Below are 57,671 nucleotides of genomic sequence, written 5' to 3'. Positions count from 1 at the left end.
CCTTTATATAATCCGGCGTGTATTTAAGAAATGGAATTGAATCTGTTGAAATTTTTATAACCGTATCTTTCTCCTCATCAAAAACAAAAAAGGAATAGCTGCCATCCGGCATGCCCGCTTTGGTTCCCCCCGGCACCCCCGCTGTGTATCCATCATCTGTAACATAGTTGGGAACGATTGTGCGTTTGGCTTCCGGGTTTCTTTCAAATAAAACGTAAGTAACAAATCGCCCGTTGGTACTTGCCACTAATTGCCGCAGGCTTTTGCTGCCAATATAAATGGTGCGCAACGGTTTTTCCTCTTTATTGCTGTCGAGGAATTGTTTGCGGGCCTCTTTTTTCTCCTGCCTGCTTTTTAGCACGGCAGATGTTCGCAGCGCTTCATCGCCCAGCCATTGTTGCTGCTGCGGCAGGGTTTTGTTATCAGGTGCTGCTGCGCCGGTTTCAAAATGCGTTAATTGTTTTGTGCCGCCGGTAAGGCCGTTCCATTTATACAGATCGTCATCAAGCCGGTAAACAATATCATCATTTTTCAGGACTGCGGGGTCTGATTCTTCGCCTGCTGTTTGTGTGATGCGAATGATATTTCTGGTGGCTGTTGCAAGCAGGTAAACATCGCTATTATGAATAAAAACAATTTTCGTCCTGGCGGCATTATACTTTCCGTTTGCGATATCTTTCGCCAGTTCTGCTGTAAGATAGCTTTCCTTTTCTGTTTTGCCTTTTGCCGGCAGGTAGCTGTAAGCAGAATCGCTGCTGTTGTTTTCAGGGTTCCATTTAAAGTGAATGGTTTTGCTGTCGTAACCCCAGAACACCTGCGACGGCGAAGTTCCGATCCATTTCGGGTCGCGCATGATCTGTTCTGCGGTAAGCTGGGCGTGGGAGGTAAAAGGCAGCAGTAATAATGGTAAAATTTTTTTCATATTTACAGGGATAATTGAAATAAGCCCATCAAAAAAATATGGTGAATATAACCCGCTTAAAGCTGTTGTTGAAATTTTATGAAGATTTAGCGGCGCTGCGGCCATTTTAAGCACAAACAATTCACATTTTAAATCGCCCTGAATGTAGAATAAATATCTCCCGGCGGCATGTAAACAAATTGATTTAGGTTTGCCTATACTGCGGAATAAAGCTTTTTCTCTATATATTGCCGCGAAATTTATAAATATATCCAACGATGAAACGCCCAGGCAGCATATTTATCGCCCGGGGAATGAATACGGGCGTTCCATCCGACAATTAAAAAAACAAAAAAACATACGGATGAAATTCATTGTTTCTTCTTCAGCATTACTAAAACATTTGCAGCAGATAAACGGTGTAATAAATGCCAATACAGTATTGCCTATACTTGAGGATTTTTTGTTTGAGATTGAAGACAAAAAGCTCACGGTTGTTGCTACCGATTTGGAAACAGTAATGGGTATTAAAATGGATGTGGAAAGTAAAGCCAATGGTAAAATCTGCATACCTGCACGCATTTTAATGGATTCTTTAAAAAACATCTCCGACCAGCCGCTTACTTTCAACATTGATAAAAATTTTTCAGTTGAAATAACCAGTGATAACGGCAAGTATAAAATGATGGGCGAAAATCCCGATAACTTTCCCAAGGCGCCGGAAGCGGATGATGCCAACAATTTCACTGTAACCAGCAGCGCTTTGCTGAATGGTATCAACAAAACTTTATTTGCCGTAAGCAACGATGACCTGCGCCCTGCCATGACGGGCATTTTCTTTGAGCTGTCGGAAAATGCGCTGCAGTTTGTAGCCACCGATGCACACAGGCTGGTGCGTTATAAAAGAACGGATGTAACCAATGCCAAAACAGATAGCTTTATTGTTCCGAAAAAGCCGCTCAACCTGCTTAAAAATGCTTTGCCTGATAACGAGGACGAAATAACCATCAGCTATAACAACAATCATTTTTTTGTGACGCATGGCGAAACAAAGCTGAGCTGCCGTTTAATAGATGCCCGTTTTCCTGATTATAAAGTGGTGATACCAACAGATAACCCTTATAAGCTTACCGTAAACCGCACCGATTTTCAAAGTGCATTGCGCCGCATTAATATCTTCAGCAATAAAAGCACCAACCAGGTGGTGCTAAGCATAAATGGCAGCGAATTGCAGCTTACTGCGCAGGATGTTGACTTCAGCTCTGAAGGTAACGAGCGTATGAATTGTGAATACGATGGTGAAGATTTGCAGATTGCTTTCAATGCAAAATTTTTAATTGAGCTTCTAAATGCTTCCGGCAGCGAAAATGTGGTGATTGAATTATCAACGCCAAATAAAGCGGGCATTATAAAGCCAACAGAGCAGGAAGAAAATGAAGCGCTCTTAATGCTGGTGATGCCGCTTATGCTGAATGTATAGCTTTCCATTCAATTGCTGAACAATATATAAAGGCCTGTACGGGCCTTTTGTTTTTTTATGGGAAGAAGCTTCGCTGAAACGGTGTAACCCTTATTCCAGCGCAGGCGGTTTTGTTTTAAACTCAACCACTACTTTTTTATAACCTGCAGCCATAAAAAAATCTGTGAGCACTTGCCTGGCTTTGGTTTCAGACTGCGCTGATAAGCCGCGGCTCTGCGCTTCGGCTACAGCAAGATATTGAATCTTATTTTTAAGACCGGCAACGGCTTTATCGCTCCATTCTCCATCTTCTATAAACACCTCAATGCCCGAAGGATTGATAATAGCATCCAATACTCCGGCATGGGGCAATTTTATATGCAGTGAATCTTTCGTGCCGCTTATATCGCCTTCCTGCAGTTGTTGCAAATCAATACCAGCATTTACAGTTACTTTACCAATTATTACAAGCCTGTTGAGATTTTTATAAATATGCATAGCAGGCAGCAGTGGGAGGTGAATACTTTGTATATCATGGGCGGTAGTATCTGCTACAATTTCGCTATACATTGAAACGGTAATCAATTGCGACAACGATTGTATTTGTTTTACAACAACAGGCGTATTTTCAATCACTACTTTTTGAGGCTTAAATAAATTTGACAGCGAAGGCATTTTTTTCAATTGAAAAAAGCCCCAAACCATCAATGCTAATATTATCAGGACAATGCTATATCTTATTAATTTTTTCATTTAATCTTACCTGAATTGAACACCTGTTTTTGTATAGCCTGCGTCTTCAAAAAGATGTTGCATAAATACGGCAGCATTTTGTTCGGCGGTTTTTAAAATGCCAAGAGAATCTGCAAGCGATAATATCTGAGGCTCTGCCTGCGCCACCAGTTCTTCACGTTCTGCTGCAGAAAATGGTGAACGCAATGCGCCTATATCTTCATACCAAACCTGTATTTTATCAGGCGGGATATTTAAGCTTAAAATTTTTGCATGCGGCAGCGTAATTGCAATGCTGTCTTTATAGCCTGCAAAATTATCTTTTGTTATATTCTGCAGGTCTATACCGGCTTTAAGGCGGGCTTCGCAGTTAATGATTATTTTTCGGTCGCCCACTTTATACCAGGGTTTATCGTCGCTGGCACGTATTACCTTACCAAGTGTATATTCTGCGGTAGCCAGCCGGCCCGTTTCTTTTAATGTTAAGATGGCATTGGAGACGGCTGCACCCTGCTTTTTATTATGGCAGGCAAAAAAAACAAGCACAGGTATTAAATAAATTATTTTTTTTAATAAAGGCATAATCAGGATATGCTAAAATAAGGCCGATTAAGCAGAGGATGATTATTGGGTTATATATTTATTGCACAGGCGGGTGTTCACCATAGCCGTCAACTCAAGCCACATAGCTTTTATATAGTTGAGAAAAAGGGTTATATAGTATTCTTCACAGGAGATAAAATGCTATAACCCCTATGGTTCACAATAAAGCCTGGCCAGGTTTTATGCACGTTCATAAATAGAAAATTATACCGTTATATTACTGATAATGGCGCTGATGATCGGCGCTTCGGGGTTATTGAATGATACATCACTCGCAATCGCTTCCGTGTATTTCAGGTATTATTTATACCAGGCATTAAACATGGCAGGCTTTGGTAATGATTATTTGAACTGGCTGGGTATATGGAAACAAAATCTGGAAATGGGCTTAACTACCTGGGCAGAGATGGATGACGTGAACCGTTCCCGCTCCGATTACCATGCCTGGGGCAGCAGCCCGAATATTGAATTATACAGAATTGTTTTGGGAATTGACGATTATGCCCCGGGTTTCTCCAAGGTGAAAATTGAACCGCATTTAGGTGCATTGACCAATGCATCGGGAACAATGCCGCATCCAAAAGGCGATATAAAAGCGGCCTATGTTTTAGCAAATGGCAAGTGGAATATTGATATAAATCTTCCTGCATCAATTACAGGAAAATTTGTTTGGAAAGACAAAACGTTTCCATTAAAAACAGGTAAAAAAAATTATAGTTGAAAGATAAATTTATACGTAGAAAATATTTTTTACTTACGTAAATATTTTTTTTGTAAAAATTGTTGGTTATGGATGCAAAAATTACATTAAGTTTTAATGAGGCTGTTGCCACAAAAGCAAAAAGATATGCAGAGCGAAACAATGTAAGTTTAAGCAGGCTGGTTGAATTCCTTTTAGATAAGGTCACTTCCTCCGGCTATACCTCTTTTGAAGAGTTTCCTGTTTCCGATTGGGTACACCAGGTTGCTGAAGGAGAGGCGGTTTATCAAACAAAAGCCCGTTCGCGCAAGTCATTAAAAAATGAATATTACGCTTCCGGAAAATGAAAGTTTTTGTTGATGCTAATATTCTTGTATCGGTGTTGAATAAAGAATACCCGCTCTTTACCCACGGCGCCCGCATATTAAGCCTTTCAGGCAATAATAATTTTCACATCTATACTTCACCTATATGTCTTGCCATTGCATTTTATTTTGCGGAAAAAAAACACAAAACAAAGCTGGCAAAAGAAAAGATGGCTTTATTATGCAAACACATTTTTATTGCCCCTGCAACTGAAAATGCAGTTGAAAAAACAATCAGCAACAAAAGAATAAACGATTTTGAAGATGGGCTTGAATATTATTCAGCCGTAGAAAGCAATTGCAGTTATATTGTTACAGAAGATAAAGATGATTTTTACTTTTCTGAGATCACCGTTATGAATGCAAGAACTTTTTTTGAAAAAGTGGTTACAAAGAAATAGTTACCAGTTTCCAATCTGTTCCTGTATAATTCTCTCTGTATTTTCAGGCTTATGCGTTTCCCGGTTCGGATCATATTTTACAAACCAGCTCAGCCATAAGCTTCGCGCCAGGCGCATAAACACCGGTTGCAATACAATCAATAAAAAGGTATTAACGCCCAGCCACCAGAATACACGGTTATCGTTTATGGAAATGCCTATCAGCGCCCACCAGGCAATAAAGGTTACAACAGAAAACGCAACGCCCAAAGCATAACTAACATACCCTGTGCCATAATAAAAACCAACCTCAATTTCGGTAGGCTGGCCGCATACCGGGCAATGCTTATGCATTTTCATGTATTGACTGCCTTTTAATGCATAAGCATTTTTAGACTCAAAAATATCGCCGTGCCTGCAACGCGGGCAGCGATTGGTAAAGACACTTAACAGGTAAGATGGTTTACCTTTTGCCATTTGTAAAAATTTGCGGCAAAGGTAATTTTTTACTGTGCAAAAGCCGTTAAAACTTTCTCCATCTGCATGCTGCGGCTGCCTTTCACTAAGAAATAAGCATTAGCGAAATGCCGTTGCCGGAGGTATGCAGCAGCTTCATCGGCATTATTGAAATAACGGAAGTTTTGATGCGTCGTTTTAAAATTGCCTCCCACCAAAATAACATTTTCAAAATGATTTTGCTGAATAAGCCTTACAAGGCTCTCATGTTCCTGCACGCTTTCTTCACCCAGCTCCATCATGCCGCCCAGCACCAGCACCTTGCTTTCAGCATGAAAATGTTTAAAGTTTTCAATAGCCACCTTCATACTGGATGGATTGGCGTTGTAGGCGTCTAAAATTATTTTGTTGGAGCCCATTTCTATTAACTGCGAGCGGCTGTTGGAAGGAACATAATTTTCAAGAGCATATCTTATATTTTCATCCGGCACTTTAAAATATTTGCCCACTGTAACTGCGCATAAAATATTCGGCAGGTTATAACCGCCCACCAGGTTTGTTTTTATGGTATGGAATGATAGGCCTTTTGTAAAAGCCACTTCCAGAAAGGGCTCTGCGGCCTGCATATAGCCGCAAACAACGCCATGCATTGTTCCGTACCAAATAATTTGCTGAATGCCTTTGCTCATCTCATGCAGGTAATCGTAATCGTGAAAAGCAAATGCAATGCCATTATGTGCACGCATGAAATCATACAGCTCACCCTTGCCTTTTTTCACGCCTTCCATGCCGCCAAAACCTTCCAGATGTGCTTTTCCGATATTGGAGATAATGCCATGCGTGGGCTGTGCGATGTTGCAATAGCCTTCAATTTCCTTTTGATGATTGGCGCCCATTTCAATTACCGCTATTTGTGCATCGGGCTTAATTTTTAAAATGGTAAGCGGCACGCCGATATGATTGTTGAGATTGCCTTCTGTTGTGCATGTTTTATAATGTGAGGAAAGCACGGCGTGGATTAACTCCTTTGTGGTGGTTTTTCCGTTACTTCCCGTAATGGCAATAAAAGGGATATTAAACTGCTCACGGTGATACCCGGCCAGATGCTGTAATGTTTCAAGCACATTATCAACCCTGATTAATTGATTGCCATGCCTGCCTGCCGGCAGATTTGATGCGTCTATATCTTCATCAACCACAGCATAAGCGGCGCCCATTTCGAGTGCTTTCAATGCAAAAGCATTACCATTGAAATTATCGCCTTTCAATGCAAAGAAGATATCATTTTTATTAAGCTTTCTGGTATCTGTTTGCACGGCAGGACATTGCTGATACAGTTTGTACAGTTCAGAAATAGTCAAAGTAGAAAGTTTGCCGCAAGATATAACGGAAACGCCAATCGTAAATCGCCAAACGTTATGTAACAAGACACGAAGTTTTCCCGTTTGGCGTTTGACGGTTCACGCGCTTTATTTTTGCACAAATTTTTTTGAATGAAACGCCCATGTAAATATTTTTTCACACAGCCTGTCCCGAATCAGTTTCGGGAGGGAATGTATGCCAGGGCGTTTCATGAGGCCATTAAAAAAACAAACTTGTACGAATGAATTTGATTGAAGAACTGCGCTGGCGCGGAATGATCCAGGATATAATGCCCGGTACAGAAGAACAGTTGCTGAAAGAACAAACATCAGCCTATATTGGATTTGACCCCACCGCCGAAAGCCTGCATATTGGCAGCCTGGTGCCAATTTTATTGCTGGTGCATTTGCAAAAGGCCGGACATAAACCGTATGCTTTAATTGGCGGCGCCACCGGCATGATCGGCGACCCGACCGGTAAAAGTGAGGAACGTAATTTATTGAGCGAGGATGTATTGCAGCGCAACCAGAACGGTATTAAAAAGCAACTGGAAAAATTTTTGGCGTTTGATGAAAACCAGCCCAACGCAGCCGTTATGGTGAACAATTATGACTGGTTTAAAGGAATGTTTTTTCTCGATTTTATACGCGATACGGGCAAACACATCACCGTGAATTATATGATGGCCAAAGACAGTGTGAAGAAAAGGATTGAGAGCGATAACGGCATCAGTTTTACCGAATTTACGTACCAGCTTATACAGGGTTATGATTTTTACTGGCTGTATAAAAACCATAACTGCAAATTGCAGATGGGCGGCAGCGACCAGTGGGGAAATATTACAACCGGCGCAGAATTGATCCGCAGGAGAACGGGCGGCGAAGCCTTTGCGTTTACCTGCCCGTTGCTGAAAAAAGCGGATGGCGGCAAATTTGGTAAAAGTGAAAAAGGAAATATTTGGCTGGATGCGGAGAAAACGTCCCCTTACCAGTTCTACCAGTTTTGGCTGAATGCCGCAGATGATGACGCCAAAAAATGGATCAAAATATTTACATTTCTTAATCAAGAAATAATAGAATCATTAATATTAACACATGATTCAGCTCCAGAATTAAGATTATTACAAAAAACTTTAGCAGAGCATATCACAACTTTTGTTCATGGTATTGCTGGATTGAATCAAGCATTAGACAGCACAAGAAAATTATTTGAGAAGCAAAACTTACCTGTAGAAAGTCTTTCCAAAGAAGATTTAGAAACTATCGAAGGTATACAAAAAATACCTTATCCATTAAGCAGGTTAATTTCAAGTACAGTACTTGAACATTTTCTTGTTGAAACTAACATAATGCCAAGTAGAGGTGAGGCTAGAAAAATGATTTTAAACGGTGGAATTAGAATAAATAAAAATAAAATTGATTATTTGGAAATTGCATTATCGCCAGGAATGCTATTGCACAAAAAATATATTCTGGTACAAAAGGGTAAAAAGAATTTTTACCTAATTCAAATTTATAATGATACTATTCAAAAAGATGAAGATTATTCGTTCTTTGAAGAGTAATATTTGTCATGCAAAACCTCTATTGTATTTCGGGGCTTGGGGCAGATGAACGGGTATTTCAATACCTCAACCTGTCTTTTGCAAAACCTGTTTTCATCAACTGGATCAATCCTTTGCCGGGCGAAAGTTTGCAAGCCTATGCAACACAGTTAAGAGAAAAGTTTATACGGGAAGAAGACCCGCTTATTCTCGGCCTTTCGCTTGGCGGCATGCTGGCTGTGGAAATAGCCAAACAGCTCCCAAAAGCAACGGTTACCATTATTTCAAGCGCTAAAACAAAATACGAATTACCGTTTTACTGGAGAATTTTTAAGCGTGTGCCTGTTTATAAAATCATAACGTACGGCCTGGTTAAACAAACCCTTACCATACAGGAATATTTCCTGGGCGCCAGCTCCCCGGTAAGCAGGCAATACGAGAAAACAGTGGTAAACAAAACTGATATGCATTTTTACAAGTGGGCCATCGGCGCTATTGTTTCCTGGAAAAATAAAATTGCCCCGCCCAACGTTTTTCATATACATGGCAGTAAAGACAGGCTTTTGCCGCTGCGGTTTGTAAAAGCAGGTTGCATTATAAATAATGGCGGGCATTTAATGATATTGGAAAATGCCGGAGAAATTTCACCGGTTTTAAAACAAGGATTTACGGTGAAAAATAAGTTTGATGAATTAAATTTGGCGCTTTAAATCCGCCTCAATTATATAAGTAATTGATTTTTAAGTTTCACCCTTTCTATGGAAGGCCAAAACATGCTTGAAGATCCTGCAATTTCTTTATAATTGTGTGCAATATTGTAAACTTTATTTCGTTGTTTTAGGTTCAAAAGAATAATTTTTAAAAATGATAAGGCTGCTTAAATTTTCAATGTACACCCTTTTCCTTGTGAGCGTTTTGGCTTCCTGTAAAAAGGGCGGAAGCAAAAGTTCCTGGAAAAAGAAAGACGGGACCAGTGATGCAACCGGTTGGCATTATAATGATAAAGACCAGGGTGGTTATTATGTAGCCAAGCCTAAAGATATCAAAACCGGCCCCGGCCTTGTGTTTGTGCAGGGCGGTACGTTTACCATGGGCTCAACCGAGGAAGATGTAATGGGCGATAATAATAATTTCCCCCGCCGCGTTACGGTTAACTCTTTCTTTATAGATAAAACCGAAGTGGCCAACGTTCATTACCGCGAGTACATTTACTGGATTGAAAATGTATTTTCCGACCCCCAGTACGAAGCCGTGGTGCAGGGCGCAAAACCTGATACCCTTGTATGGCGCAGCCAGCTCGCTTATAACGAGCCTTATGTTGAATATTATTTCCGCCACCCTTCTTATAATTATTATCCTGTAGTGGGCGTTACCTGGAGGCAGGCCCATGATTTTTGTATCTGGCGCACAGACAGGGTGAACGAATACGCCCTTGTAAAAGCAGGCTATCAGAATAAAAACCTCATTAAGCAGGAAATGAATGGCGGCGGCCAGGATAACTTCAATACAAAATCTTATTTAATGGGCGAATATGAAGGTGTGCCCGGCAAGCCCAAGAAAAATCCGTTAAAAGATGCGCAGGGCAGGCCAAGAACACAGGTTTCTTTTGAAGATGGCATTTTATTTCCTGATTACCGCCTTCCCACAGAAGCAGAATGGGAATATGCGGCTTTAGGCCTTGTGAGCGAAAACCCCGTCCCCCGCAAAAGCGAAAAGAAAAGAGGGGAAGAGCTTATTGCCAACAAACAGGTTTATGCCTGGAAAAACGATGGTTATGATAACCTGCGCGCCACCAAAAAAGGCGCTATGCAGGGTGCTATGCTGGCCAACTTTAAGCGCGGCAACGGTGACTACATGGGCACAGCAGGTGGTTTGAATGACCGTTCTGCCATACCGGCTTCTGTAACTTCGTTTTTTCCTAACGGCTTTGGCCTTTATAATATGAGCGGCAACGTAAGTGAGTGGGTTTCTGACGTTTACAGGCCTAATTCCCAAATGGACGTAGATGATATTAACCCATATCGCGGTAACGTTTTTATGCAGGTTGATAAAAGTGGCGGTGAAGGGAATATGCGGGATAGTTTAGGCCGGATTAAAATGATTCCTGAGAGTGATTCCGCTTTAGCTACACGCCGCAACTACCAGCGTTCTTATGCAATTGATTATTTGGATGGTGATTCTGTCAGCCGTGCTTATTATGGCTATGGTGTTACAACATTAATAAGCGATCAAAGCAGGGTGGTAAAAGGTGGAAGCTGGCTTGATATGCCATACTGGTTAAGCCCTGGCGCCCGCCGTTTTTACGAAGAATATGAAAGCAGCTCTACTATTGGTTTCCGTTGTGCCATGACGCATTACGGGGCGCCTGAAGGAAAATCAACCAAAATTAAAACAGGTAATTTCTTCCCGAAAAGAAGGCAAAAAAGATAAGAAAATCCTATAAAAACAACAAAGCCGCTTGCAATTGCAGGTGGCTTTGTTGTTTTATACGATGAAGTTGTTACCATTCAACCCGCGCACCGGCAAAATAATTTCTTGCAGGCGCCGGGTTAAAATACCTGCCGCCAGCAGCATTCAGGTCGTTGCCAAGGCTGTATTTTTCATTCAAAAGATTGTCAATGCCTGCGTAAACATCAAGTATTGCTTTGCCAAATTGCTTCTTAAAACCAAGTTTTAATTGAAATAATTTATAGTTACCAGCATACACATCATTGGCATCTGTTAATGGTATGGCTGAAGTAAAATTACAATTGGCATTAAAGTAAATGCCAGGCTTTGTATCAACATCTAATGTGGCAAGATTTGTATTTTTAGGAACGCCCGTAAGCCGGTTGCCCGAAAAGTCCTTTGTCCCGGAAACATAATTGTTGAATGTATAGGGCTGATAAGCAAAACTGTTGGAAACAACAATCGTTTTTATGAACCGCCGGCTGTTTTTTACCGGAAAGGCATTTAGCCATATCTCAAGCCCGGGCTGCTTTGTGCCGCCTGCATTTACAAAAAAGTCTGCACCTGTGCTGTCCGTTTGCGCAACAATGGCATTTTTTAAATTAAAGCTATAAACAGAAGCGCTGAATTCAAGGCGATTCTTCCATACGGCGCCCTTTATGCCTGCCTCATAATTCCAGCCATATTCCGGCTGCAGGTTATAAAACTGGTTGGTAGAAGGCCGCACTTCTGCCAGCGTAGGCGGCGAAAACCCTTTTGAGGTTACCGCGTACAGCGAAATATTATTATTCACCTGGTAAAGCACACTCAATCTTGGCGCCCATAACATATTTGTATTTTGATGTTGCCAGTAATTATAAACACTGTCTGAAATGCGGTTGTATTTTAGTAACTGCTGGTTGGCACTTAATCCGGCCTGTATCAGCAGTTTTCTAAACTGTATATTGATTTGCGTAAATAAAAAGTATTGGGCAACGCGTACTTTGTCATTGTACAACAAACTGCCTGGCGTACCGCTGTTATTCTCATAATTATTGATATTTGAAATATTCTGCTGCCATTCTGCTCCGGTTAGCCATTTTACTTTTAAAGCATTCATTTCAAGTACGGTTCTTGCACCATAATTCAGTTCATCGCGTTTTTCATAGTTGGTAATAAATGGATTTTTAAAATCTGTATGGTTGATGGTGACTGAAGCGGTGTTGCTCCAAAGTTTGCTGAAAACCGAATGAAAGTTTAATCCTGCAAAGCCCGTTTTATTATATACGCCTGCTTTCTGCTGAACGGCGCCGGGCAAAGCTGATGTTGGTTGCCTTGCAAGTGTTGGCAAAGAATCCATTTGGGCTTTGGTAATGCCGCCGGGTGTTTCATAATGAAGATCCGTATAAAATAAAAGAGCAGATACTTGTTCTTTATTACTGATATGCCAATCCAGGCTTGATTGTACAGCGTCTTTACGCATGGCGCTTTGCTGCCTGTAACCACTGCTTTGATAATGGCTTTGCTGCATGCTGAAGTTGAATTTTTTTGATTGATGATTGAAAACAAGCTGTTCATTCAGTAAACTATAGGAGCCGGTTTCCAAATTGGCATTAAAGCTATTTTTTCTCCTTTCAGGGCCGGGGCTGGCATTATTATTATTAGTTTTCAGCAGCACAGCACCGCCGGTATTGGCGCCGTACAAACTGCTGGCAGGGCCTTTTATTATTTCTATGGAAGAAAGCTGGCTGACATCAATAAGATTTAAATAAGTATTGCCGCCGGCATCGGTAAGCGGAATATCATTCCAGTACACTTTTATATTTCTTACACCAAAAGGGGAACGCAGTAAGCTGCCCCGTATGGAGAGCCGGTAACTTCCCGGGCTTCTTTCTTCCATTCTCACGCCTGCAACGGTGTTTAATACGGGAACAAGCGTTTTATTGTCAAAACGCTGTAATTGAGCTTGGTTTATAACAGCAACTGAAGCAGGCGCATCTTTCCAGCCGGCAGCGCCGCCAAATGCGGTTACGGTTATGGGCTCCAGAATGGCGGTATCACCAAAATGGGCGGCAGAATCAGTTTGTGCGTTTGCGGAAATTTGAAATAAGAGGCAGGAGGTGAAGCGTGTGAGAAGCTGAAGGACATATTTTACCGCTTTGAATTTGAAACCATCGCTGCCATGAAAATATACAGCAGAAGGGAGTGACACAACCGTGCCTGACTGGAATTTGAAAGCTGGCTTCATAACAATAAAAAATCCCGATGAATGATTATGCAAACATCGGGACTATTTTATACTCCCTCCAGGGGAATGCCGGCTTTATTTCTTCAGGTACATTACTTCTTTTACCAGGTTTACTGTGCGGCCAATGCCGGGCAGGTAGGCCGTTACCAGGTTTGGCGCGTAGTGCATGGGCGCATCCGCGCTGGTAAGGCGGAGAACCGGTGCATCAAGATAGTCGAAACCTTCTTTTTGTATGCGGTAACCAAGTTCGCTGGCTACACCGCACATGGGCCATTCTTCGGCAACAATTACAAGGCGGTTGGTTTTCTTCACGCTTTCCAGTACTGTCATCCAGTCCATTGGGCGAATGGTGCGCAGGTCAATTACTTCAGCGCTGATATTTTCTTTTTCGAGTTCTGCGGCGGCGCCGAGCGCCACTTTCATCATTTTGTTAAAAGAAACGATGGTAACATCGCTGCCTTCTTTTTTTACATCGGCTTTGCCCAGTTCTATATAATATTCTTCTTCAGGCACTTCACTTTTATCGCCATACATTACCTCGCTTTCCATGAACATAACCGGGTCTTCTTCGTAACGGATGGCCTGCTTTAATAACCCTTTGGCATCGTAACCATTTGAAACAGAAACTACTTTTAAGCCGGGGATGTTTGCGTAAATATTTTCAAAAGCGGTGGAGTGCTGGGCGCCAAGCTGGCCGGCGCTTCCGTTAGGCCCGCGGAAAACAATAGGGCAGCCAAGCTGCCCGCCGCTCATGGCAAGCATTTTGGAAGCGGTATTCAGAATCTGGTCAAGCGCTAAAACGGCAAAATTCCAGGTCATAAATTCAATAATGGGGCGCAGGCCGTTTTGGGCGGCGCCAACGCCAATACCGGAAAAACCAAGCTCGGAAATAGGAGTGTCAATTACACGCCTTGGGCCAAATTCGGCCAGCATTCCCTGGCTTACTTTGTAAGCGCCATTATATTCAGCTACTTCTTCACCCATTAAAAACACGCGTTCATCTCTTCTCATCTCTTCATTCATCGCTTCACGCAAAGCTTCCCGAAAGGCAATTTGTCGCATAGTAAAAATTTAAAGCGCGGCAAAAATACAGGAATATAGGTTTGGAAATTCATGCGCCTGGCTGTTTAATAAGATTTAAGAAAGAATGCAATCCTGATGATATTTACAAAAAAAAGAAGTTGCTGGTGAAGCAGCCTCTTTATAAGCCAATCTTAAAATTAGCAGGCCTGAGTTTTCAATATCCTATCTTTGCAGCGTTTGAAAAAATTTCTTTTCATATTACTCTTCATAGGCTATGAAACAAGCCTTTTACCAATAGCGTCATTGGCAAATAATGTAAATGCCAAACCTGCAGAAGAATCTTTTCATCATAAAAAAGCTACATCATGCGACGCCCAAAATATGCCTTGCTGCAGGCATCCTTCATCCTCAAAAAAAGATAAGAAAAATGATTGCGGGGATAATTGTGGCCGCTGTGCCTGCTATCTTATTTCGGCAAGCGTTGCTGTGGTAATTCCTGCGAAACAGGAATTAAACTGTGATTTATTTACAAGCAAAAAAGAAAATAATCATTTCCCTGAACCTGCTATAACCCCCGGCTTCTATTCCATCTGGCGGCCACCTAAAATAGGCTGATCTCCCATATCAAAAAAAATCCTGAAAGCTTTTCAGTTTTTTAACCAGTTTTACTGCATCTGATACTTTTGATCGTTCAGAAAGTTATACCTGCATTGGGTAGCGATTGGCAGTAAATCTTTATAGCCTTTTTAAATTTATGCAATACAAAAAAATGCTTGTTTGCATTGCGGCATTAAAGCACATACACATGAAATATATAGCCTGTTTAACAGGATTATTATTGATGGGATCATACAGTTTTTCCCAGCAGTTTAATCACGGCGATAACAATAATTATATACCATTCAGCAACTTTGCGGCGCCTGTGGCAAAACCCACGCCTTTGGATGCCCCGCTGCCGCAGCAAATCGCCAACCACGAAAAAGATATCATAACCAAACCGGTGGAAGCGGCCAGTTCCGGCATTCATTTTCCTGCCGGAATACCGGGCGCCAAAACGGTCCGGTACGATCTGTATATAACAGACAGCACAGTAAATTATACCGGCAAAAAAAGAAAAGGCATTGCGGTTAACGGCAGCATCCCAGCGCCAACCCTTGTATTTACGATCGGCGATACAGCGCTCATCTTCGTGCATAATAATTCAGATGAGCCTACCGGTGTGCACTGGCATGGCGTGCAACTGGCCAACCGCATGGATGGGGTGCCTTATCTAACCCAGCATCCCATTCCGCCGCACAGCGTGTATGCATATAAATTTCCCGTGGTGCAATCGGGAACCTACTGGTACCACAGCCATTTTTCATTGCAGGAACAAATAGGCTTATACGGCGCATTAATTTTTAATAAAAGAACAGAGCCCGGAATACCAACCATTCCCTTGGTATTGAGCGACTGGAGCGATATGAAGCCGGGACAGATAGACCGCAGGCTGCACACAGCCAATGACTGGTTTTCTATAAAAAAGCATTCCGTGCAAAGCTATTCCGAAGCCATTTGCGCAGGAAAGCTGGGTGTGAAACTGGGCAATGAATGGAAGCGAATGAACGCTATGGATGTAAGCGATGTGTATTACGAGCGTTTTTTTGCCAACGGCGATACAGCGCAATCTTTCCCGGTATTTAAAGCAGGCGATAAAGTAAGGTTAAGGGTGGTTAACGGTGCTGCCTCTTCTTATTTCTGGCTGAGTTACAGCGGCGGAAAAATTACCGTTGCAGCAAATGATGGCAACGACGTAACACCGGTTGATGTGGACAGGCTCATCATAGGGCCGTCGGAAACTTATGATATGGTGGTTACGGTTCCGGAAAACATGCAGTACGAATTCCTGGCCACTTCGGAAGACAGGATTGGCCACGCTTCTGTTTGGCTGGGCAGCGGTATGAAAATGCCCGCAGCCAAACTTCCGCGACTTAAATATTTTGAAGGCATGGCCATGATGAATAAAATGATGAAGATGAACGGGAATATGGAGCCGATGGCAGGCATGGCTTTGCAAAAAATGGATATGAACAAGGTGATGTACCCTGAATTGAAACCAGGTGAAATGCAAATGGATATGCGTGAAACTGACAGCATGCAAACGGAATATGTGTGCCCGATGCACCCGGAAGTTACAAGCGATAAGCCTGGCAAATGCCCCAAGTGCGGGATGGAACTGGAGAAGAAATCATTGGTGGAAAACAAAGAGCACATAGCCCATTCAATGGCCGGGATGGATATGCCTGCCGGCGGTATGATTACTTTAAATTATGATATGCTGAAAGCCCCTGAAAAAACTACGCTTCCTTCAGGGCCATGGAAAGAATTAAAGTTTGAGCTTACCGGCAACATGAACCGCTATGTATGGACGCTGGATAACAAAACGGTTTCGGAAAGTGATAAAATATTGATTAAACAGGGAGAAAACGTACGCATTATTTTATACAATAATTCCATGATGCGGCACCCGATGCACTTGCATGGTCATGATTTCAGGCTTGTCAATCAATACGGCGAATATTCACCCATGAAAAACGTAGTGGATATTTTACCGATGGAGGCAGACACGCTGGAATTCCGTGCTTCGGAAAGCGGCGACTGGTTTTTTCACTGTCACATTCTATACCACATGATGAGCGGCATGGGCAGGATATTCAGTTATGAAAACAGCCCGTCTAACCCTGAAGTGCATGATCCCGCAATGATGTACAAAATGCTGAAAATGGATGACCGTATGTTTCATTTTACCGCGCAGAATGATTTTGCCACCAACGGGAATGACGGGTCGCTTCTGTATTCCAATACACGCTGGGGTTTCCAGGGCGAATGGCGGCTGGGCTATAACGACAACCGGGGCTATGAAGTGGAAACACATTTTGGAAGGTATATTGGCAAAATGCAATGGCTGTTTCCCTACGTGGGCATTGACTGGCGCTACCGCAACGGCGCCGCCGGTGAAAAAAATATCTTCGGCCGGAAGAATACCAAAGACGACAGGAAGGTTTTTCATGCCGGCATTCAATATACGTTGCCCTTTCTTATTGTGGCCGATGCCAGCATAGACCACACAGGCAATGTAAGAATGCAGCTTTCAAGGGAAGATATTCCGCTTACGCCACGGTTACGGGCATCATTTATGGTGAATTCAGACAGGGAATACAGTGCCGGCGGCAGGTATATTCTTGCCAAATATTTTTCGGCAAGCGCACATTATGACAGCGATATGGGCTGGGGCGCAGGTATAACATTTACTTACTAAATTTAAAGATCATGATGCACATACCTATACAATAACCGGCATGCACTGCAATGGTTGCCGGGAAAAAGTTGAAAAGGAATTGAATAAAATTGATGGGGTTTCTGCCACGCTAACACTGTATCCTCCGCAGGCCATTATTTCGATGGAGAAACATATTCCAGCAGAACAATTACAGCAGGCGGTATCAAAGGCGATAAAACATACAATAAGCCCGTCAACTGCCCGGTGTGCGGCATGAACTTGGTGCGGCAGCCATCGCTTCATCAAAAAATAAAATATATCCTGCCCCATCTGCGGTATGGAATTGGCGCCAATGGATGGCAATGTGGAAGAAGATAAAACTTACAACAATCTTCTAAAAAAATTTAAAATAGCCGTATTGTTCACGCTGCCGGTTTTCATTATCTCGATGAGTGCAATGTTTGCATTGATGTGCACAAATATCCTGCAGAGAAGATTGCAGCAGCCGTTTCAGTGAATCTGCTTTTTCATTCTGCGCATACATAACATTTACTGTGATGCCGGTGCATATACAGGCGATCAATATGTACATAAGCATTTTCACAACATCAGATTAAGTATTTATTACCGGCAGCAACAGCTATACAAATATTGGGATGTATCCGCCTGTAGAATCCGCTACCGGTCGTGTGTCCCACCCACCGGAAATTTATTAAATGCGACAATTTGGAATGCACCCTTTTTAATAGGATTATTCAGCGCAACTGATTTCAATTAAAGCAAAAGAGGCGGCCCGGGTCGGACCGCCTCTTTCATTAGCGCCTTGATTTTATTAGCTGCAGCCTAAGCTGTTGCCGCAGTTTAAGCACTTATAACAGGTGCCGCTTCTTACCGTAATGTGCCCGCAAACATTGCAGGAAGGTGCATCGCTCTGCATATTTTTAGCGGCTGCATTGGCTGCATCCATCGGCGCTTCCGCATGGGCATGTGTTGATATTTTCTGCGCCTTTTGCACTTGTACGGAAGGAACTGAAAAAGATTTTACATGCATGTTGCTTAATGAAGGTTTACCGATAATTTCTGCATCATCCTCTTCACCAAGATTGGTTACTTCAGGTTTGTCAATTACGTGTACCAGGTCTGTCCTGTCGAGATATTCATACGCCAGGCACCTGAACACAAAATCAACCAGTGAGGTGGTGGTTTTGATATTCGGATGATCAACCATGCCGGCAGGCTCGAATTTGGTAAATACAAATTTTTCAACAAACTCATCCAATGGAACACCATATTGCAAACCAACAGATACAGCAATGGCAAAACAGTTCATCAGGCTGCGCAGTGTGGAACCCTCTTTGGCAAGGTCAATAAATATTTCTCCCAAAGTGCCATCATTGTATTCGCCGGTACGCAGGAACAACACCTGGCCGTTTATTTTGGCTTTTTGTGTAAAACCGCGGCGTTTTGCCGGCAGGGTTTTTCTTTCTACGATCTTTGATAACTGCCTTTTAAAAGAAGTGTCTTTGCTGGCCTGCATGCGTTTATGCACTTCCTCCAGTAATTCTTCCGCGCTTAAAGTGGAAAGGTCAACCAGGTTGGTGTCCACTGTCAACGGTCCACTGTCAACGGTAGTCGTCTTAGCCGTGGCCTGTTGACTGTCGTCTGTCTTCTTTTTCTTCTTATCCGATTTATTGCTGAGCGGCTGGGAAAGTTTGGAACCATCGCGGTATAAAGCGCAGGCTTTCAAACCCAGCTTCCAGCTTAGCATATAAGCGTCTGCAATTTCTTCAACCGTAGCTTCATGCGGCAAATTGATGGTTTTGGAAATGGCGCCGCTTAAGAAAGGCTGGCAGGCCGCCATCATTCTTATATGGCCGTGGGCATGAATATAGCGTTCACCTTTTTTACCGCATTTATTAGCGCAATCAAAAACCGGGAGATGTTCTGGTTTTAAGAAAGGAGCGCCTTCAACCGTCATCGTTCCGCATATATAATCATTGGCAGCTTCGATCTGGTCTTCGGAAAACCCAAGTGTATCCGGCAGGTCAAAATTCCAGTCATTGTATTGTTCTGCTGTAAAGCCCAGCCTTTCCAGGCAGGGTTCACCTAAAATAAATTTATTGAAGAGAAAACCAATCTCAAATGCTGAAGTAGCAGCGTTATTTAGTTTTTGAATTTCTTCTGCGAGAAAGCCCTTTTCACTTAAAGTCTGGGGATTGATAAAAGGAGCGCCTTCAAAGCTGGCAGCGCCCACCGCATATTTTACGATGGCGTCAATTTCTTTTGCTGAATAACCAAGGTTGCTTAATGCAATCGGCACGCTTTGATTGATGATCTTGAAATAACCGCCGCCGGCCAGTTTCTTAAATTTCACCAAAGCGAAATCAGGCTCTACACCTGTAGTATCGCAATCCATAACAAGACCTATAGTTCCCGTTGGGGCAATTACAGTTGTCTGCGCATTGCGGTAACCATGTTTTTCACCGAGTTCAACAGCATCATCCCAGGCTTTGCAGGCGGCAGATAGTAAATAATCAGGGCAATATTTTGCATTAATGCCCACCGGCTGAAGGCTTAATCCTTCATAAGCATCTGAAGCATCGTAAGCAGCGGCGCGGTGATTGCGCATAACCCGCAACATATCGGCTTTATTTTCTTCATATCGGGGAAAAGCGCCTAAAACAGCCGCCATTTCTGCGGAGGTTTTATAAGCAGTCCCGGTCATGATAGCAGTGATAGCGGCGGCAATGTTGCGGGCTTTTTCGCTGTCGTAAGGAATGCCGCTTACCATGAGCATGGTTCCGAGATTGGCGAAACCAAGGCCAAGCGTACGGTAATCATAAGATAACTGCGCTACTTCTTTTGAAGGGAACTGCGCCATCAACACAGAAATTTCTAATACGGCAGTCCACAGGCGGCAGGTGTATTGAAACCCTTCCACATCGAAAATATTTTTTTCCGTATCGAAGAATTTCATGAGGTTGGCACTGGCCAGGTTGCAGGCTGTATTGTCCAAAAACATGTATTCTGAACAGGGATTGGAAGCATTGATCCTTCCGCCCTGCGGGCAGGTATGCCATTCATTGATGGTAGTGTCGTATTGCGTTCCGGGATCGGCACAGCGCCAGGCTGCATAATTAATCTGGTTCCACACTTCCCGGGCGGGAATTTTTTTCATCGTTTTGCCATTGGTCCTGGCTTTTAATTCCCAATCGCCATCTTCTTCCAGTATCTTGAAAAATTCGTTGGGTATGCGCACAGAGTTATTGGAGTTCTGGCCTGATACGGTTGCATAAGCCTCACCTTCATAGCTGCTGTCGTAACCGGCAGAAACCATGGCAGCCACTTTCTTTTCCTCATCTTTTTTCCAGTTGATGAACTGCATTATTTCCGGATGGTCTAAATCGAGGCAAACCATTTTTGCAGCACGCCTTGTGGTACCACCGCTTTTTATAGCGCCGGCAGAGCGGTCGCCTATTTTCAAAAAGCTCATTAAGCCGCTTGATGTGCCGCCGCCGCTTAATTTTTCGCCTTCACCGCGTATTCTTGAAAAATTGGTGCCAACACCTGAACCATATTTAAAGATACGGGCTTCGCGAATCCATAAGTCCATGATGCCGCCATCATTCACCAAATCATCATCCACGCTTAGAATAAAACAGGCATGCGGCTGTGGCCTTTCGTAAGCGCTGGTAGATTTTTTAAGCTTGCCATCTTTTCCATCCACATAATAATGGCCCTGCGGCTTGCCGGTAATGCCATAGCTTTCGTGCAGGCCGGTATTGAACCATTGCGGGCTGTTGGGCACACAAGCCTGGTTTAATATACTGTAAACCAGTTCCTCATAAAAAATTTGCGCATCTTTTTCAGAATTGAAATAATTATTTCTCTCTCCCCAAACCCGCCAGCAGTTGGCTATGCGGTGCGCTACCTGCTTTGCAGAGGTTTCACGGCCTAAACTCCCATCAGCCTGCGGCACGCCCGCTTTCCTGAAATATTTCTGGGCCAGGATATCGGTGGCAATCTGGCTCCATTGTCTGGGCACTTCCACATTATTCATTTCAAATAAAACTTCACCCGTTGGGTTTTTAATAATGCTGGTACGATAATCGTACTCAAACATGTCAAACGGACTGATACCTTCTTTGGTAAAGCGGCGTTTAAAAAACAAAGCTTCATTGGTTTTTCCTGTTGCCATTATGCAATATTTTAAAAGTGATAAATTTATTTCAATCTGCCTGTCTCGGCGATTTCGGGCAGACGACTAAAATATCGTTAACACCCGGAAAAATAAACTATGAATTAGAGCCTGTTTAAAAATTAAATAAAGAAAAGCGTATGTGGAAAAGTGGATAAAAAAGTTGCGGCTTACTGGTTGGGAAGTAATACTAATTGTGAATCATCACAAACTCAATTAGTATGACAAACTACCCAACCATTGTAAGCGACAGCCAATGGCAAGTTATAAAAGAGTCTTTACATAATGAACGAAAACGCAAGTATGATTTAAAAGAAATGCTAAATGCTATTTTGTATGTAGTAAAAACCGGTTGTCAATGGCGGATGTTACCAAAAGCCTTCCCCAAAATGGCAGTTGGTGTATTATTACTACCGTAAATGGGTGGAAGCAGAGGTGTTTGACAGGATATGGGACAAGTTGCGCAGCAAAGCCGTTGGTATGCTGATGCGTGTATTACGGTACAGCTATCATAACATCAGGGTGATTTTGGCTGATGGCGGTTATTGCGGTAATGTCATTAAAGAAGTAAAAGAAAAGTTTGGTTATTGGCTACAGGCTGTACTTCGTGAAGAAAGTAACTCCTCTAATTTCAAACCAATGCATAAGAGATGGATAGCAGAGCGAACATTTTCCTGCTTCGATAAAGACCGCTGATTATGCCGAAATTATGAACTGCTTATGGAAACAGCAGAAGAAATGGTCAAATTATCCCCTATAAAACTTTTATTAAAAATTATTTCCAGAATTTATTATGGGTCAAAAATTTGCTTGTTTTCAATGTTTTTTGATGCCGATTGAGACAAAATCAAGCAAGTTTTTTGGGCTAAACCTGTAATGCTGATTTGAGATTTAAAATTTAAACAGGCTCTTAATTTTCACTAAAAATACATAAAGCATTTTAAGCGGCAATATATACCTTGCCGCACATTTTTTCGTTAATGATGATTGAAAGTATAATTATGAAAAAAAGCGTATTGCTCTTAACCCTTCTTCTTATTTTTTGTTGTGCCAATGCACAGTTTTATTATAATGATGTGGTTGATTTGAAAGCAGCGAATGCCATGTATGCCAACCTTGTAAAAAACAATGTGCAGGAAATTACAGCCGCCAGCGCGGAAAGCGATAATACGCCCACAACCGGATTTACTTATTCCAAAACACTGAAAAATAACGGCGCCATTGCCGAAACACATACCGGGCTTGAAACCGGCGGCGTTTCCAGCGATTATGATACCTATACAAACGGGCTTATTGCAAAATCGCAGGATGTGGCCGACAGCGTTTCCACAACGGTTGAATATATGTATGATAATGAAGGAAAGATTTTAACCGTAAAAACACGAACCGATGATACCACTATGGATACGCACAGCACAGAGCTGCATCAATGGTTTTATACCGGTTCCATTCCCGATTCAATGCTGCGCATAAAAAATGGCGGGGATACCACTTCTGTTCACTTTAAAAAAGACGGCAATCAAAATATAGTTGAAGAATTATGGCTGAAACGTGGGCACATGATTGAACATTATTTTTATTATTACAACGATAAGAACCAGCTTACCGACATTGTTCGCTTTAATGCAAGAGCAAAGCAAATGCTGCCGGATTATATGTTTGAATACAATGATAACGGAACGCTTTCGCAGCTAACGCAAATCCCACAGGGCTCATCTGATTATGTTATATGGCAGTACGAATACGACAGCCGCGGCCTGAAAACAAAAGATGTTTTGCTTGACAAGCATAAAGGATTGCTGGGCACGGTTAGTTATACATATCGCTAAAAGATTGATTTAGCTTTTAGCGATATGGTTTAAAAGATTATTTTCTTAATAAGAGATGAACGGAAAAATCTAAAATTTTAAGCTTAATACAACAGTCAGATAAGAAACGCCATAACCCACTTCGGCCATGGCGGCCACGCTGCTTATAAAATAATAGCGGCCGCCCACAAATGCTGTAACGCCGGCAGTGCTGCCATAATTCCCGGTATCGTACAAATCATTGTTGCCGGCATTGTCAGAATATTTATAGCTGAGCATATTATATGAAATCGTTGCCCCGCCATACACGTCTATTTCATCATTGTCTATGTCTGTGTAATGATAAGCCCCCCTTACGCCAAGCACCGTATAGGTCCATTTCTCATTCCATTTATAACTGCTTGAGGAGCCTTAATATTTATAGGTTTTAAAACCGGCATAACCGCCAAGGCTTATTACGCCCGGCCCGCCTATTGGCCAAACACCCCTTTCAAACTGCGCGCTGATGGCTGGTGTTTGGCCGGCGCCGGAATAATTAAGCATAGAGCTGCCAAGGCCTATATTTTTCGCATGAAAACCCGGCATATTTGTTATAATGCATCCTGAAAATTATCAATCGCTTTACCATAAAACATTATGGTTTCAGTGCCAGGTATGGCTGCGTATCGGCATAAGGCAGGGTTAGTATGGTTGGGCCCACATAATAAGGCGCGATTTCGTAAGCGTTATAAAGCAGTTGCAAACCGCCTTCCGTAAAGAAAATATTCTTTGGCAATACAAATTTGTTATCATCAAATGTATAAACAGAGGAATTAAGGGGTGTGCTTGCAGGTATTTTGAGCTGCTCCCTGAATTTCTTTTCGGCCACTGCTGTAAGGCCCGGAATATCTTTAACTATATCAGCTTCGGCAAGTTGCTTGCCGGTTGCTGCATTAAACAGCAGGGAATAAGTGTTAGCGTTGGGATGTGCGCCACCCGTGAAGGTAAAAGTTTCAAGCTTTATGTTTATGAAGCTGTTGGTTTGTATGGTTATACTGCCGTTTATTTCTCCCTCCCAGCCTGCTGGCGCATCATCATGTAAGTCTGCCTTCATTTTTTTATATGCATTCATGAAACCGGCAAGCAGTGAATCGTAGTTTGCATACAGCTTGCCTTCTTCACCCAGGGTTTGTTGCGCTACAGCAAAAACACTGTCATTAATGCTTTTGGCTATCGTTGTACTGCCTTCAGCAACAGGGATATGCACCGTTGCATGCGGGCAGGAATCGCAACCGGGCGTTAATTCAAGCTTATAGGTTTTGTTGCTAAACCCAGGTTTTGGCAAAGCCGTTTTTATATCAGCATGCCTGGTTGAAGTATTACAGCCCTGTAATACCGGCAGCATTAGTATTGATATTTTATAGAATAAATGCTTCATTAATTTTCGTTAGGTTAAAAGAAGCTTTCTGTAAGCAATTATATTAAAGTTGCGTGCGCTTTTAAAAACAAACATATAAGGAGTATAAAATTTTTCGGCCTTAGTCATTTTGTGGCAAAACACTCCTTTTTAGAAGGCCCCAACTTACTGCTTAATTCTATGAATTTCTATGCTCACCCCGTGATGGTTCAAAACAAAACCTGGACAGCTTCAGTTATTAATACCGTAAAGTACGAACAACCGTTCATAAAATTTTTCAGAAAATAAATTTAAACAGTTGTTTAAATTTAAACAATCGTTTAATTTCGTGTCTTCAAATTTGGTAAATGAAGGATAAACGGCAGCAAATTATGGAAGCAACACTTCAGCTGTTTGCTGAAAAAGGTTACGAGGGCGCTTCCATAAGAGACATTGCAGAAAAGGCTTGTGTGAATGTAGCCATGGTAAATTATTATTTCGGGAGCAAAGAAAAATTGTTTGAACAAATAGTTGAGCTAAAATCTTCCACTACCCGCCTGCAGCTTGATGAAATAGCCGGTAATGAATCGCTTGCATCCATTGAAAAAGTGGAAATGGTAATTGATGCTTATATTGAAAGGCTGTTTATGCACAGGCTGTTTCACCGCCTTATTCACCAGGAGCTTATCTTAAACCAGCGTGAAGCATTGCAATGCTCCATCGTGAACAACCTTTCGCCAAATGCTATAATTATAAAGCATGTTATAGAAACAGGTATTAAAAAGGGCGAATTTAAAAAAGTAGATATTGAACTAACCATTGCAACATTAATAGGAACAATTAACCAGGTTTTACTTTCAAAAAAAATGTGCAACCGGCTTATGAATAAACCTGATGATTACGTGCCATACGAAGATGCCAGGTTTAAAAAGCGTGTATCTGATCATTTAAAACAATTGATGCATGCCCACCTTTTAAATAAATAAAACACAAAACATCTTATGGAGCAGGAACAAAAGCAACCGAAAAAGAAATCACCCATCCGCTACGTAATAATAGCCACTATTGTAATAGCCGCAGGCATATTTGGATGGACGAAAATTTCTTACGCTATCTCGCACGAAAGCACCGATGATGCGCAGGTGGAAACACAAATATCACCTGTATTGCCCAGGGTAAGCGGCTATGTAAAAATAATGGATGTAAAAGACTATGATTCCGTTAAGGCAGGTCAGCTATTGGTGGAAATAGATGATGCAGACCTGCAGGCGCAACTGCTGCAAATGCAGGCGGATTATGAAACGGCGCAGGCGGATATTGTAAATGCACAGGCTGCCTTAAAAAATGCGCAGGTGGGCTTAAATACCAATCATGGCGATATAAAGCTTTCCTCTATTAAGATACAGCAGGCGGAAGAAGATTTTGAGCGCAACCAGAAATTGTATGCTGACCAGGCCATTACAAAAAAGCAATTAGACGACAGCCGTTTTAGCCTGGAACAGGCAAGGCAGCAATCATCTAACAACCAGAGTGAGCTCTCCACCGCACAAAGCCGCATCGCCATATTGCAGGCCGGTATTGCAAAAGCAAAAGCAGGGCTTGCTGCCAAAGCAGCGGCCATTCAGCAGCAGCAATTAAAGATATCTTATACCAAAGTGTATGCGCCGCAATCGGGCAGGCTGGGTAAGCTGAATATTACAGCCGGCCAGTATGTGCAGGCAGGCTCTCCCTTGTTTCAAATTGTGAATGATACCACCTATTGGGTAGTGGCTAACTTTAAGGAAACGCAGATAAGAAAATTTTATCCCGGCATGCCGGTAGAGATATCGCTTGATGCCTACCCTGATTCCACACTGCAGGGCCAGGTTACCAGCCTGAGCGAAGCAACAGGGGCAAGATTTGCTGTATTGCCGCCCGATAATGCAAGCGGCAACTTTGTTAAGGTTACGCAACGCATACCCGTTAAGGTGAATATAAACAATGTGGCCAGATACAGCCATATTTTACGTGCAGGCCTGAGCGCCGATGTTAGTATTAAGGTTAATTAATATCGTGAACCGGCAAATCGTGAAACGTGCATGCAAGAGCCTGAGAATTTTAAGCGCAAGGCTAATTCAAACACCTTAAAAACTAATCACATAACAATAAACGCATTTAACAACAGTAATCAAAATCCAGAAGTTTTCACGATTGACGATTCACGAAAAAACAAGTCTCATGAAAAAACTCGCTAAATATATAATCGTCATTACAACGGTATCGGCCGCCGTAATGGAGCTGGTTGATACTTCTATTGTAAACGTTGCCTTAAGCGATATGGCCGGCAGCCTCGGTGTAAGCATTGAAGATATAAGCTGGGTAATTACATCGTACGCCATTGCCAATGTAATCATCATTCCGCTTACCAGTTTCCTGGCAGAATATTTTGGCCGAAAAAATTATTATATCGTTTCCATGATAATTTTCACGTTCGCATCATATATGTGCGGGCAGTCAACGGGGCTTGTTGAAATCATTATCTGGCGATTTGTACAGGGTGTTGGCGGTGGCGCTTTGCTTTCTACATCACAGGCCATTTTGTTTGACGCCTTCGAGCCTGAAGAAAGGCCTATCGCTTCGGGCTTATTCGGCATGGGCCTGGTGCTGGGCCCTACCCTGGGGCCTACGCTTGGCGGTTATATCATTGAACATTACAGCTGGCCGCTAATCTTTATGATCAATGTGCCTATTGGCATTGTAGCCACTTTGCTTACGTACAGTTTTGTAGATAAAAAAGAAGGTGAAGGCACGCATAAGAAAGCCATTTACATTGATTATCCGGGCATCGCTTTGCTGATGGCGGGCATAGGCTGTTTGCAGTTTGTTTTGGAAAGAGGCGAATCGGAAGACTGGTTCAGCAGCAATGCCATCCGCATTTGCGCCGTCATTGCCGCCATTGGTTTGATAGGGTTTATCATGCGCGAAATAAGCATTCCAAGGCCTGCTGTAAATCTCCGGATATTGAATAACCGCAACCTTGCATTTACCACCATATTCACTTTTGTTGCAGGTTTTGGCTTGTTCACTTCGGTATTTGTATATCCTGTGCTGGCGCAGCGGGTGCTGGGCTTTACCGCGTATGAAACAGGTTTGTCATTATTGCCGCCCACGCTGCTGGCGGTTATTATGATGCCCATCATAGGCAAAACCATGAGCAAGGGTGTTCCGGCCATCCCTTTTGTGGTGGTTGGATTTATTCTCTTCGCCGCCTATTCGGTGGCGTCGGCGAGGGTGAGCCCCGATGTAGGCAGATGGGATTTCTTCTTCCCGCTTGCATTAAGGGCGGTGGGCATTTCGCTTGTTCAGTTGCCGCTGATCAACCAGGCTGTTGTTGGCCTTGAGCCAAAAGATTATGCATCAGGTATTGCATTGAACAATATGCTCCGGCAGTTGGGCGGCGCATTCGGTATTGCCATTGCCAATAATTATGTGGCGCATCATTATATAGTGCATCGCACAAACCTTGTTGCAAACCTTACACCGGGCTCTCCGGAGCTTACCGGCAGGATGGATGCCATAACACAGGGCCTTTCATCGCGCATGAATATTGACAGTGCATCGGCATCGCATGCGGCGCTCGGCATCCTGAACAACCAGCTTGACCGCCAGGCATATTACCTCTCTTACTTGGATACATTTAACCTGATAGCGGTGTTTTTTTTAGCTGTGCTCCCGCTGGTGGTGTTTTTAAGAACAAAGAAAAAAAGAGCGGATAATGGAGCGCCGCCAGGGGCCATGCTTGAGGCGCATTAAAGCATTTTTATGTTGATTACTATTAAGCAGCAATAAAAGGCCCGGCATTGCACAAATGCCGGCCTTTATACATCTTAACCAGAAAAAAAATACGAATGAAACCGAGCATGATAATTTTTCTCACACAGCCTGTCCCGAACCAGTTTCGGGAGGGGATGTACATAGCGAGGTTCCCTGTCTGCCTCGCAGGCAGGCATCCGGCCATTAAAAAAACAAAAAACATACGGATGAAAAAGTTTTTTATACTATTCACGTTGTTGAATGCTTCCATCATTGCAAAGGCGCAAACGCCCGTAAACAGTGAACTGAAGGGCATCATCAGCCAGTCATTCACTTATTATCCAAAAATGCAGGAAGCGCAAAACCAGATTGATATTGCCCAAAAGCGCATGGATGCTGCCAAAACAAACCTGCCGACAGTTGATTTAAATGGCAGCTATGAGTATGTGCAGCCAAAGATTACGTTGCCGCTGGAAGTGGACGGGGAGAAGCAGAATTTCCAGTTTGCACCGGTGCATAGTTTTAATGCCAGCGTGGGCGCCCAATACATGCTGCTCGATTTTGGAAGGTTAAAAGCCAATGTTGATAAATCGAAAACCGATCTTAAATATGCTACGGACAATGTAATCAACGTGCAAACACAACTGGCAGGCCAGGTGGCCAACATTTATTACAACATTATTTATTTCAGGAAAGCTGTTGCGGTTGAAGACAGTGTTTTAAATTACCTGAATGCCAATAAAACCATTGCGGAGAATAAATTAAAAAATGGCGATGCCATTAAGCTTGATGTATTAAATCTTCAATCGCAAATTGATAACGAGATAAACTTAAAGGAAGACCTTTTAAACAACCTGCAAAAACAAATCACCTTACTGCAATACACAACAGGCAATACCAATATTGCCAACAGCAGCTTCGATTTCGATCTGCCCGTTCAAACGCTGCAGGACGCCTTTACAACGGCTTCCACATCTGCGCCCGATTTTTTGCTGGCGCAGGATAAAATTGAACAGGCCAGGGCTGATTTAAAGGTAGTGAAGCAAACGGATAAGCCCAGTGTTACATTAAACGGTTCGGCCGGCGTGAAAAACGGTTATGTGCCGAATGTAAATGAAGGACGGTTTAATTATGCTGGCGGTGTAAGCCTGAAAGTGCCTTTATTTGATGCTAAAACAAAAAAGCAGGTTGCCGTGGCCGAAGCGCAGGTAAAGCAAAACCAACTGGCGCAGGAAAGCTTAATGAATGAATACCAGCAAAATATTCAGCAGGCATTAACCGACATTCAAACCAATGCAGAAAAATTAAAGAACATGAAAGGCCAGATTGAGACGGCTGAAGCCGCCGTTCAGATTGCCTCCAGCCGTTATTTGAACGGCATTGGCCTGAATACAGAGATTACCGATGCCGCCGTGAATCTGCAACGTGCTTTATTAACCGAACTGCGTTACGAATATCAACTGGCGTTGGCAAAAGTGGAATATGCAAGGGTTACGGGGTATAAGTATTGGCAGTAGTGGGTTCCAGTGAGTTGTGAATGGTGAGTTAAGAAAAGATTGGCGGGTAAATTGTATTGGCGCAACAACAATACAAAAAGGCGAAGATTAAGGAATTGATCTTCAGCAGTGAAATTTTTGTAAGGTATATTGCAAATTTTCGCAGGTGGGTGTCCACCTGTAGAACCCGCTACCGGTCGGTGAGACACCGACCGGAATGCCGCGTATAAAGCGAGAATTTGAAATGCGCCCACAATTCGCATTTTGTGGTTCTCCGGCTGCCTGAATAGTGAGCAAAAAGCTGAAAATGCCACCGTATAACTCCCAATCGCCCTCCTTTCCTCATTTTACCCCCCTTTTTTCGTGATTGCCCCCCTCGGCCTTTAGAAGATATCTGTCTAAAATTGTCGCCGGAAGCATCAGGCAGTCTGCCAATTTCTGCTTGCCTGTCATTACCTGCGGCGGCCGGATGCTTCGGGATTGCTAATATTCTTTAACTGCCAAAAATCAAATTACTTATCATGCAAAAACTAACCAGTTTATTGATGCTGCTTGTTTGTTTTGGGCTGCATGCCTATGCCCAGCAAACAGTAAGCGGTAAGGTTACCGCAGACAGCAGTGGCGCTCCGCTCGACGGCGTTACAGTTTCAGTAAAAGACGGAAAAACAGCCACACAAACTACCAAAGACGGAAGCTTCCGGCTAAATGCTTCTCCCAACGCTACCCTCATATTTAGTTATGTGGGGTACAACAGCAGGGAAGTAGCCGTAAACGGGCAATCGTTTCTCAATGTGCAACTGCAGGCTATGGCGCAAAACCTGCAGGATGTAGTGGTGATAGGTTATGGAACCCAGCGAAAATCAAACGTAACGGGCTCCATAGCAAGCATTTCTTCATCTGCCTATAAAGATCAGCCGGTAGTAAACGTAAGCTCGGCTTTGCAGGGCAGGGCTTCCGGTGTATCGGTAAGCAGCGCTTCCGGGGCGCCGGGCGGCGTGGTAAAAATCAGGATACGCGGCGCCAACTCCATCAATTCCAGCAACGATCCCCTGTTTGTGGTGGACGGCGTTGCTTTGGGCAGCATCAGCTTCCAGGACATTAATGTGAACGATATTGAATCAATGGAAGTATTAAAAGATGCTTCTGCCACGGCTATTTATGGTTCTCGCGGCGCCAACGGCGTGGTTATCATTACCACAAAAAGCGGCAAAACAGGCAAGATGACGCTGAATGCCAATGGCTTTGTTACCGCAAACCATATCAAAAAATATGACGTGCTGGGGCCGGTGGCTTATGCAGAACAGGCTAACCACATTGCCGGAACCGATGTTTTTACAGACCCCCAGTCTTATGCCGGTAAAGGCACCAACTGGCAGGACCAGGTGTTTCAAACTGGTTACACACAGAACTACCAGGTATCGCTGGGAGGCGGAACAGAAAAATCACGCTACTATATTTCAGGGTATTACGTTAAACAATCCGGTATTGTTGTAAATACCAGCCAGCAGAAAATTGCCCTTCGCTCCAATATTGACAGCAGGCTGAGCAAAAAACTAAGCGTGGGGCTGAATATGTTTTTAACCAATATTCAGTCAAAAAATAACGGCGACATGGGCAGCAAGGCCAGCCCGGTAACCTCATCGCTCACCTGGGCGCCCACGGAACCGGTGTATGACGATCCGGCAACGGGAGCATATAACCGCTACGCCATTTCTCCCATCGGCCCCAATCCTTACATGATTGCCAAAGAAAGCGATTACGAAGGCAAATCAAATACGGCGGTTGTAAACGCCAAACTGAAATGGGATATTACTGACTGGCTAAGCTTTAATACCAACGTGGGCGTGGATGCCAACTTTTACCGTAGTGGTTATGTAAATAATGAATGGATAAACGAGAGCAGCCAGTCTTCAGGCCAGGGCTCCAGCGAAAATTATACATTGCAAAACAGTAACGGGCTTACCTATCACCAAACATTCAATGGCGTGCATAACCTTTCCGTAACAGGCGTGTATGAACAAACCTCCAATAAATACAATGGTTTCAATGCAGATGGCGGCGGCCTTACTTCACTTTCCTACGGCTATTATGCTTTGCAGCTGAATGCTTCACAGGGCATCAGTTCATTTTATTCTAACTGGGGACTGCAATCTTACCTGGGCAGGATAACATACGATTATAAAGGCAAATACATGCTTATGGCCACCTACCGTGCAGATGGTTCTTCCAAATTTCAATCTACCGGTAACAAATGGGCTTACTTTCCTTCGTTTTCGGCAGGCTGGAAAATATCAGAGGAAGATTTTATGAAAGATATAACCGCTGTCTCCAATCTGAAGCTTCGCGGAAGCTGGGGCAAAACCGGCAACCAGGCCATTGCGCCTTACAGCACATTAGGCTTGCTTACCGGGCAGCAATATTCTTATGGCAGCAGCACCGCCTACCAGGGCTATACTTTGGGAAACCCGCCCAACCTTAACTTGAAATGGGAAACCACCACGCAATGGGATATTGGCATAGATGCAGCGCTTTTCAGCAACAGGCTGAATGTTACCCTGGATTATTTCAACAAGCTTACAGATGGATTATTGCTTCAAAAAACCATTCCGGACTATGACGGTGGCGGTTCGCAATGGGTAAACCTGGGCGCTGTAAGCAATAAAGGGTTTGAATTTTCTGTAAGCGCCCTTGCCGTAAACAGCCATAAGTTTTCATGGAATACCACGCTGAATATAAGCGCTTTGCAGAATAAGGTGAAAAGTATTGGCGACCAGGATATTGTGTATGTGGGCTACCCAGGTTCCGGGTTGATAAATACTTCCATACAGGTAGTGAAACCAGGCTCCCCGCTGGGCGCTTTTTATTTAATTCCCTGGGAAGGGGTGTATAAGGAAGCCGATGCCACGCTCGGTTTCGAGCCGGGCGATAACAAATACAAAGATGTTGACGGCAGCGGCTCCATCGGCTACGAAGACCGCGTGGTGAGAGGCAATCCAATCCCTAAGCTTCAACTTGGCTTCAGTAACGATTTTACTTACGGTAATTTTACCCTTAACCTGTTTATACAGGGCGTGCAGGGCAATAAGATATTCAATGCCACGTATGCTGCCGTGGCCGCACCCACCAGCGATATAAAATATCCCACGCTGGCGGCATCAGCCAGTTACTGGACGAAGAGCAATACCAATTCCGAATGGGCCGACCCGGCCAGCAAAACAGGCAGAAGCTATGTTGAGTCAACACATTATTTGCAGGATGGCAGTTATATAAGGCTAAAAAACATAAGCCTTTCTTACCTGCTTTCCAAAAAGATGATCGGCTTTGGAGACATCAGCCTGTCGCTCAGCGCACAAAACCTCTTCACCATCACCAAATACAAAGGTTTTGACCCCGAGGCGGATACACAGGGCAATACGGATATAGCCGCCGGCATTGACCTGGGCGCTTATCCAAACCCGCGTTCCTTCACCATTGGCATTAATGCTAATTTCTAAATCATTTAAAAAAGTTTATATGAAAAAATATTTCATGATCTGCATGGTTTGCATGATTGCTTCTTCCTGCAGTAAAAAAATTTTAGACGAAGCGCCCAAAGTGCCTACCGGTACACAGTTTTATAAAAATGCCAGCGACCTGTCACTCGCATCCACAGGATTATATGCCTTGATAAATGTTGCCTTTAACCAGATGGCCGGTTTAACAACCTGCTATGGCGGCGATGATGTAACCGTTGCCCGCGCCGGCAATAAAATCTCTTTTTCTGATTTTGATACCTTTCAGCCCAATTCATCCAACGACAGGATGACCAACTGGTGGAGCAGTTTCTATGCCACCATCAAATCCTGCAATTCCCTGATTTTAAATTATGCTAACGCCGACGCCACAGATGATGAAAAGAACCAGGCAGCAGGGCAGGCTTATTTTTTAAGGGCGCTGAGCTATTTCTTTCTTACAAGGGTGTGGGGCGAAATTCCATTGGTTACAGATAACACGGTGGATTACACCATCGCTAAATCTGAGCCTGCGGATATATATGCCCTGATAGTTTCAGATTTGCAGAATGCCGAAACCATGCTGCCCGATAGCTGGAATGGCATAGGCGTTCAGTTTCAGGATGGCGTGAATGTGGCGCCCACTGCCGGCTCAGCAAAAGCATTGCTTGCCAATGTTTACTTAACCATGGCAGGCTGGCCTTTAAAGCAAACCGATAACTATGCGCTGGCTGCTGAAAAAGCCAGGGAGGTAATAGATAACAAAGCGAAATATAATATTGATCTTTTAACTGATTTCCGCAACCTGTGGCTGAAAGAATACAAGTATAACAATGAAGCGGTTTTTGCCTGTTACTACAACCCGACCGTGCCCAATGCAGCCTGGAACCAGTGGGATATGTGCGGCCCTAATTCAACGCAATGTGGCGACGAAGGCGGCTGGGACGATTTTTTTGGCGAGATAAATTTTTACAACAACTTTCCGGCAGGCCAGCGCAAAGAAGGCACTTACCAGTCGGTTTATTTTGTAAATGGCACTGCAACCGACTGGGCGCATACCACTTTAAAGCATCCTTATTTTAATAAATACCTGGACGATGACACTTATAATGCCACCACGCATGTTGGCAACTGGGCAGGCGGCCATACCATTTTCGTGATCCGTTATGCAGAAACATTATTAACCTACGCCGAAGCAGAAGCCATGTCATCCGGCGCCGATGCAAACGCTTACGCCGCCATAAACGCCATAAGGAACAGGGCCGGATTGGCCGACCTTACACCGGGCCTTTCCCAATCGGCATTCCGCGATTCTGTAATTGCCGAAAGAGGCTGGGAGTTTGCAGGCCTTGAGCCAGCCGCACGCTGGTTTGATTTGCTGCGCACAGAAACAGTGGCCAAAGCCAATGCCAGCCGCAATGCTGCGGAAGAGCCTTTAAGCGGCGCGCCCGATGATAATGCGCACACGTTTTACTGGGCGCCAATCCCGATAAACGATGCCCAGTTGAATCCAAACCTTTAAAACCAATAAACAAGGCAGTTTTTGCATTTTTAGCAGTTAAAGAAGGCTTCTGCATTTGCGGAAGCCTTTAATAATCTTTAAATTGTTCGTCATTATTGTTTATATTTTTTTCAACATATAAGTTATTAGAAGCTGTTTGAATTTTTTTCGCACGGAGCACACAGAGCCAACAGAGGCGCTTCATTGCCCTGTTGGCCTCCTTACTCTGTGCGAAGGATCGCTAAATTTCTGTAAAGAATTAAATTTTAAACAGCTTCCCGGAAATAAACAATAAAACCGGCATTATCTGTTTAGCAGATCATCGTCAACCATATCCTGTGTGGTCTCAATAAAAGCAAAAAACAAATTATACTGCATAATGAATAAAAGAAATATCACCAGCCTCATTGCCTGTAAAAAGGCATTCCTCACTGGTATAGTTATAACCTTTTTTTTCTTTGTTTCCGCGCAGGCGCAATGGAAACATGGAAGGCTGAAAGTAACTGCTGACGGGCATTATTTACAATATGAAGACGGCACGCCTTTTTTCTGGCTGGGCGATACAGGCTGGGAACTCTTTCATCGTTTAAGTAAAGAAGAAATTGAAACCTACCTGGAAAACCGCCGGCAAAAGGGCTTCAACGTAATACAGGCCGTTGTGCTTGCCGAATTTGACGGGCTGAAAAGGCCCAACTATTATGGGGAACTGCCCTTAAAAAACCTTGATCCCGGCCAGCCCAATGAAAAATATTTTGAGCTTATAGACTGGACGCTAAAAAATGCGCTGCAAAAAAATATGTTCATCGGTTTATTGCCCACATGGGGCGATAAGGTAACGCCGGGCTGGGGAACAGGGCCTGTTATATTCGACAGCGTGAATGCATACGCTTATGGCAAATGGATGGGCAACCGGTATAAAGATTACCCGAACATCATCTGGATATTGGGCGGCGACCGTCCGGCCCTTACAGAAAAAGATAACTGGTTACCCGTCTGGCGCGCCATGGCAAAAGGCATTACTGAAGCAACCCGTCATCAATGCATTATCACCTATCACCCCTGGGGCGGCGAAAGCTCCACCTCGCAATGGATACACAATGAGCCCTGGCCCGATATAAATATGATGCAGAGCGGCCATGGCGCCGGGCATGATGTGGAGGTTTGGGAATGGATTGCAAGAGACAGGGCGCTGCAGCCCGTAAAACCCACACTGGATGCCGAGCCGAATTATGAAGACCACCCGGTAAACCCCTGGCCTAAATGGAATCCTGACAGCGGGTATTTTCGCGCTTATGATGTGCGCAAACAAATTTACCGATCCGTGTTCGCAGGCGCCTGCGGCGTTACTTACGGCCATCATGCCGTATGGCAGTTTATGAGCGCAAGGGAAGAGCTGGTGAATTATGCTGACCGCGGATGGCTGAATGCTATTGACAGGCCCGGCGCTTTCCAGGCAGGTTATTTAAAAAGGCTGATAGAATCAAGGCCCATGCTGCAGCGCATTCCCGACGAAAACCTGATTGCAGATGGGCAGGGCAGCAAAGGCAATCATATTGAAAGCTTTCATGCAGCCGGTTACAGTTATGCCATGATATATATGCCGGTGGGTAAAACAATCCGGGTGAATACAAGTGGCTTTAAACATACGATAATTGCGTGGTGGTTCAATCCCAGAGATGCATCTGTGCAAAAAGCAGGCGCATTCAATCCTTCTGAAACAATATCTTTTACATCGCCAACAACCGGGATGGAAAATGACTGGGTGCTTGTATTAGACGACAGCAGTTCCCGTTTTAAAGAACCGGCAACTGAAAAATAAATTCAGATGCAGCCGGAAATCTGTTCTTATGGGATTATAATGAGCACTAAGCTGTTTAAATTTTTTTCGCACGGAGAACACAGAGATAACGGAGGTCTGTAATTTCTCCGTTAACTCCTTTGCTCTGTGCAAAGGATCGCTGAATCCCTGTAAAGAATTAAAGGTTCAAACAGTTTCTCAGATACAAGGAGCGCAAAGCTTTCATAAAGCATACATTTAACTGAACAGGGAAAGAGAAACCAGGCAGATAGATTCCGGTAACATTTTTGTTTACATTCATGCTGCAATGCAGTTAATTGAATTTACTGATAAAGGTTTGTTTTGCCGCGCCGGCAATTTTTATATTGACCCGTGGAAGCCGGTTGATTATGCCATTATTACCCATGCGCACAGCGACCATGCCAAATGGGGCAGTAAAAACTATTTATGCCACACGCTTACCAAGCCTTTGCTGCAGGCGCGCCTGGGCGATAACCATTATGAAACGCTGGAGTGGAATGAAACCAGAACCATTAACGGCATAAAAGTTTCATTACATCCCGCAGGCCACATTATCGGTTCTTCGCAAATACGGGTTGAATACAATAGCGAGGTCTGGGTAGCCAGCGGCGATTATAAAGTGGCCAACGATGGATTAAGCGGCGCTTTTGAGCCCGTAAAATGCAATGCTTTCATCACCGAATCTACTTTTGGCCTGCCTGTTTATTGCTGGAAAGACCAGGATATTGTTTTTGAAAACATGCGCAACTGGATCCTTGCCAACAAAGCGCTCAATAAGGCCAGTATTATTATCGCCTATAGCTTAGGCAAGGCGCAGCGGATACTGAAAGCCCTGGAAGATTTTGATGAAACCATTTACATGCACGGCGCCACCTGGAATATGCACCAGGCTTTAGTGAATGCCGGTATTCTTCTTCCAAAAATAAATGCAGCGCGCGTAACGCCTGAAACGCCAAAAGAAAAACTGAAAGAAAGCATCGTAATAGCGCCGCCGGGCGCCGAAGGTTCGCCGTGGCTAAAACGGTTTAATCCCTACGCTATCGGCGTATGCAGCGGCTGGATGCAGGTTCGCGGCAATGCGCGCCGGAAAAACGTGGACGGCGCTTTTGTTTTAAGCGACCATGCCGACTGGAATGGTTTATTACAGGCTATAAAAGAAACGCAGGCGGAGAAAGTATTTGTTACGCACGGTTATCAATCGGTATTCAGCCGTTATTTGAATGAACAGGGCACTTGGAGCGCCGAAGTAAAAACAGAATATGGGCAAGATGGAGAAGAAAAGGAAACGGATGCGGCAATTTGAATAAAAAAGGGGTGAAATTCTTAATAAAAGGGTGTAAAGTATCGGAAAAAGGGTGGAATTGATCAGAAAAAAGGTCGGAAAAACCGGAAAAAAGGTATAAACAGGCTTAAAAAAGGTATAAAAAATAAGTTTTCCAGCGATTTTTTCCCGAAAAAACAGCGAAAACAAACAGTTTACCGGGAAATTTTTCAGTATTCCAGGGAAAAATTTTAGAAAACAGAGGGAAAGTAATGGCTTCGCCGCTTGAATATTTCATTTTTCCGGGGTAAAAACCGGCAATGCGCGTAAAACCACCATGGTAAAAAGGTTGATGAATACAATATGAAAGCATTTGCAAACCTTGTAAATATATTGGGCGCTTCTACCAAAACACTGGAGAAGCAGGAAGCGCTTATCAGCTATTTTTCACTGGCAGATGATAAAGATAAAGTGTGGGTGATTGCACTGTTTAGCGGAAGAAGGCCGCGGCGGCTGGTAAATTCTTCTTTATTGCCGCAATGGTGTGTGGAAATAGCGCAAATTCCGGGCTGGCTGTTTGGCGAATGTTACGGCTCGGTGGGTGATATGGCTGAAACCATTGCTTTGCTCCTGCCCGAAGCCACGGAAGAAACCAATCAGTGTTCTTTATCTTTTTACATAGAAAAACTTATTTCGCTCGAAAAGGAAAGCGAAGCCGTAAAAAAGGAATTTATTACCGGTTGCTGGCGCAGCATGCATAAAGATGAACGGTTTGTACTCAATAAACTGCTCACGGGCAATTTTCGCATTGGCATTTCTCAAAAACAAATGGTGAATGCGCTGGCAAAAACGGTAAAGCTGGAGCCATCTGTTATTGCCCACCGCATAAGTGGCAACTGGGATCCTGCAACCACTTCGTTCGATGATCTTTTAAGTGAAAATGCAAACATCATTGATTATTCAAAGCCCTATCCATTTTATTTGGCGTATGCCCTGGAAGAAAATCCTGAAACTTTAGGGGAACCGCAGGCATGGCAGGCCGAATGGAAATGGGATGGCATTCGCGGCGAGATCATTAAACGGAATAACCAGCTGTTTGTATGGAGCCGCGGCGAAGAACTGATAACGGAAAAGTTTCCCGAATATGCCATTTTGCAGCAAAAGCTGCCGGAAGGCGTGGCTTTAGATGGAGAAATTATTAGTTTAACCAATGCCGGCGCTTCCGCCAATGATTTCACCGTTTTACCCTTTGCCTTATTACAAACAAGAATCGGCAGGAAGCATGTTACCAAAAAACAATTAACGGAATCGCCGGTGGGTTTTGTGGCTTATGATGTATTAGAGTTTGAAGGTGAGGATTTTCGCAGCAGAACACTGGGAGAGCGCAGGATTATTTTGGAAAAGATGATTGCCGGTGTAAATGAACCTGTGCTGAGGCTGTCGCCCATTATCCATTTTAATAACTGGGATGAGCTGGCAGCCACACGGGCCACCAGCCGGGATATAAATGCGGAAGGTATTATGCTGAAACGCAAAACATCCATTTACCAGGTTGGCAGAAAAGCAGGCGATTGGTGGAAATGGAAGATTGATCCGCTCACCATTGATGCTGTAATGATCTATGCCCAAAAAGGCAGCGGCAGAAGAAGCACGCTTTATACCGATTATACGTTTGCCGTAAAAGATGATGATGCGCTTATTCCTTTCACCAAAGCTTATTCCGGCTTAACCGATAAAGAATTTGCCCAGGTAGATGCTTTTGTAAAAAGAAATTCACTGGAAAAATTTGGCCCGGTGCGCACCGTAAAGCCAGAACTTGTTTTTGAGATTGCCTTTGAAGGCATTGCTGCCAGCAACCGGCATAAAAGCGGCGTGGCGCTGCGCTTTCCGCGCATCAGGCGCTGGAGAAAAGATAAACCGGTATCGGAAATTAATACACTTGATGATTTGAAAAAAATGCTGGAAGCCTATGGAAAGTAATTATGAGACGCCTGAATCAACACAGCTGTTAGCTTACTTTTGCTCCGTAAAAATTTCTTCCAATGAACTTTGATTTAACTGAAGAGCATCTGATGATTCAGCAGGCTGCCCGCGATTTTGCCAATACAGAATGTTTGCCCGGCGTAATTGAGCGCGATGAAAAAATGATCTTTCCCAAAGAGCAGGTTTTAATGCTGGCCGATCTTGGGTTTATGGGCATGATGGTGAATGAAAAATATGGCGGCGCCGGCCTTGACACGCTCAGTTACGTTATTGCCATGGAAGAAATCTCAAAAGTGGATGCCAGCACTTCGGTGTGCATGAGCGTAAACAACAGCCTCGTTTGCTGGGGCCTGGAAGCCTTTGGCACAGAAGAACAGAAACAAAAATATCTCACACCTTTAGCGCAGGGCAAAAAAGACGGAACATTATATATCGGTGCATTTTTATTAAGCGAGCCGGAAGCAGGCAGCGATGCCACTTCGCAGCAAACAACAGCAGAAGATAAAGGCGATTATTATTTAATTAACGGCACAAAGAACTGGATCACCAACGGTTCAAGCGCCAGCGTGTACCTGGTTATGGCGCAAACAGACCGTTCAAAAGGTGCAAGGGGCATTAATGCATTTATAGTTGAAAAAAGCTGGCCGGGCGTAACGGTTGGCCCTAAAGAAAACAAAATGGGCATTCGCGGCAGCGATACGCATTCCATTCAGTTCAGCGATGTACAGGTGCCCAAAGAAAATCGTATTGGGGAAGATGGCTTTGGGTTTAAGTTCGCTATGCAGGTGTTGAGCGGCGGCCGCATTGGCATAGCCGCCCAGGCGCTGGGCATAGCCGCCGGCGCTTTGGAAAGAGCGGTTCAATACGCCAAAGAAAGAAGGGCCTTTGGTACACCCATTATACACCACCAGGCCATCCAGTTTAAACTGGCCGATATGGCTACCCGGGCAGAAGCAGCCCGCCTGCTGGTATATAAAGCGGCTTTGGATAAAGATGCGGGCAGGGATTACACCATAAGCTCGGCCATGGCGAAAGTATTTGCTTCAGAAACAGCTATGTGGGCGGCCACCGAAGCAGTGCAAATACACGGCGGCTATGGCTATGTAAAAGAATACCACGTAGAACGGCTGATGCGTGATGCAAAGATTACCCAGATATATGAAGGCACCAGTGAAGTACAAAGAATGGTAATAGGCAGGTCTCTGTTTTAGAAGCTTATCGCCTTTTCGTCCAGTAGTTTGGGTCATGCGAGGGACAGTTGGCGCTCCTGCTCCCAATGCAGGAGGAAAAGAGCGCTGCACATAAGCAAGCCGTCAGGATGATTAAAAAAAGTTTACGCATATAAGATATTGATTTAGCTTAAACGGATATTGAATTGCGAAAATTGTTTATAAGATTTAAAGTTGAAGTCAATATTCTGTTAACCCATACAATTTATTTGTGAAAAGATAGTACAGTCAGTTTAACGTATGGCAAAGAAACAGCTAAATTCCTGATATTTTTGGTTTCTGAATAAATAAGGCAGATTGAAGCCCATTTTTAAGAACTAATACTACTTTCGCGCAAGTAATTTTTTCCAATGAGTTTGCAGATTTTACACCCGCTTGCCATTATTGACCTTGAAACTACAGGAATAGACCTGGCAACCGATAAAATAATTGAGATAGCCATTGTAAAGCTGATGCCGGATGGCGCCATTCAGAAAAAAAGGAAACTTATCAACCCGCAGAAACCTATTCCGCAGGCTTCAAGCAATGTGCACGGTATTACAGATGAAATGGTTAAAGATGCGCCAACCTTTAAACAGGTGGCCAATGAAATAAAACAATTTCTTGCCAACTGCGACCTGGGCGGCTATAACAGTAACCGCTTTGATATTCCTATGCTGGTGGAAGAATTTTTGAGAGCCGGCCTGGAATTTTTAATGGAAGGCAGAAAATTGGTTGATGTACAGAAAATATTTCACAGTATGGAACAGCGCACTTTAAGCGCAGCCTATAAATTTTATTGCAATAAGGTGCTGGAAAATGCCCACAGCGCAGAAGCCGATGCTGAAGCCACACTGGAAATTCTGCATGCACAGGTGTTGCGTTATCCCCAGCTTGGGTTAAGCATAGAAACAATTTTAAATTGTATAGGAGAAGATGATTGCGTTGATTTTGCCCGCAGGATGGTAAAGATAGATGGCATTGAAACCTTCAATTTCGGGAAACATAAAGGCAAACCGGTTGCAGATGTTTTAAGAGTTGAACCGCAGTATTACGACTGGATGATGAAAGGAGATTTTTCGCTTCATACAAAACAAAAACTTACAGAGATATTCAACCGCACTTTCCTTAAAAAATAAATTAAGTCAATTTTGGCTTTTTATTTATCTTATTGAGGCAGAATATTGTATTTTCGAAAACTGTCTGTATAAGCTGATTTGCCTTTGGAAAAATTAATCATCATACCCACTTACAACGAAATAGAGAATATTCCGCTTATTCTAAAAGCCATATTTTCGTTGCAGCTTAATTACCATGTTTTGGTGATTGATGATAATTCTCCCGATGGCACAGCAGCCAGGGTGGAAGAATTACAGTTGTTTTACCCTCAACAGTTATTTCTGTTAAAACGCAGCGGCAAACTTGGCCTCGGCACGGCCTATATTGAGGGCTTTAAATGGGCGATAAAAAGGAAATATGAATTTATTTTTGAAATGGATGCCGATTTTTCGCACAGTCCTGCCGACCTGGAACGCTTATATGCCGCCTGCAGGAAAAATGGTTTTGACGTAGCCATAGGCAGCCGTTATGTTCCTGGCGGCAGAATTGAAAACTGGCCTTTAGACAGGCATATTTATTCAAAAGGCGGCGCTTTATATACAAGAATGATCACCTTTATGCCTGTAAAAGATCCTACTGCGGGTTTTGTTTGTTACAGAAGAAAAGTGCTGGAAACTATCAATTTCAATGAAATTAAATTTATTGGTTATGCTTTCCAGATTGAAATGAAATTTGCCGCCTGGAAACTTGGCTTTAAAATAACCGAAGTGCCCATTGTATTTATTGACCGCAAGAAAGGCGTGAGCAAAATGAGCGGCAAAATTTTAAAAGAGGGCGTTTTTGGCGTGCTCGCCATACAGATGAAAAGCTTTTTTGGCAATTACCGCAGGCGCATGAAGAAGCTGCCGCCAGTCCATAATTATATTCAACCGGCTTTTACCGAAACAGATAAATTAACGTCCTGATTGTTATCTGTTTATTAATTTAAACAAAACCTTTTCCGGTACTTTGTATTATTTTGATATTTTTGCCTTGTGAATTTGATTTAATTACTACCCCGCACTTTCTAACTCTCCCCATTAAGTTCAGCATTTATTTTTTGTAATTAAAATCTGAGGGCAGGCTATGTATTCGTATGCATTATTGGAACCGGGCTATTTTTACCTGGTTCAGGAAAAAGAAAATGAAGAATTGATTCTATTACAGGTAAAGGTGGTAAGCGACTACTGCATGTATGTGGAAAAGTACCATGAAAGCATTGTGCAGGAATGGAAGCGAAAAACCGATCCTGTTTTTGATATAGTGGAGCTGTTAAGCGATGAAAAGATGAAGGAATGGACCAATGCTTATTACAGCAACGAAGATGCTTTTTATGAAGAGGATGATGAATGAAAGCAGCCCATCCCAAACCCTTCCCAAAGGGAAGGGCTTTTTAGCCGCTGTAAAGTTTGTTTGATTTTTATTTGGGTGTTTTAAGCCCCTTCCCTTCGGGGAGGGGTTTGGGGAGAGGCTTTATTTGCTCGTCATTCTCACAAAGGGAATCAGCATTTCTTCCATGCTTACGCCGCCATGCTGAAAGGTATTTCGGTAATAATTTACGTAGTAGTTATAATTATTGGGATAGCATAAATAAGCGTTCTCCCTTGCAAAAATATAAGAAGAGTTTACGTTTGGCACCGGCAGGCCGGCCTGCCGCGGATCCCTGAACGCCAACACGTCTTTTGCCTCATAATTCAAATTGCGGCCATGCTTGTACCGCAGATTGGCCGTAGTTTGTTTATCGCCAATAACTTTACAGGGCGTATTTACGCGCACGCTGCCATGATCGGTAGCAAGCACCAGGTTAATGTTTTTATCTGCCACCTTCTTTAAGGCCTGGTGCAACGGGCTGTGCTCAAACCAGCTCCTGGTAATGCTGCGGTAACTGGTTTCATCGCCGGCGAGCTCTTTCAGCACTTCCATTTCCGTTCTTGCATGGCTTAGCATATCCACAAAATTGTAAACAACAATATTCAGGTCATTATTCAGCAGGTTGTGAATATTGCTCACCAGTTGCTGGCCGTCATTATGATGCAATACTTTTGTATAGCTGAATTTTAAATCATCTTTCTTTAAACGCTTTAGCTGCACCCTGAAAAAATCTTCTTCATATAAATTCTTGCTGCCTTCTTCATCGTCGTTTTTCCATTGTGCGGGGAAAAGCTTTTCTATTTCCACCGGCAGCAGGCCGGCAAAAATGGCATTGCGGCTGTATTGCGTGGCGGTAGGCAAAATGCTGTAAAAGGTATCTTCTTCCACTATACGGAAGCTTTCCATAAAAATGGACTGTATGGCTTTCCATTGGTCGAAGCGAAGATTATCTATCAGCACAAAAAAAGTGGTTTCCCCCTTTTTTACCTGCGGCAGAATTTTCTGTTTGAACAAAGTATGGCTCATCACAGGTGCACCTTTGCCGCCAATCCAGTTAGCATAGTTTTTACTGATGAATTTAAAGAACTCTGTATTGGCTTCCTGTTTCTGGGTTTGAAAAACTTCCTGCATTTCGGGGCTGTTGCTTTTTTCCATTTCAAGCTCCCAGTACACAAGCTTCTTGTAAATATCCATCCACTCGTTATAGTCAGGATTGCTGTTCAGCGCCATGAATAAATTGCGAAACTGCTGCTGGTAAGCCGAAGTGGTTTTTTCTGCAACCAGCCGCTTATTATCAATGATCTTTTTAAGGCAAAGCAACACCTGGTTTGGATTAACCGGCTTAATAAGATAATCGGTTATCTGGCTGCCAATAGCTTCCTCCATCAGGTTCTCGGTTTCGTTCTTGGTTATCATCACCACCGGGATATTTCTTACTTCTTTTATCTTCTGCAAAGTTTCCAGACCTGTAATGCCGGGCATCGTTTCATCCAGCAAAACAATATCCAGTGTATTATCCTTTACAAAATCAACCGCATCAAAACCATTAGTGCGGGTATGCACTTCATAACCCTTGTTCTCCAAAAACAGTTTTTGCGATTGAAGGTTTTCTATTTCATCATCTACCCAGAGTATAGTTGCTACAGCCATATAAATAATTTATGATGTATGATGTCAGATTTACAGTTTTCAATCAAAATGTTACAATCTTTGTAAACAAGTGTAGTTGTAAAATTATCTTTTTAAAACTCCGTTCTTGTACAGCTACATGTTATTAATGGCCGATTTAACAAAGCCTCAACAGTAATGCCAGCATCAAAAAGAAAGATCATCAACGATCCCATTTACGGTTTTATAACCATTGACGACCCGCTGCTTTTTGCAGTTATTGACCATCCCTGGTACCAGCGGTTAAGGCGCATTTATCAAATGGCCCTGGCGCAAATGGTATATCCCGGCGCTGTGCATTCCAGGCTGCATCATTCATTGGGCGCCTATCATTTAATTTGCCTTGCCATACATGAGCTCAGGCAGAAAGGCATTGATATTAGTTATGAAGAAGAAATGGGTGCCAAATCCGCCATATTGCTGCACGACATCGGGCACGGCCCTTTCTCCCATGCATTGGAGCATGTTCTTGTACCCGGCGTTCACCACGAAACAATCGGCTTACAGATCATGCAAAAGCTGGATAATGAACTGGATGGCAGGCTAACAACAGCAATTGACATTTTCACCAATAAATACCCCAAACAATTTTTGCATCAGCTAATAAGCGGGCAACTGGACGTGGACCGGATGGATTACTTAACCCGCGACAGCTTTTTTACCGGCGTAAGCGAAGGCGTGATTGGTTATGACCGCATTTTAAAAATGCTTGCCGTGCATGAAGGCCAGCTGATGGTGGAAGAGAAAGCTACCTACAGCGTAGAAAAATTTTTAGTGGCGCGCAGGCAAATGTACTGGCAGGTTTACCTGCATAAGACCGTGCTGGCAGCAGAAAAAATGGTGGTGAAAATTATTGAGCGGGCCAGGGAAATTTTTGACGGCAGCCTGAAGCTGAATGCCACGCTTGATTATTTTTTTGAAACCTTTTCTGAAATGAACGATGAAGCGCTTGAAAAATTCTGCCTTACAGACGATCACGATGTAATGTTTGCCATAAAGAAATGGAGCAGCCACCCGGATAAGGTGCTTTCCACCTTATGTAAAAATTTACTAAACCGCCGGCTGTATAAATGCAGGCTGCAAACCCGGGCTTTTGATGAAAATGAAATTGAAGAAAAGCGAAAACAAACAGCCGCAAAAATGAACATATCGGTGCACGAAGCCGGTTATTTTGTATTTACCGGCGAGGCGATGAACACAACTTACCGGCTGCAGGACGAACAAATAAACATTATTTCAAAAAATGGAACGGTTAAAGATATATCGCAGGTTGACGATCCGCTGATCCACAAAACTCTTTCCATGCCCGTTAAAAAATTTTACATTTGTCAATTAATTTAACGCTGCCTATTTTTATATGATGCCATATACAGGAACAATAAAATCTAATGTATGAAGATCAATGCAGAACGCATTGCCCAGTTTATAGAAGGAAAGGTAGAAGGAAACGGAAATGCTGAAGTAGCCTCCTTTGGTAAAATTGAAGAAGCCAAAGAAGGGCAGCTTGCTTTTCTTGCCAATCCCAGGTATGAAGAATTCCTGTACACCACCAAAGCTTCTGTTGTTTTATTAAACGATAATTATGAACTGAAACAACCTGTTGCCGCAACGCTCATTCGCGTGCCGGATGCTTATATCGCTTTTGCCAAACTGTTGCAGGTGTATCAGGAGTTAATGAAATCACAGTTAACCGGCATTCAGCAACCCAGTTATATTGATGGATCGGCCCAACTGGGCGAAGATGTTTTTGTAGGGGTTTTCACTTACATTGGCGCTAATGCCGTAATCGGCAACAATGTAAAATTATATCCCGGCGTGTATGTAGGAAACGATGTGAAGATTGATGACAATGCCATTCTTCATCCCGGCGTAAAAATTTATTTCGGCTGCTGCATTGGAAAAAACGTTACCATTCATGCAGGTACCGTTATTGGCGGCGACGGCTTTGGTTTTGCACCGCAGGAAGACGGAGGCTATAAAAAAGTACCGCAGATAGGCAATGTAGTTATAGAAGATAATGTTGAAATAGGCTGCAATGCAGCCATAGACCGCGCCACAGTTGGTTCCACCATCATTCATTCAGGTACCAAGCTTGACAACCTTATTCAAATCGCCCATAATGTTGAAGTAGGGTGCAACACGGTAATTGCAGCGCAGGCCGGCGTTAGTGGCAGCACCAAAATAGGCAGGAATGCCATGATAGGCGGGCAGGTAGGCATTGTAGGCCATTTGCAAATTGCCGATGGCACCAAGATAAATGCGCAAAGCGGCGTATCAAAATCAATCAAGGAAAAAAATACCGCGGTAACAGGTTCGCCGGCTTACGATTATACAAGCGCCCTGCGCAGCCAGGCTTTAACCCGCAACCTTCCACAAATGGAAAAAAGGCTTGCTGAGCTTGAAAAGCTGGTTCGGCAGCTAATGCAGGAAAAAATCAACTTTTAAGTTGATTTTATATCATCCCCATCCTCTAAAAACTAATACCCAAACCAGAAATCTTAGCTTTGCGCGCCGGCAAATATTCATATTGAAAAAACCCAGTATAAAAAATTGAAAGAATGGATGTAAATTTTAATCCAGATAAACAGCACACTTTAGCAAAAGCCATCACCATAAGCGGCACCGGTTTACATACGGGTGTTTTGGTTGACATGAAACTCAATCCAGCCCACCCGGGATTCGGCATCCAGTTTCAGCGTACAGATCTGCCGGGCGCATCAGCTATAAAAGCAGACTGTGATTTTGTAACCGATACCAGCCGCGGCACCACCCTGCAGATTGGTGAAGCCAAAGTAAGCACGATAGAACATTTACTTGCCGCCCTTACCGGCATGGGCGTTGACAATGTTTTAATTGAGCTGAATGGCCCCGAAATACCCATTATGGATGGCAGTTCCCAGCCTTTCATCGCGCATATTGAAGAAGCCGGCGTGATAGAGCAGGAAGCTGCAAAAGCATGGTACAGCATTGAGGAGAACATCTATTATTTCGATGAAGAGAAAAGAGTGGAAATGACAGCCCTGCCATCCACCAATTACCGCATCACTACATTAATAGATTTCAACAGCCCCGTATTAGGCACGCAGCATGCCGGTTTAAAAAACATGCATGATTTTAAAACGGAAATTGCACCCTGCCGCACTTTTTGTTTTTTGCATGAACTGGAAATGCTGCTGGATAACAACCTGATAAAAGGCGGCGACATTAATAATGCCATTGTTATTGTGGATAAAGTGATAGGCGATGCCGAATTAAAGCGCCTGCAAAAAGTTTTTAAAAGAGATAAAATTGAAGTTAAGAGCGAAGGCTATCTGAATAACCTGGAACTGCGTTTTCCGAATGAGCCGGCGAGGCATAAACTGCTCGATATAGTGGGCGATCTTACCCTGGTGGGCTATCCTTTAAAAGCCAATATTATTGCCAACCGGCCTGGCCACAGCAGCAACGTGGCATTTGCCAAAAAAATAAAACAATATATCCGGAAGAACAAGCATTTAAAAGATGTGCCGGTATATGATGCAGCACAACCAGCCGTTTTTGGCCTTGATTATATAGAAAAGACCTTGCCGCACCGGTTTCCTTTTTTGCTGGTTGATAAAATCATCGAGCTCACCGATACACGCATAATCGGTATTAAGAATGTAACTTTTAATGAATGGTTTTTCCAGGGGCATTTTCCCAATAATCCCGTAATGCCGGGCGTTTTGCAGATTGAAGCACTGGCGCAAACCGGCGGCATTCTTTGCATCAACGCCATGCCGGAAGGTAAATACGATACTTATTTTCTGAAAATAGATAATTGCAAATTCAAGCAAAAAGTAGTGCCTGGCGATACTATGGTACTTAAAATGGAATTAAACGGGCCTATCCGAAGGGGTATTTGCGATATGAAAGGTACTGTGTATGTGGCCGGTAAGGTAGCCACAGAGGCAAACCTTGTGGCACAGCTCGTAAAAGTTGATTAGCCAATTTAGCATTATATTAAATATGAACGGCTAACTTTGCCGCGTTTTACGTTAAAACAATCCTGCATTCATTAATGCAATATTAAATGATTCATCCGCATACGTACATTCATCCAAACGCAAAGCTTGCTGAAAACGCAAAAGTTGATCCGTTCACCGTAATTCACCAAAATGTTGAAATTGGCGCCGGTACCTGGATAGGCAGCAACGTAACTATAATGGAAGGCGTAAAAATCGGCAGCAATTGCCGCATTTTCCCCGGCGCTGTTTTAGGCGCCGTTCCGCAGGATTTAAAATACAGAGACGAAGATACCTACGTTGAAATAGGCGATAACACCACCATAAGAGAATTTGTAACCATACACCGCGGCACCAGCTATCGCTGGAAAACTACGGTTGGCAAAAACTGCCTTATCATGGCCTATAGCCATATTGCCCACGATTGTGTGGTTGGCGACAACTGCATTATGAGCAATAACAGCCAGATGGCCGGTCACGTAGTAATGGGCGATTATGCCTGGGTGGCAGGCTTTACCGCCATTCACCAGTTTGTAAAAATTGGCCAGCACGCATTTATTGCAGGCGGAAGCCTTGTGCGTAAAGATGTGCCGCCATACATAAAAGCCATAAGAAACCCGCTTAGTTACGGCGGCGTTAACAGCGTTGGCCTTAAAAGAAGAGGCTTTTCATTAGACAGAATAAATGCCATTCTCGATATATACCGCGTTATTTACAATAAAGGCCTCAATACAACAAAAGCGCTGGAATATATTGAAGAAGAAATGCCTGCCAGCGATGAACGCGACGAGATTGTAGGGTTTATACGTGAAAGCGAAAGGGGCATTATAAAAAGATATACCAAAACGGAAGCTGAAGACGAATAGTAAGTTTTTCTCTCTCCGCGGCGTGCCTCCTCCTATCTTTGTTTGCGATCAACATGAATATAAAGCTTACCCATGCAGGCAAACGTTTTAGCCGTGAGTGGATTTTTCGCAATCTCAGTTACGAATTTTTGCCCGGGATACAATATGCCATAACCGGCCCGAACGGAAGCGGCAAAAGCACTTTGCTGCAGGCCATTGCAGGTTTCTCTGTTGTAAATGAAGGCAGTATTGAATGGCTGCTGAACAGCAAAAATATACAGCCGGAAGAAACACATGCTTACATTTCCATAGCTGCACCCTATCTTGAGCTGATTGAAGAAATGACGGCAAAAGAATTCCTGCTCTTTCATATCAACTTTAAAAAATTCATACAAAACCTTTCCGCCGAAGCTATTTTAGAGGAAGCAGATTTAGCGAATGCCGCCCATAAACAAATCCGTTTTTTCAGCAGCGGTATGAAACAAAGGTTAAAACTGGCGCAGGCTTTTTTTTCTGATGTGCCGGTTGTTTTGCTGGATGAGCCCTGCACCAACCTGGACGCTTCAGGCTATGCCTTGTATTATAAATGGATTGAAAATCATAGCGCAGGAAGATTGATTATTATTTCCAGCAATGATGAGAATGAATACCGGTTCTGTAATAACAGGGTTAATATCCGGGATTATAAGATGGGGAAACCTGTGAATGCTTAGTGACGATGCTGCTTTCAGCTTCCCCGTCTGGTTACTGCGCTGTTTTTATTGAAAATATCTTTATGCCGGCTGGTTTTACAGACGATTTCCGGAGAATCAGTTTTGTGCTTAGAGACAGGTAGGCTGGTTCGCCTTTGCCGGCATCTCCCTTTAATATATCTATCAACAACTGCATTGCCTTTCTGCCCATTTCAGCTACGGGTTGTTCCACTGTCGTTAATGCAGGTTCAATAATAGCGGCAATAGGATCATTGCTAAAACCAACCACGCCCAGTTCTTCCGGTATATGAATGCCTTTGGCTTTGGCTGTAAGGATTAACTGGATAGCGGTTGGGTCGTTCACACAAAAAACAGCATCAGGTGGCTCCGGCAGGCCAAGCAAATATTTAGCGCTTTTAACAGCGTCTTGTTTGGAAAGATCACAGCTTGTGATCAATTCATCCAATATAGGAAGCTTGTATTTCTTTAAAGCGTCTTTATAGCCGTTTAAGCGGTTATGGCTTAACCGCAGGTTGGCAGGGCCGCCTATATGCGCAATGCGTTTATATCCATTCTTTATTAAATGTTCCGTTGCCTTAAATGCACCGTTGTAATCATTCACCAGCACTTTGGGCACATTCATTTCATCGCAAACCCTGTTAAAGAAAACAACCGGGATGCCATGCCGCTCAAACCGTTTATAATGATCTATATTTCTGGTTTCCTTTGACATTGAAATTAGCACACCATCTACCCTGTTTGCTATTAAAACATTGGCATTGGAAACTTCTGTGAAATATGATTCCTGCGACTGGCAAATAATAACATTATACCCTGCTGCTGATGCAATTTGCTGTGCTCCTATAATAACCGTTGGAAAAAAATAAGTAAGAAACTCAGGTACAATAATGCCTATGGTATTGGTTTTATTTTGCACCAGGCTTTTGGCAAGCAGGTTAGGCTGGTAATCCAATTCTTTTGCCATTTGCAAAACTGCCTGCCTTGTTTGTTCATTAATGTCACTATGTTCATGCAGTGCTCTTGACACAGTTGATTTGGAAACATTTAAAGCCCTGGCAATATCTGCTATAGTTGCTATATGTCTTTTATGGTTATTGTCCGGCAAATCTTCTTTACATGCATCATGTATGGTGAAATAAATATTACAGTCTTTACAGTAATACCGCTGCTTGCCCCTGAGTTTTCCTGATTTTGAAATGGCATGCACCATATTGCATTTAATACAGCGTATCATCGGCATTAATTCGTTAGACTTCTATCAAGCATTGTTTGCTAAATGCGATAAAAATAAGGATTTGCCCAACAGCCGGGCAACGATATTTTTAAGGCATACTTTAGAAGCTGTCTAAAAATAGAATTTTGAAACACCATTAAGCATGTTTGCACGTTTTAAAGGGTATGAATAAAGCACAACAAGGTCGGTCGTCATACCCGACCTGATCGGGTATCTGCGCTTAAAGTCTAAAGCAGATTCCCCCGCCGCGGCGGGGGAAAGACGTGCAAGAGCGTTTATATTTTTTAGCATCATACAAAACCTCAGAAATCATTTTTAGACAGCTTCTTAATCTTTTTAATTTTTTTATTGATAACGGCAGCTACCGGTTTCGTTTGCGGTATCGTTGCCGGTACATCCTGTTGGCGGAAACAGGCATAAAATAGCTGTTCAAATAACCCGCCTTCTATTTTTGCCCGTGTTATTCACTACTGCTTGTTAAAAACAAAAAGACGATTGCATATATGAAAACTCTACTGCTATGTAAAGCTTACTTCAGCTTAATGCTTATAATGCTGTTTCTCTTTAATATGCCGGTAAACTCTTTACAGGCACAAAATATTTTATCAAAAGTTTCCGGCAAGGTCTTGAACGATAGCAGTATTGCTTTGGAAGGTGTTACAGTTACCATTAAGAACACATCCAAAGCCACAGCTACCGATGCTTCCGGCTCGTTTACTTTAAATAATGTAAACGCCAATGCTGTTTTAAGCTTTTCTTACCAGGGTTATGAACAGCAGGAGGTAAGGCTTGAGGGTAAAACAGTAATAAATGTTCAGTTGAAAACTATTGCCAACGATCTTGGCGACGTTATAGTTGTTGGGTATGGCACACAGCAAAAAGTAAATCTGACAGGATCCGTATTATCTGTGGCCGGTGGAGATCTGGCAAAGCGGCCGGTTATGAGAGCTTCTGCAGCCCTTGAAGGATTAGCGCCAGGAGTAACTGTAAGCCAGACTTCCGGCCAGCCGGGAGCTGACGGGGGCACTATCCGGATAAGAGGTATCGGTACATTAAATGATGCCGATCCCCTGGTATTGATTGACGGCATAGAGGGCGCTTTAGATGGCGTTGATCCTAACGATATTGAGAATATTTCTGTTTTAAAAGACGCTGCATCAGCGGCAATTTATGGTTCAAGAGGAGCGAACGGTGTAATTCTTATTACTACCAAAAGAGGAAACAGTGAATCTTTAAAAGTGAACTACAATGCTTATGCCGGGTGGCAAAAATTTACCAATCTGCCGGAGTTTTCAAACGGATATACTTATATGACAGCGCTAAACCAGGCTTATACCAATGAAGGAAGAGATGTGCTTTATTCAGATGCGTATCTTCAGGAATATCTGGAAAATAAAGACACTGATCCCGATCATTATCCGGATGTTGACTGGCAAAAAACAGTGTACTTTGGTTCCGGGTTTTTGCAGCATCATTATTTAAGTGTTACAGGTGGCAGCAGGATGCTTAAAATTATGGGATCGGTTGCTTACCAGGATCAAAAGGGCGTAGTGCCTCATTACGAGTCTGAGCGTTATTCCTTTCGTTTGAATGCTGAAATGAGCGTATTAAAGAATTTACAGTTAAAAATATATTTATCAGGAAGGCATTCACCCACCTATTCACCAAATGAGTCCGGCGATACCCGCATTATATACAGGGTAAACCATACGCCGCCTATCTATCCGGCAATTCTAACCAATGGCAAATATGGCGTTGGGTGGACCGGAACCAATCCGCTGGCATTTGCAAAAGAAGGCGGTATTAACCAAACAAACTATGAGTATTTACAGAGTACCTTTCAGGTAAATTACCAGATCTTCCCTGGTGCTGATATTGGGTTAAATTTTACGCCGCAATACAATGATGCCTGGGCTAAGAATTTTGCAAAAGCGGTGGAAACTTATAGCCCGGACGGTGATGAGCCTGCTTATACAGTGCCTTCTAAAAGCAGCCTTACAGAGGAGGATTCGAGAACATGGCAGAATACCCTGCAATTGCTTTTTAAATACCATAAATCATTCCGTAAGCATAATTTAAATTTTCTCGCAGGATATGAGCAAATCAGCTATAAAAATGATTATTTCAGTGCTTACAGGGACACTTATACTTTCACAGAATACCAGGAGTTAGACGCCGGTTCAACAGAGAACTGGCAAAATTCCGGAACTGCTTCAGAATGGGCTTTGCGATCTTATTTTGGCAGGTTGAATTACGATTTCGCCGGCAAATACCTTTTCGAAGCCAATTTGCGCAGGGATGGCTCTTCCAGGTTTGCAGAAGGAAACCGTTATGGAAATTTTCCTTCTTTTTCTGCGGGTTGGAGGATTTCAGAGGAGAAATTCATGAAAAACATCGGCTGGCTTTCTAATCTTAAACTTCGGGCTTCCTGGGGGAAATTGGGAAACCAGGAAATAGGGACATATCCAACTGCTTCGGTAATTAACTTAGGCACTAATTATATTTTCGGCGGAGCAGTGGCTTCTGGCGCTTCACAGGATGACATGGCCAATAAAGACCTCTCTTGGGAGTCATCCACTACAAAAGATATTGGTATAGACATTGGGTTGTTTCAAAATAAGGTAAGCGCCGGGCTTGATTACTATATAAGAAATACAACAGATATTTTATTGGAATTACCGGTATCTTCAACCACCGGGTTAAATGCGCCGTATCAAAATGCAGGATCAGTAAAGAATACCGGGTGGGATATTCAGGTAAATTATAATGACAATATTGGAAAACTGCATTATAACATAGGCTTTAATTTATCAGACGTTAAAAATGAAGTAACAGATCTTAAGGGCACCGGCCCTTATATCAGCAGTTATTCAATTGTACAGGAAGGATTACCCATAAACTCTTTATATGGATACAAAGCAATCGGGCTTTTTCAAAGCGAAGACGAAGTAACCGCATCTCCTGTGCAGTTTGGGGTAAATGCCCCTGGTGATATAAAATATGAAGACGTTAATGGAGATGATGTAATCAATTCAGACGACAGGCAGTTGCTTGGAAATCAGATTCCCCGTTATACTTATGGACTAAACCTTATGCTCAATTATAAAGGATTTGATCTTTATCTTTTGGTACAGGGTATAGGAAAAAGAAGTGTTTTGCTTTATAACGATGCTGTATGGGCCTTTTATAACTCGGGGCCTATCCAGAAATGGCAATTGGATTACTGGACAGCAGATAATCCAGACGCCAAATATCCCCGTCTTATAGCGGAAAGCAGCGGCAATAATTTCCAGTACTCAAGCTGGTGGGTATATAATGCAGCCTATGCCAGGCTTAAGAATCTGCAAATTGGTTACTCCCTTCCAAAATCGTGGGTAACAAAACATTCTTTTTCAAAAATCAGGGTTTATCTGGCAGGCGATAACCTGCTAACGCTTAACCACATGCCTAAAGGCTGGGACCCGGAGCGAAGCAGCGGAGATGCTACTTATTATCCCATTAGCAGCACTTACACTTTTGGCATAGACATTACCTTCTAATATCAAATCTGCATAAAATGAAATCACGTCATTTAATTTTTATATTCCTTATATCTGTTTTGTTTGCCTGTAACAAGGATCTTTTAAGTAAGCTTCCTTTGGATTCTCCCTCTGATGAAAGTTTTTTCTCCACCCAGGAAGAGCTTGATTTAGCTATAAACGGTGCTTATACCACACTTTGGTGGGAAAGTGGAAATATGCCCTACTATCTGTACCTGGATGCAACTACAGATATTGCCTGGTCTCGCGGAGATTATGCAAATGTGCAAACCGTACAATCCGGGCAATTCACCACATCTGCAAGTATATTCAGCTCTACATGGGAACACTGGTATAACGGTATCTCCATGTGCAACAATATTCTTGAAAATATGTACCGTGCCGAAGATGTGGTAGAAGCAGATTACTATAATCAAATCAGGGGGCAGGCTTTGTTTTTACGAAGCTTTTGCTACTTCTATCTGATAGAATTATACGGAGGTGTTCCCTGGGTTACAACAATGTTATCATTAGACAGTTCAGATCTCCCACGAACTGCTAAAGAAGAAATTGTGCAACATTTGTATGACGACCTGGATACGGCTACTTTATACCTGCCTTCAAGCTGGAGCGGGTCTGACGAAGGCCGGGCAACAAAAGGTGCGGCGCTCACGCTAAAAGCCCGGCTGGCGCTTGATGAAAGTGATTATGAAACAGCCGCTGCTTCCGCAAAAGCGGTTATAGACCTGGGCATTTATAGCATATATTCCAGCTATGAAGATTTGTTTCATTATGCGGGGGAAAGCGCCAGCGAAATCATCTTGCCGCTCCCATATCTCACGGGAGTAAAAACAAACAATATTCCACAGATAGAAGGCCCGAGAAATGCTCCCGGATACAGTATATTGGTGCCGACGCAGATGCTGGTGGATATGTATGAATGCACGGATGGCAAACCTATAGATGAATCTTCACTTTATGATCCTCTGAATCCTTTTGAAAACAGGGATCCGAGGCTCGATCAGTCAATTATAAGGCCGGGCGTATGGTTTAATAATTATCTCTTTATGACGCATCCTGATAGCACTAAGACATATTATGCAAACGGAACAGACACAACAAGGGTAGAAAACCTGGAAGTGACGAATGCCTATGCAACTTTTACGGGATACCTGTGGCTTAAGTATTTAGACGAATCAGATCTTCCTGATAATGTAACTACCTCTGAAAAGAGCGTTATACTGATGCGCTATGCAGAAGTATTGCTTACTTATGCAGAGGCTAAAATAGAGTTAGACGAAATAGATGCGGGTGTAATTGACGCAATCAATGAGGTAAGAACAAGAGCAAGCGTTAATATGCCTTCTGTAAGCATTTCCATGTCGCAGGACGAGCTTCGTGATGTGGTGAGATATGAGCGCACGGTTGAATTGGCAAATGAAGGGTTCCGCCTGTTTGATATAAGAAGATGGGAATATGCAGAACATATCATGCCCGGAAATGTATATGGAAGAAGAAAAGAAGCCTACTGGTATGATGCCATCACCCCTGATATTAGCCAATATGGAGAACCGGTATATAGTAATGGAGATGAAATATTTAATATTATCAGCACAAACACATTTGATGCAAGCAAAAACTACCTGTGGCCAATACCTCAGGAAGAAATGGATGTAAATGAAAATATGGAGCAAAATCCAGGGTATTAGTTTTTCAGCGCCCCCCTTTATTAGTTCTCGAAAAACCACCGCCTTTGGCGGTGGTTATGTACTCGTGGCTATGCCGTATGTTTAAATTTGCTGCATGAGCAAGTATAAGAAGCAATCTCATGTAGTGTATAAGTGCGATTAT

At 43.2% G+C, this 57,671-nt stretch carries 48 protein-coding genes (1 of these 48 running past the window's edge); 35 read left to right on the top strand and 13 right to left on the bottom strand.

Features of this window, described 5'->3' with window-relative positions; genetic code table 11:
* Positions 1–922: the 5' portion of a prolyl oligopeptidase family serine peptidase gene (locus QM629_RS10650; RefSeq protein ID WP_415159849.1), read on the bottom strand. 1,427 nt of this gene lie to the left of the window's left edge; 922 of the gene's 2,349 nt are visible here — the first part of the coding sequence; it begins with the start codon at positions 920–922; the stop codon falls past the left edge of the window.
* 343 nt (positions 923–1,265) lie between these two features.
* Here QM629_RS10650 and dnaN point away from each other — a divergent pair, with 343 nt between their 5' ends.
* Positions 1,266–2,381, top strand: coding sequence for a DNA polymerase III subunit beta (gene dnaN, locus QM629_RS10645; protein WP_415159848.1), 1,116 nt, complete (start codon positions 1,266–1,268; stop codon positions 2,379–2,381).
* A 90-nt stretch (positions 2,382–2,471) separates the two neighbouring features.
* On the opposite strand, the gene QM629_RS10640 is transcribed toward dnaN, so the two are convergent.
* Together QM629_RS10640 and QM629_RS10635 are read right to left on the bottom strand one after the other, a co-directional pair.
* Positions 2,472–3,035 carry a DUF4230 domain-containing protein gene (locus tag QM629_RS10640; protein WP_415159847.1) on the bottom strand — a complete coding sequence of 188 codons (564 nt, stop codon included), beginning with the start codon at positions 3,033–3,035 and terminating at the stop codon, positions 2,472–2,474.
* A gap of 84 nt (positions 3,036–3,119) precedes the next feature.
* A complete protein-coding gene (locus QM629_RS10635) occupies positions 3,120–3,674 on the bottom strand; it encodes a DUF4230 domain-containing protein (protein ID WP_415159846.1) in 555 nt (184 codons plus the stop codon).
* A gap of 247 nt (positions 3,675–3,921) precedes the next feature.
* Here QM629_RS10635 and QM629_RS10630 point away from each other — a divergent pair, with 247 nt between their 5' ends.
* The 3 genes from QM629_RS10630 (at position 3,922) to QM629_RS10620 (ending at position 5,161) form a co-directional block, all read left to right on the top strand.
* On the top strand, positions 3,922–4,416 hold the full coding sequence (locus QM629_RS10630; protein ID WP_415159845.1) for an alpha-L-rhamnosidase C-terminal domain-containing protein: 495 nt from the start codon (positions 3,922–3,924) through the stop codon (positions 4,414–4,416).
* 68 nt (positions 4,417–4,484) lie between these two features.
* Positions 4,485–4,742, top strand: coding sequence for a DUF6364 family protein (locus QM629_RS10625; protein ID WP_415159844.1), 258 nt, complete (start codon positions 4,485–4,487; stop codon positions 4,740–4,742).
* The gene (locus tag QM629_RS10620; protein ID WP_415159843.1) at positions 4,739–5,161 is read left to right on the top strand and encodes a PIN domain-containing protein; all 423 of its coding nucleotides are present in this window, start codon (positions 4,739–4,741) and stop codon (positions 5,159–5,161) included. The genes QM629_RS10625 and QM629_RS10620 overlap by 4 nt, the downstream gene beginning before the upstream one ends.
* Here QM629_RS10620 and QM629_RS10615 read toward each other — a convergent pair whose 3' ends face one another.
* The gene (locus QM629_RS10615; RefSeq protein ID WP_415159842.1) at positions 5,162–5,617 is read right to left on the bottom strand and encodes a DUF983 domain-containing protein; all 456 of its coding nucleotides are present in this window, start codon (positions 5,615–5,617) and stop codon (positions 5,162–5,164) included. It lies immediately after the preceding gene.
* Positions 5,618–5,646: 29 nt separating this feature from the next.
* Positions 5,647–6,957, bottom strand: a complete 1,311-nt coding sequence (locus tag QM629_RS10610; protein ID WP_415159841.1) for a UDP-N-acetylmuramoyl-tripeptide--D-alanyl-D-alanine ligase — start codon at positions 6,955–6,957, stop codon at positions 5,647–5,649.
* A gap of 242 nt (positions 6,958–7,199) precedes the next feature.
* On the opposite strand from QM629_RS10610, the gene tyrS reads away from it, so the two are divergent.
* The 3 genes from tyrS (at position 7,200) to QM629_RS10595 (ending at position 10,931) form a co-directional block, all read left to right on the top strand.
* Positions 7,200–8,522 (top strand): tyrosine--tRNA ligase, encoded by a 1,323-nt coding sequence (gene tyrS, locus QM629_RS10605; protein WP_415159840.1) that lies wholly within the window; start codon positions 7,200–7,202, stop codon positions 8,520–8,522.
* 8 nt (positions 8,523–8,530) lie between these two features.
* Positions 8,531–9,211, top strand: a complete 681-nt coding sequence (locus tag QM629_RS10600; protein WP_415159839.1) for an alpha/beta hydrolase — start codon at positions 8,531–8,533, stop codon at positions 9,209–9,211.
* Between the two features lie 178 nt (positions 9,212–9,389).
* Entirely contained in the window at positions 9,390–10,931 is a 1,542-nt protein-coding gene (locus tag QM629_RS10595) for an SUMF1/EgtB/PvdO family nonheme iron enzyme (RefSeq protein WP_415159838.1), read from the top strand.
* A 70-nt stretch (positions 10,932–11,001) separates the two neighbouring features.
* Here QM629_RS10595 and QM629_RS10590 read toward each other — a convergent pair whose 3' ends face one another.
* Together QM629_RS10590 and QM629_RS10585 are read right to left on the bottom strand one after the other, a co-directional pair.
* Positions 11,002–13,176, bottom strand: coding sequence for a TonB-dependent receptor (locus QM629_RS10590; RefSeq protein ID WP_415159837.1), 2,175 nt, complete (start codon positions 13,174–13,176; stop codon positions 11,002–11,004).
* A gap of 75 nt (positions 13,177–13,251) precedes the next feature.
* A complete protein-coding gene (locus QM629_RS10585) occupies positions 13,252–14,238 on the bottom strand; it encodes a pyruvate dehydrogenase complex E1 component subunit beta (protein ID WP_415159836.1) in 987 nt (328 codons plus the stop codon).
* 198 nt (positions 14,239–14,436) lie between these two features.
* Here QM629_RS10585 and QM629_RS10580 point away from each other — a divergent pair, with 198 nt between their 5' ends.
* The 5 genes from QM629_RS10580 (at position 14,437) to QM629_RS10560 (ending at position 17,975) form a co-directional block, all read left to right on the top strand.
* Entirely contained in the window at positions 14,437–14,814 is a 378-nt protein-coding gene (locus QM629_RS10580) for a hypothetical protein (protein ID WP_415159835.1), read from the top strand.
* A 139-nt stretch (positions 14,815–14,953) separates the two neighbouring features.
* Positions 14,954–17,497 carry a multicopper oxidase domain-containing protein gene (locus tag QM629_RS10575; protein ID WP_415159834.1) on the top strand — a complete coding sequence of 848 codons (2,544 nt, stop codon included), beginning with the start codon at positions 14,954–14,956 and terminating at the stop codon, positions 17,495–17,497.
* Positions 17,498–17,528: 31 nt separating this feature from the next.
* Positions 17,529–17,735, top strand: coding sequence for a heavy-metal-associated domain-containing protein (locus tag QM629_RS10570; RefSeq protein ID WP_415159894.1), 207 nt, complete (start codon positions 17,529–17,531; stop codon positions 17,733–17,735).
* A complete protein-coding gene (locus tag QM629_RS10565; protein WP_415159893.1) occupies positions 17,666–17,836 on the top strand; it encodes a heavy metal-binding domain-containing protein in 171 nt (56 codons plus the stop codon). The genes QM629_RS10570 and QM629_RS10565 overlap by 70 nt, the downstream gene beginning before the upstream one ends.
* Positions 17,796–17,975 carry a hypothetical protein gene (locus QM629_RS10560; protein ID WP_415159833.1) on the top strand — a complete coding sequence of 60 codons (180 nt, stop codon included), beginning with the start codon at positions 17,796–17,798 and terminating at the stop codon, positions 17,973–17,975. Before QM629_RS10565 ends, QM629_RS10560 begins: the two co-directional genes overlap by 41 nt.
* A 315-nt stretch (positions 17,976–18,290) precedes the next feature.
* Here QM629_RS10560 and QM629_RS10555 read toward each other — a convergent pair whose 3' ends face one another.
* Positions 18,291–21,656, bottom strand: a complete 3,366-nt coding sequence (locus QM629_RS10555) for a vitamin B12-dependent ribonucleotide reductase (RefSeq protein ID WP_415159832.1) — start codon at positions 21,654–21,656, stop codon at positions 18,291–18,293.
* Between the two features lie 221 nt (positions 21,657–21,877).
* Between QM629_RS10555 and QM629_RS10550 the strand changes: the two genes are divergently transcribed.
* The 3 genes from QM629_RS10550 (at position 21,878) to QM629_RS10540 (ending at position 23,485) form a co-directional block, all read left to right on the top strand.
* Positions 21,878–22,075, top strand: a complete 198-nt coding sequence (locus QM629_RS10550; protein ID WP_415159831.1) for a transposase — start codon at positions 21,878–21,880, stop codon at positions 22,073–22,075.
* Positions 22,056–22,352 (top strand): hypothetical protein, encoded by a 297-nt coding sequence (locus QM629_RS10545; protein WP_415159830.1) that lies wholly within the window; start codon positions 22,056–22,058, stop codon positions 22,350–22,352. Before QM629_RS10550 ends, QM629_RS10545 begins: the two co-directional genes overlap by 20 nt.
* A gap of 305 nt (positions 22,353–22,657) precedes the next feature.
* On the top strand, positions 22,658–23,485 hold the full coding sequence (locus QM629_RS10540; protein ID WP_415159829.1) for a hypothetical protein: 828 nt from the start codon (positions 22,658–22,660) through the stop codon (positions 23,483–23,485).
* Between the two features lie 69 nt (positions 23,486–23,554).
* On the opposite strand, the gene QM629_RS10535 is transcribed toward QM629_RS10540, so the two are convergent.
* Genes QM629_RS10535 through QM629_RS10525 form a run of 3 tightly spaced genes read right to left on the bottom strand, consistent with a single transcriptional unit; the run spans position 23,555 to position 24,881 of the window.
* Positions 23,555–23,830 (bottom strand): hypothetical protein, encoded by a 276-nt coding sequence (locus QM629_RS10535; protein ID WP_415159828.1) that lies wholly within the window; start codon positions 23,828–23,830, stop codon positions 23,555–23,557.
* Positions 23,831–23,875: 45 nt separating this feature from the next.
* Entirely contained in the window at positions 23,876–24,049 is a 174-nt protein-coding gene (locus QM629_RS10530; protein WP_415159827.1) for a hypothetical protein, read from the bottom strand.
* Between the two features lie 49 nt (positions 24,050–24,098).
* Entirely contained in the window at positions 24,099–24,881 is a 783-nt protein-coding gene (locus QM629_RS10525) for a DUF3298 domain-containing protein (RefSeq protein ID WP_415159826.1), read from the bottom strand.
* 326 nt (positions 24,882–25,207) lie between these two features.
* On the opposite strand from QM629_RS10525, the gene QM629_RS10520 reads away from it, so the two are divergent.
* The 13 genes from QM629_RS10520 to QM629_RS10460 all read left to right on the top strand — a co-directional run bounded on the left by QM629_RS10520 (position 25,208) and on the right by QM629_RS10460 (position 43,841).
* Positions 25,208–25,825, top strand: a complete 618-nt coding sequence (locus QM629_RS10520; RefSeq protein WP_415159825.1) for a TetR/AcrR family transcriptional regulator — start codon at positions 25,208–25,210, stop codon at positions 25,823–25,825.
* Positions 25,826–25,840: 15 nt separating this feature from the next.
* Entirely contained in the window at positions 25,841–26,887 is a 1,047-nt protein-coding gene (locus QM629_RS10515) for an HlyD family secretion protein (RefSeq protein WP_415159824.1), read from the top strand.
* A 169-nt stretch (positions 26,888–27,056) separates the two neighbouring features.
* Entirely contained in the window at positions 27,057–28,631 is a 1,575-nt protein-coding gene (locus QM629_RS10510; protein ID WP_415159823.1) for a DHA2 family efflux MFS transporter permease subunit, read from the top strand.
* Between the two features lie 227 nt (positions 28,632–28,858).
* Entirely contained in the window at positions 28,859–30,148 is a 1,290-nt protein-coding gene (locus QM629_RS10505; RefSeq protein WP_415159822.1) for a TolC family protein, read from the top strand.
* 500 nt (positions 30,149–30,648) lie between these two features.
* Entirely contained in the window at positions 30,649–33,621 is a 2,973-nt protein-coding gene (locus QM629_RS10500; RefSeq protein ID WP_415159821.1) for a SusC/RagA family TonB-linked outer membrane protein, read from the top strand.
* Positions 33,622–33,640: 19 nt separating this feature from the next.
* The gene (locus QM629_RS10495) at positions 33,641–35,140 is read left to right on the top strand and encodes a RagB/SusD family nutrient uptake outer membrane protein (protein ID WP_415159820.1); all 1,500 of its coding nucleotides are present in this window, start codon (positions 33,641–33,643) and stop codon (positions 35,138–35,140) included.
* Between the two features lie 358 nt (positions 35,141–35,498).
* Positions 35,499–36,938 carry a glycoside hydrolase family 140 protein gene (locus QM629_RS10490; RefSeq protein WP_415159819.1) on the top strand — a complete coding sequence of 480 codons (1,440 nt, stop codon included), beginning with the start codon at positions 35,499–35,501 and terminating at the stop codon, positions 36,936–36,938.
* Between the two features lie 286 nt (positions 36,939–37,224).
* A complete protein-coding gene (locus tag QM629_RS10485) occupies positions 37,225–38,241 on the top strand; it encodes a ligase-associated DNA damage response exonuclease (protein WP_415159818.1) in 1,017 nt (338 codons plus the stop codon).
* 321 nt (positions 38,242–38,562) lie between these two features.
* Positions 38,563–40,179, top strand: coding sequence for an ATP-dependent DNA ligase (locus QM629_RS10480; protein WP_415159817.1), 1,617 nt, complete (start codon positions 38,563–38,565; stop codon positions 40,177–40,179).
* Between the two features lie 62 nt (positions 40,180–40,241).
* Entirely contained in the window at positions 40,242–41,393 is a 1,152-nt protein-coding gene (locus tag QM629_RS10475) for an acyl-CoA dehydrogenase (protein ID WP_415159816.1), read from the top strand.
* Positions 41,394–41,761: 368 nt separating this feature from the next.
* Positions 41,762–42,529, top strand: a complete 768-nt coding sequence (locus tag QM629_RS10470; protein WP_415159815.1) for an exonuclease domain-containing protein — start codon at positions 41,762–41,764, stop codon at positions 42,527–42,529.
* An 84-nt stretch (positions 42,530–42,613) separates the two neighbouring features.
* Positions 42,614–43,414 carry a polyprenol monophosphomannose synthase gene (locus tag QM629_RS10465; RefSeq protein ID WP_415159814.1) on the top strand — a complete coding sequence of 267 codons (801 nt, stop codon included), beginning with the start codon at positions 42,614–42,616 and terminating at the stop codon, positions 43,412–43,414.
* Between the two features lie 160 nt (positions 43,415–43,574).
* The gene (locus QM629_RS10460) at positions 43,575–43,841 is read left to right on the top strand and encodes a hypothetical protein (RefSeq protein WP_415159813.1); all 267 of its coding nucleotides are present in this window, start codon (positions 43,575–43,577) and stop codon (positions 43,839–43,841) included.
* Positions 43,842–43,961: 120 nt separating this feature from the next.
* Here QM629_RS10460 and QM629_RS10455 read toward each other — a convergent pair whose 3' ends face one another.
* Positions 43,962–45,509 (bottom strand): response regulator, encoded by a 1,548-nt coding sequence (locus QM629_RS10455; RefSeq protein ID WP_415159812.1) that lies wholly within the window; start codon positions 45,507–45,509, stop codon positions 43,962–43,964.
* Between the two features lie 156 nt (positions 45,510–45,665).
* On the opposite strand from QM629_RS10455, the gene QM629_RS10450 reads away from it, so the two are divergent.
* From QM629_RS10450 to QM629_RS10430, 5 genes are all read left to right on the top strand, one after another.
* On the top strand, positions 45,666–46,868 hold the full coding sequence (locus QM629_RS10450) for an HD domain-containing protein (RefSeq protein WP_415159811.1): 1,203 nt from the start codon (positions 45,666–45,668) through the stop codon (positions 46,866–46,868).
* Positions 46,869–46,919: 51 nt separating this feature from the next.
* Positions 46,920–47,972 carry a UDP-3-O-(3-hydroxymyristoyl)glucosamine N-acyltransferase gene (lpxD, locus tag QM629_RS10445; protein WP_415159810.1) on the top strand — a complete coding sequence of 351 codons (1,053 nt, stop codon included), beginning with the start codon at positions 46,920–46,922 and terminating at the stop codon, positions 47,970–47,972.
* A gap of 113 nt (positions 47,973–48,085) precedes the next feature.
* On the top strand, positions 48,086–49,492 hold the full coding sequence (locus tag QM629_RS10440; RefSeq protein WP_415159809.1) for a bifunctional UDP-3-O-[3-hydroxymyristoyl] N-acetylglucosamine deacetylase/3-hydroxyacyl-ACP dehydratase: 1,407 nt from the start codon (positions 48,086–48,088) through the stop codon (positions 49,490–49,492).
* Between the two features lie 86 nt (positions 49,493–49,578).
* Positions 49,579–50,376, top strand: coding sequence for an acyl-ACP--UDP-N-acetylglucosamine O-acyltransferase (lpxA, locus tag QM629_RS10435; RefSeq protein WP_415159808.1), 798 nt, complete (start codon positions 49,579–49,581; stop codon positions 50,374–50,376).
* Positions 50,377–50,429: 53 nt separating this feature from the next.
* Entirely contained in the window at positions 50,430–51,068 is a 639-nt protein-coding gene (locus QM629_RS10430; RefSeq protein WP_415159807.1) for an ABC transporter ATP-binding protein, read from the top strand.
* Between the two features lie 31 nt (positions 51,069–51,099).
* On the opposite strand, the gene QM629_RS10425 is transcribed toward QM629_RS10430, so the two are convergent.
* Positions 51,100–52,302, bottom strand: coding sequence for a LacI family DNA-binding transcriptional regulator (locus tag QM629_RS10425; protein ID WP_415159806.1), 1,203 nt, complete (start codon positions 52,300–52,302; stop codon positions 51,100–51,102).
* 503 nt (positions 52,303–52,805) lie between these two features.
* On the opposite strand from QM629_RS10425, the gene QM629_RS10420 reads away from it, so the two are divergent.
* The gene (locus QM629_RS10420) at positions 52,806–55,841 is read left to right on the top strand and encodes a SusC/RagA family TonB-linked outer membrane protein (RefSeq protein ID WP_415159805.1); all 3,036 of its coding nucleotides are present in this window, start codon (positions 52,806–52,808) and stop codon (positions 55,839–55,841) included.
* A gap of 17 nt (positions 55,842–55,858) precedes the next feature.
* On the top strand, positions 55,859–57,529 hold the full coding sequence (locus QM629_RS10415) for a RagB/SusD family nutrient uptake outer membrane protein (RefSeq protein ID WP_415159804.1): 1,671 nt from the start codon (positions 55,859–55,861) through the stop codon (positions 57,527–57,529).
* The last annotated feature ends 142 nt before the right edge of the window (positions 57,530–57,671 follow it).

This window comes from Parafilimonas sp. (assembly GCF_047606085.1).
Taxonomy (GTDB): Bacteria; Bacteroidota; Bacteroidia; order Chitinophagales; family Chitinophagaceae; genus Parafilimonas.
Note: the sequence above shows the minus strand (reverse complement) of the source record. Positions and strands in the feature narration are given on the sequence as shown.

Coding starts and splice junctions, on each gene's coding strand:
- QM629_RS10620 (WP_415159843.1), top strand. CDS start 4,739: ATGAAAGTTTTTGTTGATGCTAATATTCTTGTATCGGTGTTGAATAAA.
- QM629_RS10515 (WP_415159824.1), top strand. CDS start 25,841: ATGGAGCAGGAACAAAAGCAACCGAAAAAGAAATCACCCATCCGCTAC.
- QM629_RS10510 (WP_415159823.1), top strand. CDS start 27,057: ATGAAAAAACTCGCTAAATATATAATCGTCATTACAACGGTATCGGCC.
- QM629_RS10505 (WP_415159822.1), top strand. CDS start 28,859: ATGAAAAAGTTTTTTATACTATTCACGTTGTTGAATGCTTCCATCATT.
- QM629_RS10550 (WP_415159831.1), top strand. CDS start 21,878: ATGACAAACTACCCAACCATTGTAAGCGACAGCCAATGGCAAGTTATA.
- QM629_RS10585 (WP_415159836.1), bottom strand. CDS start 14,238: ATGCGACAAATTGCCTTTCGGGAAGCTTTGCGTGAAGCGATGAATGAA.
- QM629_RS10455 (WP_415159812.1), bottom strand. CDS start 45,509: ATGGCTGTAGCAACTATACTCTGGGTAGATGATGAAATAGAAAACCTT.
- QM629_RS10590 (WP_415159837.1), bottom strand. CDS start 13,176: ATGAAGCCAGCTTTCAAATTCCAGTCAGGCACGGTTGTGTCACTCCCT.
- QM629_RS10485 (WP_415159818.1), top strand. CDS start 37,225: ATGCAGTTAATTGAATTTACTGATAAAGGTTTGTTTTGCCGCGCCGGC.
- QM629_RS10475 (WP_415159816.1), top strand. CDS start 40,242: ATGAACTTTGATTTAACTGAAGAGCATCTGATGATTCAGCAGGCTGCC.
- QM629_RS10420 (WP_415159805.1), top strand. CDS start 52,806: ATGAAAACTCTACTGCTATGTAAAGCTTACTTCAGCTTAATGCTTATA.
- QM629_RS10440 (WP_415159809.1), top strand. CDS start 48,086: ATGGATGTAAATTTTAATCCAGATAAACAGCACACTTTAGCAAAAGCC.
- QM629_RS10615 (WP_415159842.1), bottom strand. CDS start 5,617: ATGGCAAAAGGTAAACCATCTTACCTGTTAAGTGTCTTTACCAATCGC.
- QM629_RS10460 (WP_415159813.1), top strand. CDS start 43,575: ATGTATTCGTATGCATTATTGGAACCGGGCTATTTTTACCTGGTTCAG.
- QM629_RS10560 (WP_415159833.1), top strand. CDS start 17,796: ATGGAATTGGCGCCAATGGATGGCAATGTGGAAGAAGATAAAACTTAC.
- QM629_RS10520 (WP_415159825.1), top strand. CDS start 25,208: ATGAAGGATAAACGGCAGCAAATTATGGAAGCAACACTTCAGCTGTTT.
- QM629_RS10625 (WP_415159844.1), top strand. CDS start 4,485: ATGGATGCAAAAATTACATTAAGTTTTAATGAGGCTGTTGCCACAAAA.
- QM629_RS10495 (WP_415159820.1), top strand. CDS start 33,641: ATGAAAAAATATTTCATGATCTGCATGGTTTGCATGATTGCTTCTTCC.
- QM629_RS10575 (WP_415159834.1), top strand. CDS start 14,954: ATGCAATACAAAAAAATGCTTGTTTGCATTGCGGCATTAAAGCACATA.
- QM629_RS10635 (WP_415159846.1), bottom strand. CDS start 3,674: ATGCCTTTATTAAAAAAAATAATTTATTTAATACCTGTGCTTGTTTTT.
- QM629_RS10425 (WP_415159806.1), bottom strand. CDS start 52,302: ATGATACGCTGTATTAAATGCAATATGGTGCATGCCATTTCAAAATCA.
- lpxA (WP_415159808.1), top strand. CDS start 49,579: ATGATTCATCCGCATACGTACATTCATCCAAACGCAAAGCTTGCTGAA.
- QM629_RS10530 (WP_415159827.1), bottom strand. CDS start 24,049: ATGCCGGGTTTTCATGCGAAAAATATAGGCCTTGGCAGCTCTATGCTT.
- QM629_RS10555 (WP_415159832.1), bottom strand. CDS start 21,656: ATGGCAACAGGAAAAACCAATGAAGCTTTGTTTTTTAAACGCCGCTTT.
- QM629_RS10480 (WP_415159817.1), top strand. CDS start 38,563: ATGAAAGCATTTGCAAACCTTGTAAATATATTGGGCGCTTCTACCAAA.
- QM629_RS10415 (WP_415159804.1), top strand. CDS start 55,859: ATGAAATCACGTCATTTAATTTTTATATTCCTTATATCTGTTTTGTTT.
- QM629_RS10470 (WP_415159815.1), top strand. CDS start 41,762: ATGAGTTTGCAGATTTTACACCCGCTTGCCATTATTGACCTTGAAACT.
- QM629_RS10595 (WP_415159838.1), top strand. CDS start 9,390: ATGTACACCCTTTTCCTTGTGAGCGTTTTGGCTTCCTGTAAAAAGGGC.
- QM629_RS10640 (WP_415159847.1), bottom strand. CDS start 3,035: ATGCCTTCGCTGTCAAATTTATTTAAGCCTCAAAAAGTAGTGATTGAA.
- QM629_RS10525 (WP_415159826.1), bottom strand. CDS start 24,881: ATGAAGCATTTATTCTATAAAATATCAATACTAATGCTGCCGGTATTA.
- tyrS (WP_415159840.1), top strand. CDS start 7,200: ATGAATTTGATTGAAGAACTGCGCTGGCGCGGAATGATCCAGGATATA.
- lpxD (WP_415159810.1), top strand. CDS start 46,920: ATGAAGATCAATGCAGAACGCATTGCCCAGTTTATAGAAGGAAAGGTA.
- QM629_RS10540 (WP_415159829.1), top strand. CDS start 22,658: ATGAAAAAAAGCGTATTGCTCTTAACCCTTCTTCTTATTTTTTGTTGT.
- QM629_RS10630 (WP_415159845.1), top strand. CDS start 3,922: ATGGCGCTGATGATCGGCGCTTCGGGGTTATTGAATGATACATCACTC.
- QM629_RS10450 (WP_415159811.1), top strand. CDS start 45,666: ATGCCAGCATCAAAAAGAAAGATCATCAACGATCCCATTTACGGTTTT.
- QM629_RS10430 (WP_415159807.1), top strand. CDS start 50,430: ATGAATATAAAGCTTACCCATGCAGGCAAACGTTTTAGCCGTGAGTGG.
- QM629_RS10490 (WP_415159819.1), top strand. CDS start 35,499: ATGAATAAAAGAAATATCACCAGCCTCATTGCCTGTAAAAAGGCATTC.
- QM629_RS10500 (WP_415159821.1), top strand. CDS start 30,649: ATGCAAAAACTAACCAGTTTATTGATGCTGCTTGTTTGTTTTGGGCTG.
- dnaN (WP_415159848.1), top strand. CDS start 1,266: ATGAAATTCATTGTTTCTTCTTCAGCATTACTAAAACATTTGCAGCAG.
- QM629_RS10600 (WP_415159839.1), top strand. CDS start 8,531: ATGCAAAACCTCTATTGTATTTCGGGGCTTGGGGCAGATGAACGGGTA.